Annotated in this window: 49 protein-coding genes and 3 pseudogenes (1 of these 52 running past the window's edge); 30 read left to right on the forward strand and 22 right to left on the reverse strand. The window is 68.8% G+C overall.

Going from position 1 to position 57,671, the window contains the following annotated elements; translation table 11 throughout:
- Positions 1-256 precede the first annotated feature (256 nt).
- Positions 257-1,024, reverse strand: coding sequence for an SDR family oxidoreductase (locus tag EHO50_RS28295; protein WP_128434061.1), 768 nt, complete (start codon positions 1,022-1,024; stop codon positions 257-259).
- A 169-nt stretch (positions 1,025-1,193) separates the two neighbouring features.
- Between EHO50_RS28295 and EHO50_RS28300 the strand changes: the two genes are divergently transcribed.
- From EHO50_RS28300 to EHO50_RS28310, 3 genes are all read left to right on the forward strand, one after another.
- Positions 1,194-2,021 (forward strand): AIM24 family protein, encoded by an 828-nt coding sequence (locus tag EHO50_RS28300; protein WP_128434062.1) that lies wholly within the window; start codon positions 1,194-1,196, stop codon positions 2,019-2,021.
- 90 nt (positions 2,022-2,111) lie between these two features.
- Positions 2,112-2,738, forward strand: a complete 627-nt coding sequence (locus EHO50_RS28305) for a dihydrofolate reductase family protein (protein WP_128434063.1) — start codon at positions 2,112-2,114, stop codon at positions 2,736-2,738.
- A 155-nt stretch (positions 2,739-2,893) separates the two neighbouring features.
- Entirely contained in the window at positions 2,894-3,280 is a 387-nt protein-coding gene (locus EHO50_RS28310; RefSeq protein WP_128434064.1) for a guanyl-specific ribonuclease, read from the forward strand.
- A 60-nt stretch (positions 3,281-3,340) separates the two neighbouring features.
- On the opposite strand, the gene EHO50_RS28315 is transcribed toward EHO50_RS28310, so the two are convergent.
- A complete protein-coding gene (locus EHO50_RS28315; protein WP_128434065.1) occupies positions 3,341-3,541 on the reverse strand; it encodes a hypothetical protein in 201 nt (66 codons plus the stop codon).
- Positions 3,542-3,720: 179 nt separating this feature from the next.
- Here EHO50_RS28315 and EHO50_RS28320 point away from each other — a divergent pair, with 179 nt between their 5' ends.
- From EHO50_RS28320 to EHO50_RS28330, 3 genes are all read left to right on the forward strand, one after another.
- Positions 3,721-4,965 (forward strand): sensor histidine kinase, encoded by a 1,245-nt coding sequence (locus EHO50_RS28320; protein ID WP_128434066.1) that lies wholly within the window; start codon positions 3,721-3,723, stop codon positions 4,963-4,965.
- A 149-nt stretch (positions 4,966-5,114) separates the two neighbouring features.
- The gene (locus EHO50_RS28325) at positions 5,115-5,795 is read left to right on the forward strand and encodes a response regulator transcription factor (RefSeq protein WP_128434067.1); all 681 of its coding nucleotides are present in this window, start codon (positions 5,115-5,117) and stop codon (positions 5,793-5,795) included.
- Between the two features lie 44 nt (positions 5,796-5,839).
- Positions 5,840-7,018: a cytochrome P450 family protein gene (locus EHO50_RS28330; protein WP_128434068.1), complete on the forward strand. Its 1,179-nt coding sequence runs from the start codon at positions 5,840-5,842 to the stop codon at positions 7,016-7,018.
- 34 nt (positions 7,019-7,052) lie between these two features.
- On the opposite strand, the gene EHO50_RS28335 is transcribed toward EHO50_RS28330, so the two are convergent.
- On the reverse strand, positions 7,053-8,075 hold the full coding sequence (locus tag EHO50_RS28335) for a Gfo/Idh/MocA family protein (RefSeq protein WP_128434069.1): 1,023 nt from the start codon (positions 8,073-8,075) through the stop codon (positions 7,053-7,055).
- Positions 8,076-8,204: 129 nt separating this feature from the next.
- On the opposite strand from EHO50_RS28335, the gene EHO50_RS28340 reads away from it, so the two are divergent.
- The 7 genes from EHO50_RS28340 (at position 8,205) to EHO50_RS28370 (ending at position 18,007) form a co-directional block, all read left to right on the forward strand.
- Complete coding sequence (locus tag EHO50_RS28340) at positions 8,205-8,942, forward strand: GntR family transcriptional regulator (protein WP_181449717.1); 738 nt, start codon at positions 8,205-8,207, stop codon at positions 8,940-8,942.
- 213 nt (positions 8,943-9,155) lie between these two features.
- Positions 9,156-10,325, forward strand: coding sequence for an ROK family glucokinase (locus EHO50_RS28345; RefSeq protein ID WP_128434070.1), 1,170 nt, complete (start codon positions 9,156-9,158; stop codon positions 10,323-10,325).
- A complete protein-coding gene (locus EHO50_RS28350; protein WP_128434071.1) occupies positions 10,322-10,903 on the forward strand; it encodes a sugar kinase in 582 nt (193 codons plus the stop codon). The genes EHO50_RS28345 and EHO50_RS28350 overlap by 4 nt, the downstream gene beginning before the upstream one ends.
- A gap of 145 nt (positions 10,904-11,048) precedes the next feature.
- Entirely contained in the window at positions 11,049-13,889 is a 2,841-nt protein-coding gene (locus EHO50_RS28355; RefSeq protein WP_128434072.1) for a DEAD/DEAH box helicase, read from the forward strand.
- A 269-nt stretch (positions 13,890-14,158) separates the two neighbouring features.
- Complete coding sequence (locus tag EHO50_RS28360) at positions 14,159-16,231, forward strand: SWIM zinc finger family protein (protein ID WP_128434401.1); 2,073 nt, start codon at positions 14,159-14,161, stop codon at positions 16,229-16,231.
- Positions 16,232-16,355: 124 nt separating this feature from the next.
- Positions 16,356-17,384: a hypothetical protein gene (locus tag EHO50_RS28365; RefSeq protein WP_128434073.1), complete on the forward strand. Its 1,029-nt coding sequence runs from the start codon at positions 16,356-16,358 to the stop codon at positions 17,382-17,384.
- Positions 17,385-17,533: 149 nt separating this feature from the next.
- Positions 17,534-18,007: a hypothetical protein gene (locus EHO50_RS28370; protein WP_128434074.1), complete on the forward strand. Its 474-nt coding sequence runs from the start codon at positions 17,534-17,536 to the stop codon at positions 18,005-18,007.
- Between the two features lie 67 nt (positions 18,008-18,074).
- Here the strand turns inward: EHO50_RS28370 and EHO50_RS28375 are convergent, their stop codons facing one another.
- Entirely contained in the window at positions 18,075-20,027 is a 1,953-nt protein-coding gene (locus tag EHO50_RS28375; protein ID WP_128434075.1) for an SMI1/KNR4 family protein, read from the reverse strand.
- A 490-nt stretch (positions 20,028-20,517) separates the two neighbouring features.
- Between EHO50_RS28375 and EHO50_RS28380 the strand changes: the two genes are divergently transcribed.
- The gene (locus EHO50_RS28380) at positions 20,518-20,751 is read left to right on the forward strand and encodes a hypothetical protein (RefSeq protein WP_128434076.1); all 234 of its coding nucleotides are present in this window, start codon (positions 20,518-20,520) and stop codon (positions 20,749-20,751) included.
- A 508-nt stretch (positions 20,752-21,259) separates the two neighbouring features.
- Here EHO50_RS28380 and EHO50_RS28385 read toward each other — a convergent pair.
- The 4 genes from EHO50_RS28385 to EHO50_RS28400 all read right to left on the reverse strand — a co-directional run bounded on the left by EHO50_RS28385 (position 21,260) and on the right by EHO50_RS28400 (position 23,430).
- Positions 21,260-21,469, reverse strand: a complete 210-nt coding sequence (locus tag EHO50_RS28385; RefSeq protein WP_128434077.1) for a transposase family protein — start codon at positions 21,467-21,469, stop codon at positions 21,260-21,262.
- 128 nt (positions 21,470-21,597) lie between these two features.
- A complete protein-coding gene (locus tag EHO50_RS28390; protein ID WP_128434078.1) occupies positions 21,598-21,981 on the reverse strand; it encodes a DoxX family protein in 384 nt (127 codons plus the stop codon).
- A 57-nt stretch (positions 21,982-22,038) separates the two neighbouring features.
- Positions 22,039-22,881, reverse strand: a complete 843-nt coding sequence (locus EHO50_RS28395) for an NAD(P)H-binding protein (protein ID WP_128434079.1) — start codon at positions 22,879-22,881, stop codon at positions 22,039-22,041.
- A 90-nt stretch (positions 22,882-22,971) separates the two neighbouring features.
- Positions 22,972-23,430, reverse strand: coding sequence for a nuclear transport factor 2 family protein (locus tag EHO50_RS28400; protein WP_128434080.1), 459 nt, complete (start codon positions 23,428-23,430; stop codon positions 22,972-22,974).
- Positions 23,431-23,565: 135 nt separating this feature from the next.
- Here EHO50_RS28400 and EHO50_RS28405 point away from each other — a divergent pair, with 135 nt between their 5' ends.
- On the forward strand, positions 23,566-24,456 hold the full coding sequence (locus EHO50_RS28405) for a LysR family transcriptional regulator (protein WP_128434081.1): 891 nt from the start codon (positions 23,566-23,568) through the stop codon (positions 24,454-24,456).
- A gap of 658 nt (positions 24,457-25,114) precedes the next feature.
- Here EHO50_RS28405 and EHO50_RS28410 read toward each other — a convergent pair.
- The 3 genes from EHO50_RS28410 to EHO50_RS28415 form a co-directional block, all read right to left on the reverse strand.
- A complete protein-coding gene (locus EHO50_RS28410; RefSeq protein WP_246101519.1) occupies positions 25,115-25,966 on the reverse strand; it encodes an MBL fold metallo-hydrolase in 852 nt (283 codons plus the stop codon).
- A gap of 180 nt (positions 25,967-26,146) precedes the next feature.
- Complete coding sequence (locus tag EHO50_RS44680; RefSeq protein ID WP_220096469.1) at positions 26,147-26,278, reverse strand: transposase; 132 nt, start codon at positions 26,276-26,278, stop codon at positions 26,147-26,149.
- A gap of 55 nt (positions 26,279-26,333) precedes the next feature.
- The gene (locus tag EHO50_RS28415) at positions 26,334-27,548 is read right to left on the reverse strand and encodes a DUF418 domain-containing protein (RefSeq protein ID WP_128434082.1); all 1,215 of its coding nucleotides are present in this window, start codon (positions 27,546-27,548) and stop codon (positions 26,334-26,336) included.
- A gap of 211 nt (positions 27,549-27,759) precedes the next feature.
- Here EHO50_RS28415 and EHO50_RS28420 point away from each other — a divergent pair, with 211 nt between their 5' ends.
- From EHO50_RS28420 to EHO50_RS45885, 4 genes are all read left to right on the forward strand, one after another.
- Positions 27,760-28,419, forward strand: a complete 660-nt coding sequence (locus EHO50_RS28420) for a response regulator (protein WP_128434403.1) — start codon at positions 27,760-27,762, stop codon at positions 28,417-28,419.
- Positions 28,416-29,525, forward strand: coding sequence for a sensor histidine kinase (locus EHO50_RS28425; protein WP_128434083.1), 1,110 nt, complete (start codon positions 28,416-28,418; stop codon positions 29,523-29,525). Before EHO50_RS28420 ends, EHO50_RS28425 begins: the two co-directional genes overlap by 4 nt.
- Positions 29,526-29,825: 300 nt before the next feature.
- Positions 29,826-30,074 (forward strand): hypothetical protein, encoded by a 249-nt coding sequence (locus EHO50_RS45880; protein WP_164904966.1) that lies wholly within the window; start codon positions 29,826-29,828, stop codon positions 30,072-30,074.
- Between the two features lie 56 nt (positions 30,075-30,130).
- Positions 30,131-30,316: a hypothetical protein gene (locus tag EHO50_RS45885; RefSeq protein ID WP_164904967.1), complete on the forward strand. Its 186-nt coding sequence runs from the start codon at positions 30,131-30,133 to the stop codon at positions 30,314-30,316.
- A 16-nt stretch (positions 30,317-30,332) separates the two neighbouring features.
- Here the strand turns inward: EHO50_RS45885 and EHO50_RS28435 are convergent, their stop codons facing one another.
- The 3 genes from EHO50_RS28435 to EHO50_RS28445 form a co-directional block, all read right to left on the reverse strand.
- Positions 30,333-30,695 carry a hypothetical protein gene (locus EHO50_RS28435; RefSeq protein WP_181449708.1) on the reverse strand — a complete coding sequence of 121 codons (363 nt, stop codon included), beginning with the start codon at positions 30,693-30,695 and terminating at the stop codon, positions 30,333-30,335.
- 67 nt (positions 30,696-30,762) lie between these two features.
- Positions 30,763-32,550: an ABC transporter ATP-binding protein gene (locus tag EHO50_RS28440; protein ID WP_128434084.1), complete on the reverse strand. Its 1,788-nt coding sequence runs from the start codon at positions 32,548-32,550 to the stop codon at positions 30,763-30,765.
- Positions 32,551-32,625: 75 nt separating this feature from the next.
- Complete coding sequence (locus EHO50_RS28445; protein ID WP_128434085.1) at positions 32,626-32,841, reverse strand: hypothetical protein; 216 nt, start codon at positions 32,839-32,841, stop codon at positions 32,626-32,628.
- A gap of 212 nt (positions 32,842-33,053) precedes the next feature.
- Between EHO50_RS28445 and EHO50_RS28450 the strand changes: the two genes are divergently transcribed.
- Positions 33,054-34,298 (forward strand): DUF418 domain-containing protein, encoded by a 1,245-nt coding sequence (locus EHO50_RS28450; RefSeq protein WP_181449709.1) that lies wholly within the window; start codon positions 33,054-33,056, stop codon positions 34,296-34,298.
- Between the two features lie 113 nt (positions 34,299-34,411).
- On the opposite strand, the gene EHO50_RS28455 is transcribed toward EHO50_RS28450, so the two are convergent.
- From EHO50_RS28455 to EHO50_RS28475, 4 genes are all read right to left on the reverse strand, one after another.
- The gene (locus EHO50_RS28455; RefSeq protein WP_128434086.1) at positions 34,412-36,097 is read right to left on the reverse strand and encodes a ribonuclease J; all 1,686 of its coding nucleotides are present in this window, start codon (positions 36,095-36,097) and stop codon (positions 34,412-34,414) included.
- A 309-nt stretch (positions 36,098-36,406) separates the two neighbouring features.
- Positions 36,407-37,120, reverse strand: coding sequence for a hypothetical protein (locus tag EHO50_RS28465; RefSeq protein ID WP_342786991.1), 714 nt, complete (start codon positions 37,118-37,120; stop codon positions 36,407-36,409).
- A 132-nt stretch (positions 37,121-37,252) separates the two neighbouring features.
- Entirely contained in the window at positions 37,253-38,197 is a 945-nt protein-coding gene (locus EHO50_RS28470; RefSeq protein ID WP_246101520.1) for a L,D-transpeptidase family protein, read from the reverse strand.
- 30 nt (positions 38,198-38,227) lie between these two features.
- Complete coding sequence (locus tag EHO50_RS28475; protein ID WP_246101521.1) at positions 38,228-38,692, reverse strand: hypothetical protein; 465 nt, start codon at positions 38,690-38,692, stop codon at positions 38,228-38,230.
- 1,273 nt (positions 38,693-39,965) lie between these two features.
- On the opposite strand from EHO50_RS28475, the gene EHO50_RS28480 reads away from it, so the two are divergent.
- The 7 genes and pseudogenes from EHO50_RS28480 to EHO50_RS44685 all read left to right on the forward strand — a co-directional run bounded on the left by EHO50_RS28480 (position 39,966) and on the right by EHO50_RS44685 (position 52,598).
- Complete coding sequence (locus EHO50_RS28480; RefSeq protein WP_246101566.1) at positions 39,966-47,675, forward strand: golvesin C-terminal-like domain-containing protein; 7,710 nt, start codon at positions 39,966-39,968, stop codon at positions 47,673-47,675.
- Between the two features lie 97 nt (positions 47,676-47,772).
- Positions 47,773-48,642, forward strand: a complete 870-nt coding sequence (locus tag EHO50_RS28485; protein ID WP_128434088.1) for a YwqG family protein — start codon at positions 47,773-47,775, stop codon at positions 48,640-48,642.
- Between the two features lie 219 nt (positions 48,643-48,861).
- Positions 48,862-49,670, forward strand: a protein-coding gene (locus EHO50_RS28490) for an IS5 family transposase (protein ID WP_220096470.1) whose coding sequence is annotated in 2 segments (ribosomal slippage) — positions 48,862-49,209 and positions 49,212-49,670 — 807 coding nt in all. Because the reading frame shifts where the segments join, the coding sequence is not laid out codon by codon here.
- A 124-nt stretch (positions 49,671-49,794) separates the two neighbouring features.
- A pseudogene (locus EHO50_RS28495) lies at positions 49,795-50,558 on the forward strand (IS5 family transposase).
- A 159-nt stretch (positions 50,559-50,717) separates the two neighbouring features.
- Entirely contained in the window at positions 50,718-51,632 is a 915-nt protein-coding gene (locus EHO50_RS28500; protein ID WP_128434090.1) for an SH3 domain-containing protein, read from the forward strand.
- A gap of 181 nt (positions 51,633-51,813) precedes the next feature.
- Positions 51,814-52,353 (forward strand): helix-turn-helix domain-containing protein, encoded by a 540-nt coding sequence (locus EHO50_RS28505; RefSeq protein WP_246101567.1) that lies wholly within the window; start codon positions 51,814-51,816, stop codon positions 52,351-52,353.
- The gene (locus EHO50_RS44685; protein ID WP_342787002.1) at positions 52,236-52,598 is read left to right on the forward strand and encodes a transposase family protein; all 363 of its coding nucleotides are present in this window, start codon (positions 52,236-52,238) and stop codon (positions 52,596-52,598) included. The genes EHO50_RS28505 and EHO50_RS44685 overlap by 118 nt, the downstream gene beginning before the upstream one ends.
- A 250-nt stretch (positions 52,599-52,848) precedes the next feature.
- Here EHO50_RS44685 and EHO50_RS28510 read toward each other — a convergent pair whose 3' ends face one another.
- Positions 52,849-53,739 carry an NAD(P)-dependent oxidoreductase gene (locus EHO50_RS28510; RefSeq protein ID WP_128434091.1) on the reverse strand — a complete coding sequence of 297 codons (891 nt, stop codon included), beginning with the start codon at positions 53,737-53,739 and terminating at the stop codon, positions 52,849-52,851.
- A 178-nt stretch (positions 53,740-53,917) separates the two neighbouring features.
- Here EHO50_RS28510 and EHO50_RS28515 point away from each other — a divergent pair, with 178 nt between their 5' ends.
- Together EHO50_RS28515 and EHO50_RS45280 are read left to right on the forward strand one after the other, a co-directional pair.
- Positions 53,918-54,247, forward strand: a complete 330-nt coding sequence (locus tag EHO50_RS28515) for a winged helix-turn-helix transcriptional regulator (RefSeq protein ID WP_128434092.1) — start codon at positions 53,918-53,920, stop codon at positions 54,245-54,247.
- A 116-nt stretch (positions 54,248-54,363) separates the two neighbouring features.
- Positions 54,364-54,552 (forward strand): annotated as a pseudogene (locus EHO50_RS45280) (IS5/IS1182 family transposase); the annotation flags it as partial.
- Here the strand turns inward: EHO50_RS45280 and EHO50_RS28525 are convergent.
- Both EHO50_RS28525 and EHO50_RS28530 read right to left on the reverse strand, forming a co-directional pair.
- Positions 54,548-55,384, reverse strand: coding sequence for an alpha/beta fold hydrolase (locus EHO50_RS28525; RefSeq protein ID WP_128434093.1), 837 nt, complete (start codon positions 55,382-55,384; stop codon positions 54,548-54,550). The pseudogene EHO50_RS45280 and the gene EHO50_RS28525 sit on opposite strands and share 5 nt — an antisense overlap.
- 46 nt (positions 55,385-55,430) lie before the next feature.
- On the reverse strand, positions 55,431-55,769 hold the full coding sequence (locus EHO50_RS28530) for a transposase (RefSeq protein WP_128434094.1): 339 nt from the start codon (positions 55,767-55,769) through the stop codon (positions 55,431-55,433).
- 345 nt (positions 55,770-56,114) lie between these two features.
- On the opposite strand from EHO50_RS28530, the pseudogene EHO50_RS28535 reads away from it, so the two are divergent.
- A pseudogene (locus tag EHO50_RS28535) lies at positions 56,115-57,352 on the forward strand (IS256 family transposase).
- A 141-nt stretch (positions 57,353-57,493) separates the two neighbouring features.
- On the opposite strand, the gene EHO50_RS28540 reads toward EHO50_RS28535, so the two are convergent.
- On the reverse strand, positions 57,494-57,671 hold the 3' portion of the coding sequence (locus EHO50_RS28540) for a hypothetical protein (protein ID WP_128434095.1). The gene runs 194 nt beyond the window's last position; the window shows 178 of its 372 coding nt (coding positions 195-372); its start codon lies off the right edge, out of view; it ends in the stop codon at positions 57,494-57,496.

Raw genomic sequence — 57,671 nt, forward strand, 5'->3', positions numbered from 1 at the left:
GCCGCCCCTTCGACCCCGCCGTCCTGGGGGCCTGCGGCCCCCAGACCCCCGCTTCGGCCCTGAAGGGGCCTCGTCCTCAAACGCCGGACGGGCTGGAATGCCTGGACCGGCGTCGAGGGGTGAGGCCACCTGAACTCAGCCCCTCCGGCGTTTGAGGAGCGGGGGTCCAGGGGGCGGAGCCCCTGGCGGGGTCGAAGGGGCGGAGCCCCTGGAGGACGGGAAGGGTAGGGGCGGCGGGGGCGAAACCCCCCCCGCGTCACGCCGAGTGGCCCCCGTCCACGGAGAACTCCGCCCCCGTGACGTAATCCGCCCCGGCCAGGTACACCACCGTCGCCGCCACCTCGTCGGCCGTGCCGAAACGGCCCAGCGCGGTCATCGCCGCCTGGCCGGCCGCATACGGACCGCCCGCCGGGTTCATGTCCGTGTCGACCGGCCCGGGGTGGACGACGTTCGCCGTGATGCCGCGCGGCCCCAGCTCGCGCGCCAGGGCCTTGGTCAGGCCGATCAGCGCCGACTTACTGGTCGCGTAGAGCGTTCCCCCGGGACCCGGCACCCGCTGGGCCATGCAGCTACCGATGGTGATGATCCTGCCCCCGGAGGTCATGCGGGCCGCAGCCGCCTGAGAGGCCAGGAAGACGCCCCGGACATTCACGGCCAGCACACGGTCCACGTCCGTGAGCGACAGCCCCTCCAGCGGGCCCAGGACGCCGACGCCGGCGTTGTTCACCAGCACGTCCAGTCCCCCGAACGCCTCCGCAGCACGCGCCACCGCGCCCGCCGCCTCATCCGCGTCCGCGGAGTCCGCCCGCAGGGCCACGGCCCGCCGCCCCAGCGCCTCGACGGCCCGTACGACCTCCTCGGCCGCCTCCTTGCCGTTCACATAGGTCACGGCGACGTCCGCGCCCTCCCGAGCGAGCCGCAGTGCCGTCGCGGCGCCGATGCCACGGCTGCCGCCGGTCACGAGGGCGACCTTGCCGTGCAGGGTTCCGTACGTGCTTGTCAGGGGTCCGTAAGTCGTTGTCATGGGTCCATCCCAGCGCCGCGCGGGCCGGAGCGCTGGCGGCGAACGGACACCGAGATGCGGACACCGAGATGCGGACACCGAGATGCGGACACCGAGATGGGGACACCGAGATACGGACACCGAGATACCGGAACCGGGCCAACTGCTCCGTACCCCTCGTTCTCCCCACGTGACTCTTCAGCAAGAAATCGTCGGCAACGCCATGCAGATGGCGGTCGTCAGCCTGCACCCCGGGCAGACCGTGTACTGCGAGGCGGGCAAGTTCCTCTTCAAGACCACGAACGTGACCATGGAGACCCGCCTGACCGGCCCGTCGAACGGACAGCAACCCCAGGGCGGCTCGACCCCCGGCGGCGGAAGTGGCGGCATGGGCGGCATGCTGCGCCAGGCCATGGGCACCGCCATGCAGGTCGGCCAGCGCGTCCTCGCGGGCGAGTCGATCGCGTTCCAGTACTTCACGTCCCAGGGCGGGGAGGGCACCGTCGGCTTCGCGGGCGTACTCCCGGGTGAGATGCGCGCCCTGGAGCTCGACGGCACGCGCGCGTGGTTCGCGGAGAAGGACGCCTTCGTCGCCGCCGAGTCCACCGTCGACTTCGGCATCGCCTTCCAGGGCGGCAGGACCGGCATGAAGGGCGGCGAGGGCTTCGTCCTGGAGAAGTTCACCGGGCACGGCACGGTGATCATCGCCGGCGCCGGCAACTTCATCGACCTCAACCCGGCCGACTTCGGCGGCCGTATCGAGGTCGACACGGGCTGTGTCGTCGCCTTCGAGGAGGGCATCGAGTATGGCGTCCAGCGCGTCGGCGGGCTCAACCGGCAAGGCCTGATGAACGCCGTCTTCGGCGGCGAGGGCCTCTCCCTGGCCACCCTGGAGGGCAACGGCCGCGTCATCCTGCAGTCCCTCACCATCGAGAGCCTGGCCAACGCCCTGAAGAAGGCCCAGGGCGGCGACAAGCAGGGCCCGACGGGCGGACTGTTCTCGACGAACGCGGGGTGAGACGGCACACGGCCCACCGATGAGTTGCGGGTGCCGACGGGGTCTGAGGTGATGACAGCAGACCCCACCCCCCGAAAAGAGGCACTCCTCATGGGCAAGCTCGTCTCCACCCTCTTCGTCACGCTCGACGGCGTCTACCAGGCACCCGGCGGCCGGGAGGAGGACACCCGCGGCGGCTTCGAGCACGGCGGCTGGGTCTTTCCGTACGCCGACGACGACTTCGGACAGTTCATCAACGAGGTCTTCGCGCGCCCGGCCGCCTTCCTCCTCGGGCGCCGTACGTACGACATCTTCGCGGCGTTCTGGCCGAAGGTGACCGACCCGACCGACCCGGTCGCGTCCAAGCTCAACGCACTGCCGAAGTACGTCGCCTCCTCTACGCTGACGGACCCCCAGTGGTCCGGCACCACCGTGGTCAGCGGCGACCTCGCCAAGGAGGTCACGGCCCTCAAGGAGCGCACCGACGGCGAGCTGCAGGTCCACGGCAGCGGCGCCCTGGTCAGGTCCCTGCTGGCCCTCGACCTCGTCGACACCCTCCACCTGCTGACCTTCCCGGTGGTACTCGGCACGGGCCACCGCCTGTTCGGGGAGGGCGCCGTGCCCACCGCGTTCACGCACACCGCCGGCCGCACCACGAGCAAGGGCGTCGTCATCCATTCGTACGACCGCGCGGGCCGCCCGGAATACGGCTCGTTCGAGCTCCCCGAGAACGCGTGAGCGCTCGTCCGCGGCGTTCTCGTCCGGCCACCTCATGGAGATCGGGTGAGAACGCCGGGGCGTACGTTAACTTCCCGAAAACTCATCGGACTTGCCGGGAAAATCTCCGACGTTGACATTGACATGCCACTGTCTACGCGCGTCATCATGAAGCCATGAGATTCCCCCCACGAATCACCCGCATCGGCGCCGCAGCCGCCGTCCTGTCCGCCCTCCTCGTCGGTGGCACCGTCACTGCCACTCCGGCGGCCGCCGCGGTCGGCAGCATCTGCTACGGCGACCTGCCCTCCCAGGCACACGACACGCTCGACCTGATCGCGCAGGGCGGCCCCTACCCGTACTCGCAGGACGGCACCGTGTTCTCGAACCGGGAAGGCATCCTGCCCAGCCAGTCGTCCGGGTACTACCACGAGTACACGGTCATCACGCCCGGTTCGTCTACGCGCGGAGCTCGCCGCATCGTCACTGGTGAGGAGAACCAGGAGGACTACTACACGGCTGACCACTACGCGTCGTTCGACCTGATCAACTACAGCTGCTGAGCCCGTAGTTCACGGTCGGTGCCGAGGAACGGTGCGACCAGCCGGGAGTCCGGTCCGCGCTCAACCGGACTTCCGGCTCTCGGCGGCGGCGAACAGCGCGAACGCCAGCACCAGCAGTGCGACGCTCGCGTAGATCTCGAAGCCGTCGAGGAAGTCGATCCGCTGTACGAGTCCCCAGTCCCAGTCGGTGAACTCGTGCACCAGGCCCGCGACGCCCTGCACCAGGGCGATGAATCCAAGGAACTCCAGCAACTGCTTCATGCCATGACTCTCGCCCCGCGGACCCCCCACGCCAATCGGCCGCGGGGCGAGCCATGTCCGACGGAAGTCCATGTTCCGCGGCGGCCCGCCGCGACCAAGGTCTGCGACGTTGCGACTTTGGTCGTCGATCACACCCGAGGAGCCGCACCGGCGCCCGGTACTGCGTAGATTTGTCGACCGTGAGTGGTGACAAGCCGGAGCAGGTACCGCAGGTCTTCGAAGGGCGGCGCTGGCTGCTGCCCTCGGCCCTGGTCAAGGAGTTCGAGCTCGACCCCGAGCGCTCCGGACGGCCCCGGCGCACCGCGCGCGACTGGGTGGTCGACTTCTCCTGCTTCCTCTTGGCCGTGATCATCGGTCTGCTGACCGCGGAGACGGTGGCCGACGAGCACCTCCCGGTCGGCCTCGCCGCCGTCGACCAGCTCCTCGGCGCGCTCGCCTGTGCCGCGGTGTGGCTGCGGCGCCGCTGGCCGGTCGGGCTTGCGATCGCGATGGTCCCGGTCTGCTTCGTGTCGAGCACCGCGGGCGGCGCGGGCGTGGTGGCCTTCTTCACGCTCGCCGTGCACCGGCCCTTCCGGTACGTGGCCTGGGTGGGCGGGGTCTCCGTGGCGCTGCTCCCGCTGTTCTTCTGGCTGCGCCCCGACCCCGACGTGCCCTACGGCTGGGCGATCTTCCTCGGCGTGCTGCTGACCGGTGGGGCGGCCGGCTGGGGCATGTTCGTACGGTCCAAACGGCAGCTCATGCTGAGCCTGCGCGACCGCGCCCGACGTGCCGAGACGGAGGCACGGCTGCGTGCCGAGCAGGCCCAGCGGCTCGCCCGCGAGGCCATCGCCCGGGAGATGCACGACGTCCTCGCGCACCGCCTGACGCTGCTCAGCGTGCACGCGGGCGCACTGGAGTTCCGGCCCGACGCGCCCCGTGAGGAGATCGCGCGGGCGGCGGGCGTCATCCGGGAGAGCGCCCACGAAGCCCTCCAGGACCTACGGGAGATCATCGGCGTACTGCGGGCCGGTGAGGCCGACGACGCAGGCCGCCCGCAGCCGACCCTCGCGGCACTGGAGGCTCTGGTCACCGAGTCCCGCGAGGCCGGCATGAAGGTCACCCTCGACCAGCGCGTCACCGACCCCGCAGCCGTGCCCGCCTCGGTCGGCCGCACCGCCTACCGCATCGCCCAGGAGGGCCTGACCAACGCCCGCAAGCACGCTCCCGGTACGGAGGTCACGGTCACGGTGACCGGCGCGCCGGGCGAGGGCCTGTCGGTGTCGGTTCGCAATCCCGCGCCCGACGGCGAGGTTCCGCATGTCCCCGGCTCCGGACAGGGCCTGATCGGGCTGACCGAACGAGCCACGCTGACGGGCGGGCGCCTGGAGCACGGGCCGGTGGCGGACGGGGGATTCGAGGTGCGGGCCTGGCTGCCCTGGGGGTGAGTGGGGGCGAGTGGGGGTGCGTGGGGGTGACGCCTGCCCCCACGCGCGCGTGCGGCGCGGCACACGTCACGGAGTGCGCCCGCGTGGTTGAGGGCCGGTCCTCGCCGTACCGCACCTCCACGCCGTACAACCGTGATTACGTAAGGCACATGACTGCGATCAGACTGCTCCTCGTCGACGACGACCCGTTGGTCAGAGCCGGCCTGTCCTTCATGATGGGCGGCGCCGACGATATCGAGATCGTCGGTGAGGCGGCCGACGGCGGCGAGGTCGAGACGCTGGTCGACCGGACCCGGCCGGACGTGGTCCTGATGGACATCCGGATGCCGTCGGTCGATGGCCTCACCGCCACGGAGCGGCTGCGCGGCCGCAAGGACGCCCCGCAGGTCGTGCTGCTGACCACCTTCCACGCCGACGAACTGGTGCTGCGCGCCCTGCGTGCCGGCGCCGCCGGGTTCGTGCTCAAGGACACGCCGCCCGCCGACATCGTCGACGCGGTGCGCCGGGTCGCGGCCGGTGACCCGGTCCTGTCGCCCACCGTGACACGGCAGTTGATGGACCACGCGGCGGGCGCCGCCGCCGACACACGCCGCGCACGCGCGCGTGAGCGGCTCACCGCCCTCAACGACCGCGAACGCGAGGTCGCCGTCGCGGTGGGCCGGGGCCTCGCCAACGCCGAGATCGCCGCGGAGCTCTTCATGAGCGTCGCCACCGTCAAGACGCATGTCTCCCGCGTCCTGGCCAAGCTCGACCTCAACAACCGTGTGCAGATCGCCCTGTTGGCGTACGACGCGGGACTTCTGGAGGAAGCGGAGGACGACGGGCACTAGCCGGGGCGCCCGTGCGTTGTCGGAGTGTCGGAGGGGGAAGCGTCATGGCAGAAGTGATCGACCTGGGGGAGTTCGGAGAGGGGTTCCGCGAGAACCCGCATCCGGTGTACGCGCGCTTACGGGAGCAGGGCCCCGTGCACCGCGTCCGGCTGCCCGACTGGCAGTCCGAGGTCTGGCTCGTCGTGGGGCACGAGGAGGCACGTGCGGCGCTCGCCGACCAGCGGCTGGTCAAAGACGGCACCAAGATCGGCGTGAAGTCGCTCGAAGAGGAGCTGATCGGGAAGAACCTGCTGGCCACCGATCCGCCCCAGCACACCCGGCTGCGCGGGCTCATCTCGCGTGCCTTCACCATGCGCCGCGTGGAGGAGCTGCGGCCGAGGATCCAGCGGATCACCGACGACCTGCTCGACGCCATGCTGCCGCAGGGCCGCGCCGACCTCGTGGAGTCCCTGGCCTACCCGCTGCCGCTCACCGTCATCTGCGAACTGCTCGGCGTGCCCGAGATGGACCGCGTGGAGTTCCGCAAGATGTCGACGGAGGCGATAGCGCCCACCAGCCCGGGCAAGGAGGTCGACGCCTTCGTGGCCCTGGGCGCCTACTTCACCGACCTGATCGAGGACAAGAGGCGCGCCGGGCCCAGCGGTGATCTGCTGAGCGAACTGATCCGCACCACGGCCGAGGACGGCGACCGGCTCTCCCCGGACGAACTGCGGGGAATGGCCTTCATCCTGCTGATCGCCGGGCACGAGACGACGGTCAACCTCATCACCAGCGGCGTGCACACCCTGCTCGCCCACCCCGGCCAACTCACCGCGCTGCGCGCCGACATGACCCTCCTCGACGGCGCCGTCGAGGAGATGCTGCGCCACGAAGGCCCGGTGGAGACGGCGACGTTCCGGTATGCCGCCGAGCCCGTGGAGATCGCCGGCGTCCACATCGAGCAGGGCGACCCGGTGATGGTCGGCCTCGCCGCGGCCAACCGGGACGCGAGCCGCTATCCCGCTCCCGACACCTTCGACATCCGACGCGACACCCGCGGCCACGTCGCCTTCGGCCACGGCATCCACTTCTGCCTGGGCGCACCCCTGGCCCGCCTGGAGGCCCGCACGGCGATACGGTCCCTGCTGGAGCGCGCTCCCGACCTGGCTCTTGACGGGGCGCCGGGGGAGTGGCTGCCGGGCGTACTGATACGGGGGGTGCGAAGTCTGCCGGTGCGCTGGTAGCGGATCGAGCACCGCGGGCCTTCGAGTCCGGGCTTCACAGGGCTGCCCCCTGAGCTCCGCCCGCGATCTCCGCGAGCGCGACTGGTCTTCGCTCGCGCCGCGACAGCTCGCAGGCCTCCGCGATCCGCAACGCCTGCAAGGCCTCCCGCCCGTCGCAGGGATTGGCCCGCTCCCCGCGCACCACCTCCACGAACGCGTTGAGCTCCGCCTCGTACGCCGGCCCGAACCGCTCCAGGAACCCCGACCACGGCTTGTCCGCCGCGGGCGGCCCGGTCGGCTCGGTGGACGCGATCGGCGTACGGTCGTCCAGACCGACCACGATCTGGTCCAACTCCCCGGCCAGCTCCATGCGTACGTCGTACCCGGCGCCGTTCAGCCGCGTCGCCGTGGCCGTGGCGAGGGTGCCGTCGTCCAGCGTCAGCACCACCGCGGCCGTGTCGACGTCGCCCGCCTCACGGAACATCGCGGGCCCGGCGTCCGACCCGGCTGCGTACACGTCGGCGACCTCGCGCCCGGTCACCCAGCGCAGCACGTCGAAGTCATGGATCAGCGTGTCCCGGTACAGTCCGCCGGACAGCGGCAGCCACTCGACCGGCGGCGGCTCCTGGTCGCTGGTGAGCGCCCGCACGGTGTGCAGCCGTCCGAGCCGCCCGGACCGCACCGCCTCGCGCGCGCCCACGTACCCCGGGTCGAAGCGGCGCTGGAAACCCATCTGGAGAATCGTCCCGGCGGTCTCCACCTCCCCGATCGCGTGCAGCGTGCCCGGCAGATCGAGCGCTATGGGCTTCTCGCAGAACACCGGGAGTCCTGCCCGTGCTGCCCGACCGATCAGTTCGGCGTGGGCCGACGTCGCCGTGGTGATCACCACCGCGTCCACGCCCCAACGGAAGATCTCGTCCACTCCGGGCGCCGCCGTCTCGCCCAGGCGCCGCGCCAGTTCCTGGGCCCGCGCGCCGTCCGCGTCCGTGAGGATCAGGGAGCCGACGTCGCGGTGACGGCTCAGCGTGTTGGCGTGAATCGTGCCGATGCGGCCCGTACCGATGACCCCGATGCGCATGGAAACAAAGTGCGGGTTCAGTGCGTAAGCTGTCAATGCATATGTCAGGACAATCGAACTACACTACTTCCCGTCAACAACGCGTAGAGCTACGCTCGGCCCGTGCCGAAACCAGAAGTGGACCCGACCGTGGAACTCGAGCTCAGTGTGGACCGGAGCAGTCCGGTGCCCTTGTACTTCCAGCTTTCCCAGCAGCTCGAAGCCGCGATCGAGCACGGAGCGCTCACACCCGGCAGCCTGCTGGGCAACGAGATCGAACTCGCCGCACGCCTCGGCCTGTCCCGGCCGACCGTTCGCCAGGCCATCCAGTCGCTGGTCGACAAGGGTCTGCTGGTGCGCCGTCGAGGCGTCGGGACGCAGGTCGTGCACAGTCAGGTCAAACGCCCGTTGGAGCTCAGCAGCCTCTACGACGACCTGGAGTCGGCCGGCCAGCGCCCGGCGACCAAGGTGCTCGTCAACACCGTCGTCCCGGCCTCCGCCGAGGTCGCGGCGGCGCTCGGGGTGGCCGAGGACAGCGACGTACACCGGATCGAGCGGCTGCGCCTCGCGCACGGCGAGCCGATGGCGTACCTGTGCAACTTCCTGCCGCCCGCCCTGATCGACCTGGACACCGCGCAGCTGGAGGCCACCGGCCTGTACCGCCTGATGCGCGCCGCCGGCATCACCCTGCACAGCGCCCGCCAGACCATCGGCGCCCGCGCGGCCAGTGCCGTCGAGGCCGAGCGGCTCGCCGAGGAGGAGGGCGCCCCGCTGCTGACCATGCAGCGCGTGACCTTCGACGACACGGGGCGAGCGGTGGAGTACGGCACGCACACGTACCGCCCGACGCGGTACTCCTTCGAGTTCCAGCTGCTCGTGCGGTCATGAGCGCCCGCCAGTACGCTCCTGGCCAGGCGAAATAGACCGCCCGGTACGTTGCAATGTCCGGACATTGCAACGTACCGGGAGGGTGGCGTCCCTCAAGGGGCGCGGAGAAATACGCGAGCAACCACAAACCGCCCGCAGGCGGCGTACGTCATGAACCACCCCAATGTTCCGCCGTACGGCACCCGTCCCGACGGTGAGGCAGAATCGGCCGTGATGAGCACCTACCGCGACCTTGCATTCCCCGCCGGGACGGGCAGCGCCCCCATCGGCTCCCGCCGCGCGCCGGCCCTCCGCACGGTCGGCCCCCGGGAGCGCCGCTCACACCTGTCGGCGCCCCGAGTCCCCACCGTGGGCATCGACATCGGCGGCACCAAGGTGATGGCGGGCGTCGTCGACGCCGACGGCAACATCCTGGAGAAGCTGCGCACGGAGACCCCGGACAAGTCCAAGAGCCCGAAGGTCGTCGAGGACACGATCGTCGAGCTGGTCCTGGACCTGTCCGACCGCCACGACGTGCACGCCGTCGGCATCGGCGCGGCCGGCTGGGTCGACGCCGACCGCAACCGCGTCCTGTTCGCACCCCACCTGTCCTGGCGCAACGAGCCCCTCAGGGACCGCCTCGCCGGCCGGCTCGCCGTACCTGTCCTGGTCGACAACGACGCCAACTCCGCCGCCTGGGCCGAGTGGCGCTTCGGCGCCGGCCGCGGCGAGGACCACCTCGTCATGATCACGCTGGGCACCGGCATCGGCGGCGCGATCCTGGAGGACGGACAGGTCAAGCGCGGCAAGTACGGCGTCGCCGGTGAGTTCGGCCATATGCAGGTCGTGCCCGGCGGCCACCGCTGCCCGTGCGGCAACCGCGGCTGCTGGGAGCAGTACAGCTCCGGCAACGCGCTGGTCAGGGAGGCGCGCGAGCTGGCCGCCGCCGATTCACCGGTGGCGTACGGGATCATCGAGCACGTCAAGGGCAACATCGGCGACATCACCGGCCCGATGATCACCGAGCTGGCCCGCGAGGGCGACGCCATGTGCATCGAACTGCTGCAGGACATCGGGCAGTGGCTCGGCGTCGGCATCGCCAACCTCGCGGCCGCCCTGGACCCGTCGTGCTTCGTGATCGGCGGTGGCGTGTCGGCCGCCGACGACCTGCTGATCGCCCCCGCGCGGGACGCCTTCAAGCGCCACCTCACCGGCCGCGGCTACCGCCCCGAGGCCAGGATCACGCGGGCCCAGCTCGGCCCCGAGGCCGGCATGGTCGGCGCCGCGGACCTGGCCCGCCTGGTGGCCCGTCGCTTCCGCCGCGCCAACCGGCGCCGGGTGGAGCGCTACGAGCGCTATGCGCGGTTCGCCGAGGCCCGCCGGGCGTCGCAGGGTTCGGCGTGACCGTGACCGTACCCCGCCAGGCCGACTCTCCTGACGAGCCGCAGCAGCCGACCGAGGACCGCCGCCACATGATCCGCCGCAGGGCGATCACCCTGCTCATCATCGGGCTGCTCATCGGCGTACCGGCCGGCTATCTGGTGATCTCCGCCAACCAGAGCCGCGACAGCGGCAAGGACAAAGAGGCGAAGTACTCCGCGACCGGCCTCACCCCGCACTGGCCGTCGAGGGTCCAGCGCCGCATCTACCAGGTGACGATCCCGGTTCCGTCGTACAACGTCGGGTACTACGAGACGAACAACTGGAGGACCAGCCGTCTCTACGTCCAGTTCCAGACCACCGACGCGAACCTGGACGCCTACTTGGAGACCATGGGGGTCAACCACGACGACCTGAAGCCGGACGACATCGCCATCAGCGCCCGCGACCAGAAGATCACCGGCTGGGACTTCAAGGGCCCCGGTCCGTGGTACGGGCTCGTCCACGAGCAGAAGAACCCGGCTCCCACGCACGACATCGTCGTGAACATGTCCGATCCGAAGAATCCGTTCGTGTACGTCGTCTCACGCACGGTCCCTTGATGACCTGAGCCGGCCGGCCGTGTGGTGACCGTCCGACGACCGCGTGAGTCACCGGCCCACGCCGGTCGCCGGGGCCGGTTGTCAGACCCCGCCCGTAGAGTCGAAGACGGTTGATCCGACTCATGGGCGGGAGGTGGCAGGACGTATGAGCGACAGGGCCGCGCAGAGCGGCGGCACCGCGGTGGCCGAGCGTGCGGGGGAGACCGTCCCCGTGCGGCTCGCGGCCGTCTTCCTGCCCGCGCCCCTCCCACGCGAGGGGCGGATGGCCTTCTGGGATCCGGAGGGCGCCCCGCTGCCCGCCGAGGACACGGAACTCACTGTCGTACGGCGTCATGGAGCCGGCGTCCGCCGCAGGACCACCCCCGCGCTGTCCGTGCCGCTCGCCGACGCGCTGCCGCTGCTCGTGCGCGCCCGGCGCGACCCGGCCGCCCACCCCGCCACCGCCTGCTGGGGCGCGGCCGCGCTGCACGCGCTCCGGCTCACCGCCCGCGGTCGGCTGCTGCCCGGCCTGACCCCCACCGGCCACGACGCCTGGCGGGCCGGCCCCCTCGACCCGGACGACATCGCACACCTGCGAGCGGTCGCCGCGGCCCTGCCGTACGAAGGCCACGCGGTCCCCCTCACCGGCCCGGGCCCGCTGCGGCTGCCCGAGCCGGAGGCGCTGATGCGCTCCTTCCTGGACGCGGTCGCGGACACCCTGCCCCGCACCCCCGCCGCACCGCACGTCTCGGGCAGGCCCTTCGCCGCGCGCGAGGCCCAGCGGCTGCCCGACGCCCACGACTGGGCGGCCGAGGTCGCCGCCGGCATGGACGCGGGCGTGCGGATCTCGCTGCGCCTGGACCTGTCGGCGTACGACCTCTTCGACGACGGCGGTGACGGCGCACGCAGCGCGGGCGCGGCGATCGTCCAGGTGCACAGCCTCGCCGACCCGACCCTGGTGGCGGACGCGGCCGCCCTGTGGTCGGGCGAGGCGGACGCGGCGTTCGGGCCACGCGCACGGGTGGACGCAGCGCTCGCGGTGCGGCGCGCGGCCCGGGTGTGGGCTCCCCTCGACCGGCTGTCCGAGCAGGACACACCCGATGTGCTGGCCCTGTCCGACGAGGAGTTGGGCGACCTGCTGGGGGTGGCCGCGACCCGGCTCGCGGCAGCCGGAGTGGCGGTGCACTGGCCCCGGGACCTGGCGCAGGACCTGAGCGCCGCCGCGGTCGTACGGCCCGCGCCGGGCTCGGCGACCGACGGCACCGGTTTCTTCGAGAGCGAGGAACTGCTCCAGTTCCGCTGGCAGTTGGCGATCGGCGGCGACCCGCTCACCGAGGGCGAGATGGACGCGCTCGCCGAGGCGCACCGCCCGGTCGTCCGGCTGCGGGACCGCTGGGTGCTGGTCGACCCGGCCCTCGTCCGCAAGGCCCGCAAACGCGAACTGGGCCTGCTCGACCCGGTCGACGCCCTGTCCGTCGCCCTCACCGGCAGCGCGGAGGTCGACGGCGAGACGGTCGAGGCGGTACCGGCCGGCGCCCTGGCCGCCCTGCGCGACCGCCTGACGGCGGGCGTGCACCCCGCCGAACCGCCGCCGGGGCTGCGGGCGACGTTGCGGGACTACCAACTCCGGGGCCTGGCATGGCTGGACCTCATGACGTCCTTGGGGCTCGGCGGTTGCCTGGCCGACGACATGGGACTCGGCAAGACGATCACCGTCATCGCCCTGCACCTCAAGCGCGCGCGGACGGCCCCGACCCTGGTGGTCTGTCCGGCCTCGCTGCTCGGCAACTGGCAGCGGGAGATCACCCGTTTCGCGCCCGGCGTCCCCGTCCGCCGCTTCCACGGCCCGGACCGCACCCTGAAGGACATGGACGGCGGCTTCGTCCTCACGACGTACGGCACGATGCGCTCGACGGCACCGACGCTGGCCCAGCACACCTGGGGCATGGTCGTCGCCGACGAGGCACAGCACGTCAAGAACCCGTACTCGGCGACGGCGAAGGCCCTGCGCACGATCCCGACGCCCGCGCGCGTGGCGCTGACCGGCACACCGGTCGAGAACAACCTCTCCGAGCTGTGGGCCCTGCTCGACTGGACGACACCGGGCCTGCTCGGCCCCCTGAAGTCCTTCCGCGCCCGGCACGCCCGCGCGGTGGAGAACGGCGAGGACGAGGAGGCGGTGTCCCGGCTTGCCCGCCTGGTCCGGCCCTTCCTGCTGCGCCGCAAGAAGTCCGACCCCGGCATCGTCCCGGAGCTGCCACCCAAGACGGAGACGGACCACCCGGTCCCGCTCACCCGGGAGCAGGCCGCGCTGTACGAGGCGGTGGTGCGCGAGTCGATGTACGCCATCGAGACGGCGGAGGGCATGGCGCGCAGGGGCATGGTGCTGAAGCTCCTGACGTCCCTGAAGCAGATCTGCGACCACCCGGCGCTGTACCTGAAGGAAGCCGAAGCGGCGACGACGGAGCGGTTGGCCACCCGATCCGGCAAGCTGACCCTGCTCGACGAACTGCTGGACACCTTGCTGGCCGAGGACGGCTCGGCGTTGGTCTTCACGCAGTACGTGGGGATGGCCCGGCTGATCGCCTCGCACCTCGCCGCCCGGGCGGTCCCGGTGGACCTGCTCCACGGCGGCACGCCGGTCCCGGAACGCGAACGCATGGTGGACCGCTTCCAGAGCGGCGCGACCCCCATCCTGGTCCTGTCCCTGAAGGCGGCCGGCACCGGCCTCAACCTGACCCGCGCGGGCCATGTCGTCCACTTCGACCGCTGGTGGAACCCGGCCGTCGAGGAGCAGGCCACCGACCGCGCCTACCGCATCGGCCAGACCCAGCCCGTCCAGGTCCACCGTCTCATCACCGAGGGCACGGTCGAGGACCGCATCGCGGAGATGCTCGAGTCCAAGCGGGCCCTGGCCGACGCGATCCTCGGCTCCGGCGAATCGGCCCTCACGGAACTGACGGACCGTGAACTGTCCGACCTCGTGTCGCTGCGGAGGACGTCATGACGGGGCCGGTGGAGCGGGGGAGTGCGGGCGGTGGGGCCAGCCGTGGCGCTGCTCCGGGTGCCGACGGTCGTCCGGAGCCGGTGCGTTCGCCCGAGGCGGATGTGGCTGCCGCCGAGTTGGACGCTGAGCGTGACTCGGGCCGGACAGCGGTGCATCCGGACGTGGACTGGACAGCGGTTCAGCCGGACGCGGGCCGGACAGCGGTTGAGCGGGAAGTGGGCCGGACAGCGGTTGAGCGGGACGTAGACCTGTCAGCGGCTCAGGAGCGGCTGAGCCGATCGTCCGAGGCCCGCCCGGCCGACGCGGCACGGCGGGCGCTGCGGGCTGCGCGGGAGCGGCGGGAGGGGGCGCCGGGGGGTTCCTCCGAGGGCCGGGATCTGTCGCAGGTGGAGTCTGACGGCGAGGAGTCGGTTCCGGACAGGGGTGAGCGGGATGAGCGTCCAAGGGCTCGGCCGGGTGACGCGGCCCGGGCGGCACTGCGCCGTGCCGGATCCGGCGCCGGGACCGGGGTGTCGGGTGCGGAAGCGGACCTCGCCGGCACCGAAGCAGGGCCCGTCCCGCAGGTGCCCGACCCCGCATCCGACCGGCGAGGCGCGCGTCCCGCCGATGCCGCCCGAGAGGCCTTGCGGGCAGCGCTCGGGGAGAGGCGGCAGGCCCAGGCGGTCGAAGAAGAGAGAGAAGAGAGCCGGGACAGAAGGGGTTCCGTCGGCGGGGCTGCCGCTCATCGTGCGCGTGAGGTGAGGGAGTTCCTCGCCGACGCATTCCGGATGCCTCCCATGGACGAGCCGCACACGGGCGACTCGACGGCGCCCGAGTCGGACTCTGGGCGCCGAAGCGACCCGGTACCCCCCACCCCTGCCTCGCCCTCTACTCCATCCCCGGAGCTGCCCTCCGCCTCCCCGACATCCACCGCATCATCCGCATCACCGGCCCATTTCGCGTCCCCGGCACCCACCGCCGACTCCCGCTCAGCACAGGGCCGGCCAGCCGCAGCGCCCCCGGCGTCGGCGGCGCCCCTCGGCGGCGACGCTTCGCCCCTGCCGTCCGTCCCCGCCACACCCCAGGTCCCCCGTTCCATGGCCGCCCCGGGGCGGGACGGTGAACTGCGCCGTACCTTCCCGGCGTTCGCGTCCCGCACGTCGGACGACGCCCGCTTCGCCGAGACCTGGTGGGGCAATGCCTGGGTGGCCGCCCTGGAAGAGGGCGCCCTCGATCCCAAACGGCTCGCCCGTGGACGCGGCTACGCGCAGGAGGGGCACGTCGATGCCATCACCGTGACGCCGGGGCTGGTCCTGGCGTATGTGCGGGGAAGCCGTCCGCGGCCGTACCGCGTGCAGGTGCGGTTGCGGACGCTCGGCGACGGCGACTGGGCGCGGTTCCTGGACGCCGCGGCCGACCGGCCGGGACACATCGCGGCGTTGCTCGACAAGGAGATGCCGCACTCCCTCGCCGAGTGCGGAGTGCCCCTGCTGCCGGGCCCCGGTGACCTCGACCCCCATTGCAGCTGCCCCGACCGCGGCCACCCCTGCAAGCACGCCGCCGCCCTCTGCTACCAGACAGCACGTCTGTTGGACGCCGACCCCTTCGTGCTACTCCTGCTGCGTGGCCGCGGTGAGCGCGAGTTGCTCGACGCCCTCTCACGCCTGAGCGCCGCCCGCGCGGCCCGTGCCGCACAGGAACGGGAACCGGCGCCTCTCCCGGGCGTACGCGCCACCGACGCCCTGGCCCCGGACCGCCAACTGCCTCCCCTCCCGGCCCCGTTGCCCGCGCCCCCGCACCCCGAACAGCCGCCCGTCTACCCGGCGGCACCGGGCGGCCCGGACCCCTTCGCACTGGACCAGTTGGCGACCGACGCGGCCACCCGCGCGCACGCCCTGCTCAGTACCGGCCGCGATCCGGTCGCCGAACTGACCCTGTGGCAGGACGCGGTACGACTCGCCGCAGCCCGCCCGGGCTCCGGCCTCACGGCCACCACTCGTGCCCTGTACGCCTCCCTCGCCTCGGCGGCCGACCGCACCCCGGCAGAGCTGGCGCGTGCGGTCGCCGCCTGGCGCCAGGGCGGCCTCGAAGGCCTCGCCGTCCTCGAAGAGCCCTGGGACCCGCCGGCCGGCCGCTTCGACCGTGCCCGCCCTCTGCTCCTCGCCGCCGACCTTCCCGCCTTCCGCCCCTGGCGCAACCACCTCACGCACCCCCGCGGCCATGTCCAACTCCGCCTCGGCCGCGACGGCCTGTGGTACCCCTACGAATCGGAACCGGGACACGAGGACTGGTGGCCGCGGGGTACGCCCGACCTCGACCCGGTCGGTGCCCTCACCGGCCTCGGCGCATCGCCGGAGGGATGACCGGCTCAACTGCCGTGGCCGACCACGATGGTGGCCGCCGCCGTCGTCCCACGGGCAACTACACTTCCGCGAAGTCGCCACGCGACAACAAGCAACTGGCCGAAAAGGAACGGTGGGAGAGGCCATGGCAACGGGGGGATGGGTTCCTGGACCCGGCTCGGGGCAACCCGGCGGACATGGTCCGGGTGGCCAGGGCTGGGGCGCACCGTATGGGACAACGCCCAACGGCCCTCAGGCACCCACGCCCGGCGGCGGCCCCTACGGTCCGCCCGAGCCGAACCCGTACCCACAGAACCCGTATCCGCATAACTCGTATCCGCAGAACCCGTACCCGCAGAACCCGTATCCCTACGGCCCGCCGCCCGCGGCGCCTGTTCGCGCCCCGCGCCGTCGCAGCCGTCTGTGGTTCTTCTCCGTCTTCTTCCTCGCCGGCGCCGTCATCCGGTCCGCGCACCGCGTAGCCACCCGGCTCTTCGTCCAGGAAGGCGACGGCCGGATCGAGGACCGCACCGTGGACCGGGTCCAGGTCGCTCGCACGGTCCTCGGCGTCGCCGCCACCCTCGCACTGGTCCTCGTCTACGGCGTGGAGGCGGACCGATGGGAGGACGCGGGGACGGGCAGCGTCGCCAACCTGATCATCACCCCGGTCCTGCTGATCTTCACCGGACCCTTGGTCATCCTCGGGTTCATCCTCTACGCGCCCCCGCACCTGCGGCCGCAGCTGCGCTCCCGGCTCCATGCCCCGCTCAAAGCGGTCGGCTGGTACGTGCTGACGGTGGTGGTCATCGCAGGGGTCCTCTACGTGGCGGCCCAGAGCGCACTCGACAACCGCAGGGACTGGTTCGGCTATCTGATCGCCTTCGCGGCGTTGGCCGTGATCGTGTGGGGGTTTCCCTTCTTCTTCATGGCGTCGCTGTACTCAGCCCGCAGCGCCTTCAACACCGCCCACGTCCATCCGATGCTGCCGCCCGTGATCACTGGAGTGCTGGTGTGGGTGCTCGCGATCTTCAACCTGATCGACAGCGGCATGCCGCAGGGCCCACCCGTATTCCAGTTCTGCTCCCTGCTGGGCGGGCCACTGTCGGTGACCGCCGTCTCGCTGTGGGAGCTGCGACGGATGGGGACCCGGTTCGGGGTCACGGTCCGCGGCTGAGCCGTGAGCTGCAGCGGGCCCGCGTCGACACAGGGGGAAGTGATGAGTCAGGGGGAAGTGATGAGTGCAGAGCCCAATTCCGTGGCACCCATATCCGTGCCGAACACCGGCCCGGATCCCCGGACGAGCTGCCGCCTGGACCGGAACGGGTGAGTACGCGGACGGGCCCCACGAGGCCGCGCCGGCGCAGGTGGCTGGTGTGGTTCCTGGCCTTGTGCGTGCTGTGGACGCTCGGCGCGATCGCTTGGGCGGCCGTCGCGCTGCTCACGCCGGCCGGTGACGGTCCGCAGGAGGCAGCGGAGCGCAAGGCGGGGATGAACCACGATCAGCATCAACCCGCGGGGCGCTATTACATACCGACGTACGCCAAGGTGGAGAAGGACGGCACCGCGGTGCTCCGGTACGAGGTGGGCGACAGCCAGGACTCGAGCGTCAAGGACTTCCTTCGTACGTACGACATCACCGCCAAGCCGAAGCGCATCGGCCCGTCCAAGGTGACGTACTCCGACCGCTTCGGCGACGTACGGCGAACGTTCACGATCACCTACAACCCCTCGCCTGAACCTGCTGGGTACGACTACGCGCGGATCACCGTCAGAGCCAGGGGCACCGACACAAGCTGAAGCATGGTCTACGGCACGGGCGGCAGGACTCTCACCGCATCGAGAATGTGCGCGGCCCAGCCGTTCTCTAGCTGCTTTCCGGCCCCGCGTCCTCCGTCCGCTCGCCGTCCGCCGGGCGCGTGTCTCCCCATTCGATCCGGATCACCGCGTACGTCTCGCCGTCCCTCGGTGGCCGCGTCCAGGAACGGGTGGCGAACGTGTGCAGCCGGCCGTTCACGATTGCGTGACGCGGCAGACAGGCGCCGAACTCCCCGGTCACCGCTTCCAGCAGCGACCGTTCCACATCGGCCCAGTCTTCCGCCGCGCCGAAGAACAGGCTCGGGTCCAGCGACTGCGGTATCTCCCCGCTCTGCCGGATCTCTCCGTCCGCGTACGTGAATGCGTACTGCTCGGCACCGTCTCGCGCCACCGACAGGTGGAAGAACGGCTCCCCGTGCCGTGTCCTCAGGCCGCTCCACACCACCACCGTGCGGGTGCCCGCGCTGGCGGCCGCGGCCGGGGAGACGAACCGCCGCTGGTCGAACGGGGCGGGATCGCCGTCGAAGGCGAAGCTCCAGCCGGTGCCGGCCCGGCCGACCGCCATGCGAGCCCTGTCGTCGTAGGACGAGAACTCCCTCTGGTCGTGCAGCGATTTGCGGCGCGCCTCCCAGAAGGTCATGGGTTCGTTCAGCACGGTGTCGTCCCTGTCCGCGAGACGTCCGGGCAACTCCTCCGGCTCCACCCCCTCCACCAGGACGAAGCGGTAGGACGTGCGGTTGTTGCCCGGGTCCGGCTCCGCGAGCCACGTCAGGTCGCCCGCGTCGAGCCCCGCCGCCGGCCTCGGTGCCTCACCAGCCTGCCCGCCCCTTGGCGTGGACAGCAGCTCGCAGCCCCGCTCGGGGGTCAGCAGCGGCCCGAGCAGGGGGTCGGCCACCCATCCCAGCGGCGCCAGGTGGTCCGGTCCCAGCGGTTCCCACAGGGGCAGAGCATGCATCAGCGTCCGCCACGCCCCGTCGGTGTCTCCCCACCGCGCCAGCTCCCGCGCCCGCTCGACGGCCTCCCCGAACGGTCCGGCCGCCGTGTACCGGTACGTGCCGTTCCTCACCTGATCCAGCGTCGCGTAAGCCAGTGACACCAAGTCGTCGTCGGCGCCCCGCAGATGGAACGTCAGCGTGGAGTCGTCCCGGTACGAGTGGGCCGCGTGCTCGGCGACCAGCGGTGGCAGCAGCTCGGGCGCGTACTGCGGGTCCGTCACCAGGCCGTCGAAGTACACCATGTAGGTCTGTCCGAGCAGGCGGCGTATCTGGTCGCCCAGCCCGGCGGCCCGCGGTCTGCCGTACTCCTTGGCCTCGTCCAGCTCCTTCACAGCCCGTTCCCAGCCGCCGCGCAGCGCCTCCAGCCGGGCCTCGTCCACCTGGGCGTCCAGCTCTCGTGTCGTGTCGTTGGCGAACGCCGGCTCCCCTTCGCTCCGGTGCGCCCGCAGGCTGTGGAACTCCCGGTACATCTCCCGCATGAACTCAAGGAAGTTCGCGTGCCGCTCGGGCGGTGCGGCCCGCCAGCTCGCCCACGTGTACACGGCCCACTCACCGTCCTCGTCCACGTCCTCGGGGTCCAAGAGGACGTGGGTGATGTCGGACTCGACGTCGAGCTGCAGCCCGCGCCGCCAGATGTCCGCCTCCTGCCGCTCTTCGGGCCCGGCGTCCTCGTCCAGGTACTCCTCGAACATGTCCGCGAGGCCCGACTCGTTGTTGTGCCAGCGCGCGTCTTCGGTCCCCGCCAGCAGCCACACGAACCCGCCCGCGTGCCGCCACCCGTCGCTGACCCTGAGGAACTCCCGGTACGACGGGGGCATCTGTCTGCCGAGCCGCTCCTGCATGGCTGCGATCCGCTCCTCGGACGCCGGCGGGAACCCCAGCCACCGCGTCTGCCGCGCGGCCTCGTCGTCCTCGCCCTGCGTCTCGCCGTCCGGCAGGGAATCTGCCCACTCCCCGCTCCACCTGAGCAGGAAGGACCGCCAGTCGAATGCCGTGGTGTCCGTCATGAGTCCGATGCTGCCACCCGCCACTGACATCGCTGCGCTGCTCGCTGCGGCCCACGGGACCCTCCCTACGCGAGCGGCACGGCAGCCTGCTTGCCCACTCGACCCCGGTCTGACGTGCCGTGGCGGAAGAACCGGCGAACCTGCACACCGTTCACCGAGTGGTCATACGAGACCTGAGCGGCCGTCACGTTCGCACGATGCTGAGCGGCTTGGCGTGGGCGTTGTCGCTCAGGGGGGCGGGGCGCAACCCTGGTGCGCGGAGCGGGAGGGCGGACTGTGTGAGGGCATTGACGCATTTCTTGGTCAGATCATCACACCGGTGAAGTTGGTCCTCGTGATGCGGCCCGACCCTGGCTCCTCTCAGTGGCTGGGTCACGTGCGGCATGTTTGGATCACGTGCGTGGTGGGGGCGCCTGCAACGGTTCCTCGTCCCAGGAATCGGGCGTACACCACCGTTGAACATGAGCTAACTCGAAGGGAACCGCTCCCCATGAACCTCAGCCCCCAGGTGAACACCGCCGAGCTGTCCGACGCTGTCCTGGACAACGTCTCCGGCGGTCTCGCGGCCGGCGCCTCCGGCGCCCTCGCGGGCAGCCTCTCCGGCGCTCTCGCCGGTCACCTCCACGCCGAGACCCCGCTCGGTTCCGTCTGCGCCGACCTGGCTGGTGCCGTCTCGGCCGAGGGTGCCGCGGCGGGCCTGCACGTCGCTGCCGTCAGCCTCTGACGACACACCCTGCCCCGGGCCCGCGATCCCTTGCACGTGTCGGTTGATTCAGCGTTCTGATCGCTGCGCCCCGCCGAGTTGCTGACGCCGTTGGCGAATTCGGGGGTGTGACTCCGCCCTGCCGGTCCCATCCGGTGGGGCGGAGCGGGGGACGAAAGCCTGCAGAAGCGGTTTGGCGAGTCGCCCCCGTTTCGGCCCGCGTGCTGCTCGTCCATGCTGCTCGTCCATGCTGCTCGTCCTGTCCGCGCGGCGGATCATCCGCGTTCGACGGCAAACGGCCCGTGCACAAGCACGTTGATCGCGTCCGGGAGACTCTCCTCACCGGCCTGAGCAAGCGGGGCAAGGCGCTGCGTGCTGATGCGACCGGGCCTCATCGACCAAGCCCCAACGCGGTGTCCCGTGCCGCCGGGTGACCCTGCTCGGCGATGTCCCGGAGCAGAGGGGCCACGACCGCAGCCGCCGGAAACGCGCCCAGGAGTGGCGGCTGGTGTGGCTGCCGGACAGCCGTTTACCGCCCCAGCGTCACGTGGACGCGACGTGGCACGACACTCTGTTGACCGATCGGGAGATCTTTCAGCTTGCGCCGGTACGAGTCATGCACCCGGTCCGAAAGCCGACCGCAGTCCGGACACGCCGCGCCCACCGCCCGGCGTCTCGCCACGATGTCGACCGTGCGAAGGCTGACCGTCAGGTCCGCACAGACCTGATGGAGCGTCATTACCTCCTGCCCGGCGGCGAGGCGTACGCAGGGACGTCACCTCGGATGGAGCCGTACGAGAAGACGGTCGACGCCGGCCCCGAGCACCGCAGGCCGACGACACCGATGCGAGGGACCGGCGGCCTCTGTCAGCTGCTGAAGGACCAAGAGCCGAAGCGGCCCCACGCGATGAAGATGGCAAGCGCGAGATAGACCGTGTTCAGGAGCACCAGTTTGGACTGACCGAGGCGGCCGTGGGTGATCACGGCGCCGACCATGAGGGCGGTCCAGCAGGCAGCCGTCACCGGCACCATGACCGGTGCGATGTCGAGCACAGCGGGCAGGATCAGGCCGATCGCGGCCAGGAGTTCGAGGACCCCGAGAGTCTTGATGAAGCCGGTGCTCGCGTCCTGCGTCCATTCCCCGCCGTGCTGCGCGGCCAGTCTCGCCTTGGGGATGAAGGTCTTGCTGATGCCGCCGGCCAGGGCGACCGCGGTCAGCAGTCCGGCGGCGATCCAAGCAGTGAGGTTCATGGGTGGACTCCCCGTCTTGTGTGAGGTGAGTGCGGTGTCGTGGGAATCGGCGGCGAATCAGCCGCCGAAGGCGGGTGCGTTGTCGCGTGCCCAGTCGGCGAAGGTGCGCGCGGGTCGGCCCAGCAGGTCTTCCACGGTGCTGGTGGTGGGCCCTGGGCGGTGGGCGTAGTCGGCCAGGGAGCCGAGCAGGCGGTCGGGGACCTCCTCGGGCAGCCCTTGCGCGAGCATGCCGTGGCGTATGTGCTCCGGCGGGAGCTCCTGGAAGGACAGCGCCCGGCCGAGGGCGGCGCCGATGAGGTGCACCTTCTCAACCTGGTCCAGTGACTGTGGCCCGGTCAGCGTATGGATCGCCCCCGGGGGAACGCCGCCGCAGAGGGCGCGTGCGGCGACCGCCGCGATGTCGGTTTCGTGAATGGGTGAGGTCGCGGCTCGGCCGTACGCGCCGCGCACCACGTCACCGGACCTGGTCTGCGGTGCCCAGGCCAGTGCATTGGCCGCGAAGTCGGCCAGGCGCAGGACCGTCCAGTCCAGGCCGGAACTGCTGACGAGGTCCTCGGCATGCTGGAACTGCGCGGCGAAGCGGGCTTCCCCCGCGGGATACTCCACGGTGGTGGCCGACAGCAGCACCACACGCTGCACGCCCTGCCTGACGGCGAGCCGCAGGAGTTCGCCAAGTCCCGGGCCGGTGGCGCGCGGGCTGATCTGCAGGGCCTCCACTCCTTCCAGCGCCGCCTCGATCCACTGTGGGCGAAACAGGTCGCCGCTGACGGCTTGGACGCCGTCCGGGAGCGCGGCCGAGCCGGGACCGCGCGTGACCGCAGTGATGGCCGTGCTCTCCTGCAACAGCAGGTTCATCACCTGACGCCCGACGACGCCATTGGCTCCAGTTATCAGGATCATGACAGTTACTCCTCTACTCGATGCTGAGTTCGGTTGATGCGGAGGGTGGAGGCATGCGCATGCACCTCCCGGTCGGCCCGTCGGTGGTCGTCAGACGCGCCTGTGCCCCACGTGCCGGGGCGGTGAGCCCGTAAGCGGGGTGGAGTCGAGGTACCTGACCTCGTAGATGCGTTCGCTGAACTTCCAGCCCTCGGACGTGCGCTGGTAACGGTCGTGATAGAGCGCGTAGTTCAGGTGCGAGCTGCCGTCGTGCATACGCCCGAATTCCTGGATGTACACGCGCCCGGCCGCGGTGTCGCCGTCGAGCCGGATGACGCCGGGGTGGACGTTCTGCACGAAGAACTCCCACAGCCCTTGCCCCCACTCGATCCCCGCACGGATCTCCTCGCGGCCGACGAACTCCTTGTCGATGTGCGGCCATCGCATGGCGCCGTCGGGAGTGAACAGCGAGGCGACGCGGTCGAAGTCGCGCATCATCACAGCGTCGGTGACCTCGGCGCGCAGCCCCTCGATCTCGAAGCGATCGACGACGGCCTGCATAACGCTCATCGGATTTCCCTGCCTTATCGATGCGTCAGTCAGGCGTCTGCCGCCTGCCCGGTGGGTGACGTATCCAGAATCGATGCAGGTCAGCGGCGGAACAATGTAGAGTCCGTGGAGCTATCCATAACGTGGGAGTTATGTATGGAGCTGCGCGACATCGAGATCTTCCTGACACTGGCCGAAGAGCTGCACTTCGGCCGCACCGCCGAACGGCTTCACGTGTCCCAGGCCCGCGTCAGCCAGGCCATCCGCAGACAAGAACGCCGCCTCGGCGTGGCCCTGTTCGATCGCACCAGCCGACGCGTGGCCCTGACCCCTGTCGGCCGACGCCTGCGTGAAGACCTTCAGCAGGCCCTCGACCTCCTCCACGCAGGACTCGCCCGCGCCCAAGCAGCCGGCCCGGGCGCGGGCCGGACCCTGCGGCTGGGCGTCTTCGGCCACGCCGGACACGAACTACGGCCCCTCGTCGACGCGTTCCGCACCCGCTACCCCGGCAGCGACATCGAGTTCCGCGAAATCAACGGCAACGACGCGTTCACCGCCCTGCGCACCGGAGAGCACGACGCGCACGTGCTGTGGCTGCCCGTCGCCGAACCGGACCTCACCGTCGGCCCCACCGTGCTCACCGGAGGCCGCGTGCTGGCCGTGGCCGCAGACCATCCGCTCGCCCGACGCGGCACCGCGTCCCTGGAAGACCTCGCCGACAACCACGTCGTCGACCTCGGCCCCGAAGCCCCCGAGTACTGGGTCGCCTCCATGGTCCCCACCCGCACCCCGCTCGGCCGCCGTATCCCCCGCGGGCCCGCCGCGCGGACCTTCCACGAGATCCTCTCCCTGGTCGCTGCCGGACGCTGCGTCCACCCGCTGGGCGAAATCGCCGCGCGCTACAACAAGCCCCCCGGCATCGTCTTCCTGCCCCTCCACGACGCCCCCACCCTCGAATGGGCGCTCACCTGGCGCACCACCGCTGACAGCCCCACCATCCGAGCACTGGCCCAAACCGCCGCCGACCTCGGCCCCATCACACTGTGACAGCGACCGGGGAACGCCAACCTGGTATGGAACCACCCCTGTTGGATCAGCTTCAACACGCTGATTCGACTGGGGAGCTCGGGCCGTGGTGCGGTGTCCGCTGCGGGCCTGCTCAGAGGCGGTGTCCACCGCGCCCTGGATGAAAGGCCGTTGGTCTCCAGACGGGTCATAGTCTGGTTGCGGGTGCGCCGGTACTTCTGTGATCGGAAGGGCTGTTCCCGCAGGACGTTCGTCGAGCAGGTGCAGGGCCTGTCCGAGCGGCACCGCCGCTCCAGCACTGGGCTGACAGGCTGGCTGCGGTCGATCGCGATCGAGCTCGGAGGCCGTCCGGCCGCGCGGTTGTGCCGCCGCCTGCGGCTGGGCGCGGGCCGGACCGGCTGCTCAGGCTATTGACGGCGCCGAAGGTGCCGGACCGTGCGCCGCGGGTGCTGGGGGTGGACGAGTTCGCCTTCCGTAAGGGCTGCACCTACGGCACCGTGCTGGTCGACGTCGAGGCCGGCCGGGACCGGGCCAGCGCCTACACCAAGGCGGTCAAGGAAGCCGCCCCTCATGACACGAACCGGGAGCGGAACTCGTCGACGACCTTTGCCCGCGTCCAGCTCCCGGGCGCGGGCATGCAGCTCCGGTGCAGTCAAAGGGGTTGCGTAGCCACAGTTGATCACGTCCCCGACGGTCGCGGTTGTTCCGGTGGTACCGAGCTCTCGGCGGCCGCCATCCACTGGTCCAGGTCGGCCTGGGTGAACTCTGCCCACGGGGGGATCTCGGGGAGCTGGCGGAGGAGGTCGTAGGCCTGGGAGATGTTGGGGCCATGGAGGACCGGGGTATGGCAGCCGGCGATGACCTCGGCGTTCAGGCGTTGGAAGTAGTCCACGACCGTCCGGAACTTCTGGGTGTCCAGCAACGCGACCCAGGGAGAGACCAGCCGTCCGCCGAAGAATTGGCCGTCGCGGAATTCGTCCGCGGACAACGCCACTACGTCCGGCATCGGGGTGGGCACGTTTGTGGCGAAGGTGTCGACGGCCCACAGGACGCTGGTCTTCGGGTCGAAGAGGGCGCGGGTTGTTGGGTTGTCGTACAGGGGCGGTCGTTTGGCGACCAGGGTGCGGTCGCCCGCGTCGATCGTGTCGCCGTCGGTCATGAAGCGGCACCGGTTGATGGGGGTCTCCCATTCCTCGGCCATGCGGCCGATGGAGAACCATGTCGTCAGCAGGGTCGCGTTCGGGCATTCGGCGAGGACCGCCAGGAGGTTGCCGGCGTGGTCGCGGTCGTCGTGGGTGAGGAAGATCCACCGTACGTCCAGGGGATCCACGACGGACCAGGCTGCCTCCAGCCACTGGGAGCGCACTGCGGGCGCCCCGGTGTCCACGAGGACGGGTTCGGCTCCCCGGATCACCATCGAGTTCATCGGAAAGTGGCCGACCGGCGGGGCCTCGAGGGCCCACGGGATGACGAACGTCTCCTCGGCGATCTTGTACGGCTGCAGAAGGTTGAACGTTTCCATGGTTGGCATCGCTGCTCTCCCTAGGACGGAGTCGCCGCAGCATCCATGAATCCAGTGCAGCCCCGTGGCGGGCCGTCGTCAAACGCAGAACCTTCATGAGTCCTCGTTGGTGTGCTGACGGGGTGGTGGGCGCCGGGTTCCACTTTCCGGTGTGGTGGTGCGGATCGTTGGGGCGGTCGGTGGGGCTGGTCAGCAGGGGCTCGGCAAGGTGTTGAGCCGGTCGATTGCCCGGGTGATCTCGTCGGTCCAGGGCCATCGGGTCGTGAAGCGGAGCCGGTGGCGGCGGCCGGTGGTGACGAACTGGGCGGCGGCGGAGGTCATGGCTGGATGAGAACTCCGGCACGACCGTTGCATGGCACGCGGCACGGGATGCGTCTCATTGAATGCGCCGGGCGATGCCGGTCGCCCTGCCCATCAGCCATTCGAGCGGCCCCCGCTGGAAGAAGCGGGACCAGAGGGTGGCGAGGACGGTGACGGACGCGATGAAGCCAAGCAGGGTGTACAGGGGCGGGACGGTCAGTTCCTCAGTGCCCAGGAGCCAGATGGCGACGATGTTGAAGACGTACGCCGACAGCGACATCGAGCCGACCGCGATGACGGGCTTGGCCAGGCGGCGCAGCCGGGGGAAGGCGTCCATGGCGGCCAGGCATGCGGTGATCACCAGGATCGCCACACCGGTGTTGCCCACGATGGACAGGGTCGCCTCGCTGTGTGGGGAGGCGACCAGCATTCCCGCAGGGGTGTCGCCGAAGATGCCGGCGCTGCCGGGCGACGAGGAGGGCATGGCCGACATGGACGCCATGCCCGATCCTCCTTCGGCTTCCCGGACGGCTTCGGCGGCACCCGGCACGAGACGCAGCGCCAGCCAGGAGCCGCCGTAGCCGGTGACGGCGAGGGCGACACCGGTGAGTGCGAGGCGTATCCGGACAGCCGTGGCGTCCAGGTCGAGGCGGGCGACAGCCATACCGGCGATGACGAACGGGATCCAGGTCAGGGCCGGATAGCCGCCGGTGAACAACAGCGAGACGATGCCGTCCGCCTGGCCGACGGTGGGGAACGAGCGGTCGCCGACCACCGGCTTCAGCACGTACAGCAGCTGCGGGCCCACCAGGGCCCAGCCCGCCGCGATCATCGCCAGCGGCTTGGCGCCCAGTCGGCACAGCGGCAGCACGAGCAGGAAGAACAGTCCGTAGAAGGCGAGGATCGGCACTACCGGGCTGCCGGTCATGGTCAGGGCGGTGCCGAGGGCCAGGAGGATCACGGCTCGGATGACGACCTTGGCGACGGCCTGGCGGCCGGCCAGGCCGGTCTTCGGTGTGCGGCGCCCGGTGATGAGGGCGACCGCGAAGCCGGCCAGGACGGCGAACAGGGCGGAGGAGCGGCCTTGCGCCAGCTCCATCAGGAAGCCGATGACACCGTCCTGGCCCGGGGCGGGGCCCACATGGACCGCGTACATGCCGAAGACGGCCAGGCCGCGGGCCAGGTCCAGTCCGACCAGCCGGCCCACGCCGGGCGCGCCCGGCGAGGGCTCACCGCGCTCGTGTTCAGGGGACGCTGCGGCGGCCGGCGGGGAGTCTGCGTGATGTGTCATGCCGCTCAGGCTGGAGACCGGGCCGATCACGGAGTATCCGGCAGAAGGCTGCGAGCTCCCCGCCGACTGGTGGGTGGCACCCCGCCGGGTGGCTGGAGCCGCAGCTCGTCGGGCCGCGGGGGCTCTGTTGGGCTTTAAGGTCGAGTCGGCATGGGTTGGCCTGCATGGATGAAGGTGAGGCGGAGCGCGCGTGAACCGGGTGGCGCGGGTAGTGGTGGTGGACGACGAGGCACTGGTCCGCTCGGGCTTCGAACTCATTCTGGGCGCGTCCGAGGACATCGAGGTCGTCGCGACGGCGAGCGGGGGCGATGCCGTGGAGACCGTCCGCCGGGAGCGGCCGGACGTGGTGCTGCTGGACATCCGGATGCCGGACGTGGACGGGCTGACCGTGCTGCGCGAGCTGCGGATGATGCCGGATCCGCCGGTGGTGGCGATGCTGACGACGTTCGACGCCGACGAGTACATCCTGACCGCGTTGCACTGCGGCGCCGCCGGTTTCCTGCTCAAGGACACCGAGCCGGAGCAGCTCGCCCATCTGGTGCGCAGCCTGGCCGCGGGCGGGGTGGTGCTGTCCCCCAAGGCGTCGCGGACACTGCTCCACAGCCACCCCGGCATCGAGGCGGCCGTCGACGAGGAGGCAGCCCGGGTGCGGCTGCTCACCGCCCGCGAGCGTGACGTCCTCGTCCAGGTGGCGGAAGGCCTGTCGAACGCCGACATCGGGGCGCGCATCCACCTGGGTGCCGGCACGGTCAAGGACCACGTCAGCGCGATCCTCACCAAGCTGCGGGTGACCAGCCGGGTGCAGGCCGCGTTGCTGGCGCAGCGGGCCGGGCTGCTCGACGAGCGCCCGCAGTCGGAGGCCGGCCGATGAGCCGTGCCCGCGCAGTGTGGCAGCGGGTTCCCGCACCGGTCGTCGACATCGTCCTGGTGACGGTGGCGGCCGTGGACGTATGGCTGAACATGTGGGAGCACACGCGCCTCGGTGTCGCGCTGGCCGCGCTCGGCTGCGCCGCGTTGGCCTTCCGGCGCAGGTTCCCGCTCGGCGTCTTCCTGCTCACCCTGCCCGTCGCGCTGATGCAGGACATCGCCGTCGCTGTGCTCGTGGCGCTGTTCACTCTGGCCGAACGCTCCCGCAACCGCCGTCTCCTCGCGGGGTGCGTCGCCCTGTCGGCAATCGCGGGCAGCACTCCGTGGCCCCTGGCCGAGGTCGACCGGACCATGACGCTGGTCATCTTCGTCTACAGCTTCGCGACCGCCGCAGCCCCGGTCCTCTTCGGCCAGCTTCTCCAGGCGCAACGGGACTTGGCGCGGCGGCTGGAAGAGATCGAGGAGGCCAGGGAGCACGAGCGGGCCCTGCACGCCCAGGCCGTCCTCGCCCGCGAACGCGCCCAGCTGGCCCGCGAGATGCACGACGTGGTCTCCCACCAGGTCAGCCTGATCGCCGTACAGGCCGGAGCTCTGCAGGTCGCTACCAAGGACGCGGACGCCAAGGAGGCCGCCCGCACGATCCGTTCGCTGAGCGTCACCACACTCGACGAACTGCGCGCCATGGTCACGCTGCTGCGTGCCTCCGGCGGCCACGCCACGGAGCTGACTCCTCAACCCACCCTGGCCGACCTGCGCAAACTGGTGGAATCAAGCGGCACTCAGGCGCAGCTGTCGGGTGAGCTTCCGCCCGCCGTGGGCTCGCCCGCCCAACGCGCCCTCTACCGCACGGTCCAGGAAGCGCTGACCAATGTCCGCAAGCACGCCCCCGGCGCCACGGCCTGCGTCGAACTGTGGCAGGACGGCGACGACGTCGGAGTGACCGTCGCCAACACCCCGCCCACGCGTCCCTCGTTGTCCCTCCCGGGATCACAGCAGGGTTTGGTCGGCCTGCGGGAACGGGCCGACATCCTGCACGGCACCCTGGAGGCGGGCCCGACCACGGAGGGCGGTTACCGGGTGCGGCTGCGGATTCCCCTCAGCGCGGACTGACCGACCAGGGCAACAGGTCATGGACCCGGTCCGCGGCACCGCGGGCACGCTCAAGTTGTGGGACACGGAGACCCAGCAGCCCCTCAGGGATCCGCTGACCACACCCGGTGACGCGGTCGTCTCACTGTCCTTCAGCCCGGACGGCACCACCGGGTACGCGACCGGCGCACATGCCCCGGTGCGGCGGTACGTCATCGATCCGGGGCGGGCGGTCGCAGGGGTCTGCACCCGCGCGGGAGGCGCTGAACTTGGCGGTGTCCTGGAGTTCCACGAAGTCGGTCAACAGGCGGCGCAGGGTCAGTGGCCGGTCGATGGGCAAGGTGCTGCGGCTGCGATGCGGGCTCGCGGACGGACGGTCAGGTCCAGGTCGAGGCCGAACCGTTCGGCGACTCGTCGGACCAGTTCCTCCGGCTTGCTCGGAAGGACAGCGAGGGGGTCGCCCGTGCCGTAGGTGACTGGGCGGCGCTGCTCGACCGTTACGGCGACTCCGCAGCCGAGGTGACGACAGCGCAGGCCGAGCCGGACGGTGGTCAGGCCTCTACGAACTGAAAGAGGCGACCCAGTCGGTCATCGGGGAACTCGCCGCACGCCACGGCGTGCAGCCGATGGAGGTGCTGGAGGCCCGCGAACCGGTCGACATGGACCACCCCGTCGGCAGGTCCAAGCGCTTCCTGCGCCTGCGTCACCCTGACGGCGCGCTGGTACGTGGCGGCCCAGTTCCGATCGCGGACGCCGAGTACGGCGTACTGGACGCCGTCGAGCGAGCCCGGCTCACGCCCTTCGAGCCATGAGACGAACTCCGCTGCGTCATCGGTGGGACGGCCGTTGTAGGAGGGCGTCCACCAGGCCCCAGCACAGCAGAAGGCCGGTGTTGATTCCGAAGGCGACGTATTCGATGCCCTCGGAACGCCACCAGCCAAGGCCTGCCCCGCACAGCAGCAGCGTGGTGGGCAGCGCCGCCAACACCAGCGGCCATTCGGCGAGCACGGTGCGCATCACACCCCGTACGCCGGGATGGCCCTGAGTATCGCGGTGGGCGATCTGGTGGGCATAACCATGGGCCAGGGCTGAGGCGAGGGCGGTGAACAGGACCCACAGGGCGTCGTCCATGCGCGCCGCCCGAGTCGTCTCGCCGAACCGGGTGAGCGCGGCGACGGCCGAACTCGACACCAGGAGCCCGTACACGCCGCCGAACAGCGCAGTCTTGGTTTCCGTGGGTGTCGGTGCGTGTGGTGGGTCATCGCACGGGGGCCAGGAGCTGGGTGGCGGCCAGCTGCGCGTACAACTGGTCCTGGCCCACCAGTTCCTCATGGGTGCCCACTGACCGGACCCGGCCGGCGTCCATGACGACGATCCGGTCGGCGCCCGTCACCGTGGACAGGCGGTGGGCCACCACCAGCACGGTGGTCTCGCGAGCCACGTCCGCGACGAGGTCCCGCAGCGCCAACTCGTTGACGGCGTCGAGCTGGGAGGTCGCCTCGTCCAACAGCAGCAGCCGGGGCCGCCGCAGCAGGGCGCGGGCGATCGCGATGCGCTGTCGCTCGCCGCCCGACAGCTTCGAGCCGCGGTGTCCGACCGGGGTGTCCAGGCCGTGGGGCAGGCGCTCGACGAGGTGGTCGAGCTTCGTCCGTGCCAGGACGTCGTGGATGTCGTCGTCCGTCGCGCCGGGCGCAGCGAACACCAGGTTCTCCCTGAGCGTGCCGGCCAGCACCGGAGCGTCCTGCTCCACGTAGCCGATGGCGGACCGCAGTTGGGGCAGCGGCCAGTCCCGTACGTCCTTGCCGTCGACCAGGACCCGGCCGCCGGTGGCCTCGTGGAACCGCTCGATGAGTGCGAAGACCGTCGACTTGCCCGCACCGGAGGGACCGACGAAGGCCGTCATCCCGGCGCCCGGCACCTCGAAACTCACCTGCTGATGGATGTATGGCAGGCCTGGACGGTAGCGGAAGGACATGTCCTCGAAGCGGACCGACGCCGGACCCGACACCGCTGCCCGCTGCCCGGGCACGGTGCCCGTCTGCCGGGCGGTCGGCTCCGTCGACAGGCGTTCCACCTGCGCGATCCGGGAGATCGCGGCCGCCCCCTCCTGATAGTGGGACACGGCGTCGACCAGCTTGGACACCGGCTCGATCAGGTAGAAGAGGTACAGCAGGAAGGCAATGAGGGTGGACACGGGGATCTCCCCGGACGCCACCCGCGCCCCGCCGACCGCGAGCACCGCGAGAAACGCCAGCTGTACGGCGAGTTCGTCCGCCGAGCCGGCCACGCACTCCCACTTCGCGCTCTTCACGCCGTGCCGCCACGCCCGCCGTGCCGCCGCCTCCACCCGGGCGGTCTCCCGCTCCTCGGCACCGGACGCCTTCACCGTGCGAAACGCCCCGAAGACCCGCTCCAGCGCGATGGAGATCTCCCCGACCGCCTCCTGCGAGCGCTCGGTGGCGCGAGCGATTCTCGGCATCACCAGCGCGGTGGCCCCGCCGACCAGCACGACCACGCCGAGCGTCACACCCAGCAGCACGATGTCCAGGAACGCCATCACCACGATCGCCGCCACGAAGGCCACCGCGCCGGTGGCCGCGGAGACGACCGCCTGGGTGCTGACCGCCCGCAGCAGCGTGGTGTCCGAGGTGACCCGGGACATCAGGTCACCCGGCGGGATCCGCTCCCACTCCGCGATCCGCAGCCGCAGCAACCGCCCCACAAGGGTGCGCCGCGCGGCCAGGACCACCGACTCCGCCGTCCGCTCCAGCGCATACGCGCCGAACGCCTCGACCGCCGTGCCCACCACCACCAGCGCGGTGAGCGCGATCAGGATCCCGGCGATGGTTTCACCTGTCGCCAGCCGGTCCACAAGTGTCTTGGTGGCCAGCGGCTGCAGCAGTCCCCCGGCGGTTCCGACCAGAGCGCACAACAGGCCGAGGGCAACGGCCCACCGGTGCGGCCGGACATAAGCGCACAGCGCCTTGACCGTCTCTCGGGCGGACAGGGAGGTTTCATCCGTCGTCGGGGCGGATGCGGTGTTCACGAAATGCCTTTCCTCTACAGTCTGCCGGGCACCGCATCAGCGGTCCGGCGCACCAGGGCGTGAGCAGGTGTCGGCTCAGTGGACGAGTCCGGCTGTCCTCGCGGCGAGGGCGTGCACCAACGCTTCGGACACCTCAGGACGCACGACGAACAGGACGAAGGCGCCCGCCGCCAGGGTCAGGCCGAGGAGTTCCAGAAACTCGGCTCTGCCAGGGACGGCGTCACGGCCCGGTACGTCGGCCGACGATCCGAGGAAGTCCTCGGGCTCCTTGTGTCGTGCACGGTAAGTCATGCCTTGAGCCTGGAAGCCCGGCCGCCTCGCGCCCATCCGGCAACTGTCGGGTCCACCCCCGCCGAGTGGCTGGAGAAGACCGCCGTCCGGTCGCGCCGGACCGGTCGGGCGTGAACTCCGCCGGTCGGCAGGGTGGTACCCGCCGATCGGCGGGGCCTATACCGAAGCCTGCCGGATGGTCCGCCCTCGGACGTCCACGCGAGATTCTCCAAATGACAAAGTCGCAGCCGCTGCAGGAGACGTCAGCTCCGCAGGAGAACTCGCCTCCGCAGCCCCGAACCTCACCCGAGTCCGCCGTACCGGCCCCGCCCGGTCCTTCGATAGGACGGCTCGTCGGGGTGGACCTGGCCCGCGCGTTGGCGGTGTTCGGCATGTACGTCGTACACATCGGTCCCCCGTTGTCGGCCACGGACGGCGTCGCCAGCTGGGTCCGGTACATGGCGGACGGTCACTCGTCGGTCCTGTTCGCCACCCTCGCCGGGTTCTCTCTGATGCTGCTCGCCGACCGCCGGGAGCCGAAGACCGGTCTGGCGGGCCGGCAGGCGAAGGCCAGGATCGCGATCCGCGCCGTGGTCCTGCTGGCGCTGGGCACCGCGATGGCGATGGAGTACGGGGGAGTGGTCATCCTCGGCTTCTACGGGGTCTACTTCCTGCTGGCCCTGCCCCTGCTGCGCCTGCGTGCCAAGACACTCGCGATCATCGCGGCCGGCCTCGCCCTCGTCACACCACAGCTGTCGTTCGTCCTGAACTCGCTGCTGAGCGAGTCGGTCCGGCAGAGCATCAACGCCTACGACCCGCTCCACCGGCTCAGTGACGTGGGAGTGCTCGATCTGCTGTTCACCGGCTTCTACCCGACGATCACGTGGATTCCGTTCGTGATCGCCGGTATGGCGCTGGCCCGCCTCGACCTGTCCGCGACCACCGCCCAGTGGCGCCTGGCCGCGCTCGGCGCCGCCCTCACCGTGGCCGCGTACGGCATGTCCTTGCTGCTGGCCGGCAAGGACGCGTTGCGGAGCTTGGCGGAAGACGGGCCGTCGTCCGGCGGCTCCGGGGCGATGCCCCTCGACAGCGGGTCGTTCGAGCCCCAGGCATCAATGCTCTTGACGGCCGGTCCGCACAGCGGCACCACGTTCGACATCATCGGCAGCGTGGGAGTCGCGATCCTCATGATCGTGGGCGCGACGGTGGCCATGGACCGCCTGCCGCGACTGCGCCGCCTGGCCAAACCGGTCATCGCCGTGGGGACCATGTCCCTGACGGCCTACGTCGGCCACTTCGTCGCCCAGTCCGCGCTGTCCATGCCGAGCGGGACCAGCACCCAGCAGTCCTGGATGCCGCTGCTCATGTTCATCCTCGGGGCGATCGTGTTCGCCGGGATCTGGTCCCACTTCTTCCGCCGCGGGCCCCTGGAGTACCTGCTCAACGCCGCCACCCAGCCGGCGAAGCACATCCGATGAGGCCAGGCCGGGGTGGCTCGCCTCCCCGGCCTGGACAGTCGGAACCCGCGACCTCAACTCTGATGTTTCCGATGACGTGACCGGAACCGGGGACCGTGCTGCCGGGCTGTGGCTCAGGCATCGATGATGACGGGGATGATGAGGGGCTTGCGGCGGTGCGTGCGGAACGCCCAGTTCGCCACGGCGCGGGCGACGAGTTGTTCGAGTTGGTGCGCGTCTCCGACGCCTTCTTCGGCCGCGGTGGCCAGGGTCTTCTCGATGACGGGGATGACCGGCTCGAAGGTGGTGTCGTCGTGGACGAAGCCGCGGGCCAGGAAGTCCGGGGCCTCCGCGAGGGCGCCGGTGTCCGCGTCGACGATCGCCACCACCGTGACCACGCCTTCGGCTGCGAGGGTGAGGCGGTCCTTGAGGGACGCTTCGGTGGCGCCGCCGACTTCCATGCCGTCCACATAGACGTTGCCGGCGGGGACCTTGCCGGTGATGGACACGCGCCCGTCGACGAGGTCGACGACGACGCCGTCCTCGGCGATGACGACCCGCTCGGGGTCGACGCCGGTACGGATGGCGAGGTCGCCGTTGGCCCGCAGGTGGCGCCATTCGCCGTGCACGGGCATGACGTTGCGGGGTTTGACGATGTTGTAGCAGTAGACGAGTTCGCCGGCGCTGGCGTGCCCGGAGACGTGCACCTTGGCGTTGCCCTTGTGGACCACGTGGGCGCCCCACCGGGTGAGTCCGTTGATCACCCGGTAGATGGCGTTCTCGTTGCCTGGGATGAGGGAGCTGGCGAGCAGGACGGTGTCGCCCTTGCCGATGCGGATCACGTGGTCGCGGTTGGCCATCCGGGACAGCGCGGCCATCGGTTCGCCCTGGGAGCCGGTGCACACCAGAGTGATCTTGTGGTCCGGGAGCTTCTCCAGCTCCTTCGGGCTCACGACCAGACCGGAGGGGACCTTCAGATAGCCCAGGTCGCGGGCGATACCCATGTTGCGGACCATGGAGCGGCCTACGAAGGCGACCTTGCGGCCGTGTTGGTGGGCGGCGTCCAGGACCTGCTGGATGCGGTGCACGTGGCTGGCGAAGCTGGAGACGATGACCCGGCGCGGGGCGGTGCGCATCACCTGCTCGATCGCCGGGTTCAGCTCACGCTCGGAGGTGGTGAAGCCGGGGACCTCGGCGTTGGTGGAGTCGGTGAGGAACAGGTCCACGCCCTCCTCACCGAGGCGGGCGAAGGCGCGCAGATCGGTGATGCGGTCGTCGAGAGGGAACTGGTCCATCTTGAAGTCGCCGGTGTGCAGCACCATCCCGGCGCCGGTGCGGATCGCGACCGCGAGGCCGTCCGGGATGGAGTGGTTGACCGCCACGAACTCGCAGTCGAAGGGCCCGAAGCCGCGCCGGTCGCCCTCCCGCACCCGCACCGTGCGCGGCCGGATGCCGTGTTCCTTGAGCTTGGCCTCCAGGAACGCCAGCGTCAGCTTGGAGCCGACGACGGGAATGTCGGACCGCTCGCGCAGCAGGTACGGCACGCCGCCGATATGGTCCTCGTGGCCGTGGGTGAGCACCACGGCCACGATGTCGTCGAGCCGGTCCCGGATCGAGGTGAAGTCCGGCAGGATCACGTCCACGCCGGGCTGGGTCTCCTCGGGGAACAGCACGCCGCAGTCGACGATGAGCAGCTTGCCGGCGTACTCGAAGACGGTCATGTTGCGGCCGATCTCACCCAGGCCGCCCAGAGCGACGACCCGCAACCCTCCTGGGGGCAGGGGCGGAGCGGCTTTGAGGTCGGGGTGCGGATGACTCATGTCTTGACGTTACCCGGAGAACGGGACGGAGTGATCCACTGCCTGCGTGATCTCTTCTTCCTGACGGAGCGGGACATGCGCAGCGGGTGCCCCGGGACGATCGGATCACGCCGGCGGACGGCCCGGGCATCGACCGCCGGCCAGGGATGGTGCGTTGCTGGTACCGGGCCGTCCGGGTGTGTTTCCTGCGCCGCCCTGCATCGGATCGTGCAGAGTCGCCTGCGCTTCGACCCGCGCGTCCAGGTCTATTACGAACGCCGCATCAAGGAGGGAAGGAGGGCAAGGCCCGAGGTGAAATCGCTCGATGCCTCAAACGTTACGTCGCCCGAGAGAGCTTTCACCTGATCCAGCCCGTTTCCTCACAGCCCCCGGCATAGGGGCTGTGAGGCAGGCGTAGATGCCCCGCACGACCGACGCCGAGTCGGTGGGTGCCGCCGTGGCCGTGGGGTCGGTCGGCGTGGGGGACGTGGCGCTCTGGGCGTCCGTCGGCGTTGCGGTCGTACCGTCGGCGGGTGTCGTGGAACGGGTGGGCGTGGCTGCCGGGCTGCTCTCCTCGGCGACGAACGCTGCCGGCTCGGTCGCCTTCGTCTCGGCGTCGGTCACCACGCCCGGGTCGACCAGGTCGGCCTCGAGCCCGTTGGGCAGTGCGCCCGTGGTGCCGTCCTCGTGGACGACCTGGACCTGAACGCCGTCGGAGGGACCGACCCACAGCGGCTCGGACGCGCCGCGCATCCCGGCCTCGGGATCCTCCGGCGGGTCGATGTTCACTTCGAGGTTCTGCCAGGCGCCCCACTCGCCGCTCGCCAGACCGCGGGTACGCACCTGCGCCGTGCCGTCGAGCCGCTTGACGGCCCCCGTCCAGGAGACACCGACCAGCGAGAACTGCTCGGTGTCCGTGCGCGGCAGCTCCCGCTTGCCGCCCGCGGTCTCCTTCAGCGTGAGGTGGTAGACCTCTACAGGCCGCTTGGCTCGGTCCTGCGCACCCGGGTCGCCCGACGGGCCGGCGACCGCATAGGTCACCACGCCCCCGGGCCCCCAGGACAACCGACACAGCAGGTGATCCGCCCTACCAGCGCGCTGTGACTGGGAGACATCACACAGTTCGAGATCTCGGTGACGTAGATCACCCCGTTGCCGACGTCGGACCGGCGATGCTCAGCCGATGGCGATGCGGGGGTGGGCCGAGGGGGTGATCCAGCTCATGATGCGGTCCATGGTGGCCCGGGGCACGGAGACGCAGCCGGCGGTGGCGCCGTTGCCGTTGACGTGGAGGAAGATGCCGGCGCCGCGGCCGGGGGTGGCGGGCCAGCGGTTGAAGTTGATGACGAGGGCCCTGGCGTACTGGGTGGGGTAGTTGATGAGGTGCTCGCTGCCGCGGTCGCCGGACTCGGTGAGCGGGAAGTCCGCTCCCGCTTCGCCGTGCATGGAGTTGTAGAACTTCGACTCGGGGTCCTGCACCCACCAGTCGTCGTCGGTGACCACGTGATACGGCATCGCGGTGCCGCCCGCCACGTGGCCGAACCCCTCCGTGATGGTGTAGGTGCCGGTGGGGGTGGTGTAGGTGCTCTGCCGGCGGGTCGCCCCGTCCGTCACGCCGTTGGAGCCGACCCGGCCCGCGCTCGTGCTGAACTGAGCCTTCCAGCCTGAGGACCCCTTGGCCCAGGCGGTGACGGTGGCGTAGGAGCCGCTGGCCTTGACGGTGATCAGCTGGGTGGCGTCGCCCACCTCGACCGGCACCGGGAAGTCGGGCGCGGCGGGGGCCTGGGCTGCGGATCCCGTATCGCCGGAGCCCGACCCCGATCCCGTGGCGCTCGCGGACTGTCCGGTCCCCTTCGCATCGCCGGCCGATGTGGAGGCGGATGCCGAGGGCGAGGTGGATGCGTCGCCGGAGGCGGAGGGGCTGGCGGAGGGGGAGCCGGAGGCGCTGGGTGACGCGCTGCCGGTGACGGCGTCGGCAGTGGGGTCCTGCGGTGACTGCGGCACCTCGACCGAGTCGGAGGCCGCGGTCTGTCGGGCGTCCTGCCCGCCGCACGCGGAGATCACCGTGAGGGTGCTGAGCATTGCGGCGGTGATCAGAGCCTTCCGGGGAAGGGCGTGCACAGGGAACTCCTTGGGAGGGGAAGGGCGAGCTCAGCTCGCGGTCGCGGGTGTGGTGGGCAGGGCGCCGGTGCAGGTGGCGCGGCCGAACGTGCCGCTGGCGGTGGCGCTTTGGACGTAGCGGCCGCGGATCGCGAGGGTGCAGCGGGCCTGACCGCCGTTCTCACCGAGGGTGATGCTGACGGTCGGGTCCTGACCGAGGGGGACGTTGACGGTCTTGCGCCAGGGCAGGGCGGCGGCTTTGACGACGGTGGCCTTTCCGGCCTCGCTGCGGGCCTGGAAGGTGATGTCCGCGGTGCCTTGGCCGGACACCTCGTAGGTGACCGAGGCGGTGGGGGTACTGCGCTCCGGCTTACCGTCGCTCCCGCCGGTGCCCGCGACGCCGTACACCACGAGTCCTGCGCAGGCGGCCAGCGCCGCGCCCGCCACGATCAGACCCGACCGGTCCGCGTGCCGGAAAAGTGACGGCGTCGCGGATTCCCGTGTGTTGTCGGCCATGAATTATCCCCCCTCGAAATGGGACTGCTCAAAGATGAACCCGGCGGGTTATACCCGATGCCGTTCGCCGACAGCAAGCGAAGGGGAAAATCGGACATTCGGCGACCTGTTTAATGTCGATCGTCCTCAATGTCCGAACGCTTGACATTGCGTCACCGGAATGATTAGAAATCCGGCGCCCCTGCCTATGAGCTCGTTTCTCATGGGCGCGGGTTAATTTCGGCGGCATGTTTATGCCATGACGCACGAGGAAAGGTTTGGCGTGAAACCCAGACTGGGCAGGCTGATAGCGTGTCTGGTGGTAGCCGCGGTGACGAGCACCGCGTTGCCCCAGGTCGCGTACGCGGCGCCCGCTGATGACGGTGATGACAAGGGGATTGTCGACACCGTCAAGAGCTGGTTCGCGGATGACGATGACGATAGCGGGGAATTGGCCGAGCCGCCGTCGCATGACGAGTTGGAAATGGCCGACCGGCAGAAGCTGCCGAAGGGCAAGGCCGCTCCGAAGGCGAAGCGGGTCAAGGAGCTGAAGGGCCGGCGCACGGCGAGTGCGCGGTTCTGGCAGCTGTCGGACGGCCGGGTGGAGGCGGAGCTGTCGGCGGTGCCGACGTCGTACCGCTCGGGGTCGGGCAAGAAGGCTTCCTGGAAATCCATCGACACCGCCGTGCGTGGTACGAAGGCGAAGGGTTTTGAGTTCGCCAACACCACGAACAACGGGCGGTCCTGGTTCGGTGATGACGCCGACCGGCTGGTGCGTTTCGCGTCGCCGAGCGGCCGTTCGGTCACCCTCGGTCTCGACGGTGTGAGGGACGAGGACCTCAAGCCGACGGCCAAGGGCTCCACGGTCACATACGAGGATGTGGTGCACGGCGCGGACATCGAGTACGCCGTCGGCCCCGGCCGGGTGAAGGAGAACATCACCCTGGCCGAACGCCCCGACGCGCCTGTGAAGTTCACGTTCACGCTGGATGCGGACGGTCTGACCCCGAAGGCGCGCAAGGACGGCTCGATCGCGCTGTTCGGCGAGTTGCCGCACACGCCGGAGCTGGTGATCCCGGCTCCGTACATGACGGACGCGAAGAAGGCGGAGAAGTCCGTCTTCGGTAGGACCTACAGCACCAAGGTCACCCAGAAGCTCACCAAGGACGGCGACTCCTGGAAGCTCACCGTCACGCCGGACGCGAAGTGGCTGGCGTCGAAGGAGCGGCAGTACCCGGTGGTGATCGATCCGACGATCACGATCGCGCCGTCGCCGACCGACTCGCAGGACACTATGGTCCTGTCGGATCAGCCGTCGGCGAACTTCAACACGACCTGGAAGCTGTCGGCGGGCAAGACCGACACGGGTACCTCCCGGTCGTTGATCAAGTTCCCGCTGAGCGAGATCCCGTCGGGCACGCAGATCGACACCGCGCGCCTGGAGATGTACTTCGACCAGGCGCATACGACCAATGCCAACGACGTGACCATCGGCGCCTACCGGGCCACCGGCACCTGGGACGAGCTGTCGGCGACCTGGGACAAGACCAGTGCGCTGGTGGGCGAGTTGTCCGGCACGAGTGTGCAGGTGGACGACGGGGACGCCGGGACGACGGCGGCGGTCGGCTCGTGGAAGCCGGGGTCGCAGACGTACGGGATCGACGGCGACTACCTGTACAACAAGGACTCGATCACCACTGACACCTACACCTGGCAGCCGGAGATCCCGGAGACGGCCTCCTACCGGGTGGACGCGCACTATGTGACGGCCTCGGACCGCTCCACGGCGGCCCCTTACACGGTGACCGGTCAGGACGGAACGGCCACCTACACCGTGGACCAGACGGCCGGTTCGGGTGGGGTGTGGGCCTCCCTCAACGGCGGCTCGCAGATCGACTTCGCCAAGGGCACGGCCGGCAAGGTCGTCCTGGGGGACACCGACAGCTCGACGGCGGTGATCGCGGACGCGGTGCGCTGGGTGAACCCGGCGTCGATCGTGAAGAACACCGGCGAGTACAACCAGTGGCACAAGTTCCCGGTCACGGACACGGTGCAGCAGTGGCTGGACGGTACGGCCACCAACCACGGCTTCGTACTGAAGGCGACCAACGAGTCCACCACCCCGACCGGCGGCCCGCGCTATGAGGCCGGCGACGGCGACTACGGCGGCGAGACCTCCACGATCCCGCGGCTGACGGTCACCTACGGCAAGGTCGGCACGGCCCTGAACTCGCCGACGGTGATCCACGGCACGGGCCCGGAACTGTCGTGGAAGACGTACTCCAACACCACCGGTGACAGTGGTCTGGACATCGCGGAGTACCAGCTGCACCGCTCCACGCAGCAGGCGTTCACGCCCTCGGCCGCGACGCTCGTCGCGCCGATCGACAAGGCGGCCACCAGCTACACGGACACCACCGCGACACCGACCCCGGACTCCTCGGCGAACGAGATCGGCCGCTCGTACTACTACCAGCTGGCGGTGAAGACCAAGAGCGGCGAGCTGCTCGGCTCACCGACCCGCATCGTCGGCGTGCCGAAGGCGGGCCGCACGATGCGCCTGATCCAGGGCACGTCGGGGGTGACGGACACGACCCTGTCGTCCGCGCAGCCGACCACCAACCAGGACGCCATCCAGTCCTTCGGCGTGGGCCAGAAGTGGCTGAGCGTGGGCAACAACTCCGCCACGTACGGCAAGACCCGCGCGGCGATGAAGTTCGCCACCTCCGACATTCCGACCACGGCCACGGTGCTGGAGTCGCGGCTGTTCATGTGGGGCGCGGAGACCACCACCGGCACGAACGGTGCGATCTACGAACTGCACGGTCTGACCAGGGACTTCGCCGAAACCACCGCCACCTGGAACAACGCCAACTCCACCACCGCGTGGACGACACCGGGCGGTGACTACTCGGCGACCGTGTCGGACACCGTCGCGCAGGTCTCGGAGGTGGGCCGCCACTGGTGGGACGCCACCTCTCTCGCCCAGGGCTGGATCAAGACACCGACCAGCAACAAGGGCGCGATGGTCAGGCTGAAGGACGAATCCGCCACCGGCCCGCAGGAACGCACCCTGTTCCTGGCCTCGGAGGCATCCGACTACCAGCTCGGCCCGCTGCTGCGAGTGATCTACGTCGACTCCACCACCGAGGACACCTACTACGCGCCGCAGACGCCGGCCAGGATGACGCCGAACTCCACCTACACGGTGGACTTCACGGTCACCAACACCACGTCCAGTGCATGGGCGAGCGGTGAGCGGCAGCTGTCGTACACCTGGAAGCTGCCGGACGGTACGGACGTGACGACCGGCGGCAACCAGCTGTCGACGGCGATACCGGCCCTGTCGCCCGGCCAGTCGGCGACGATCCAGGCGCAGGTCAAGACGCCGATCAACTCCGACTCGGGCAGCAAGCGCACCGAGTACGTGCTCGGCTGGGACATCAAGAAGGTCTCCGACGGCAGCTGGCTGTCGGCCGGGACCGGCGGCATCGCGACGCTGAAGCAGAACGTGGCGGTGGAGGACCCCACCTCCAACACGCTCGGCCTGGAGAAGTTCTACTCCTACACCGGCAAGAACACCGGGGCCGGTTCGACGGTGATGAACAACCTGGCGTCGGGCAACAGCGTGTGGTCGTACAACGCGTTCACCAACCCCGGCCGCGGCCTGACCACGTTCGCCCGGTTCGCGTACAACTCGCTGGACACCTCCGACACCGTGTCGGGTGCGGGCTGGTCGGCGCAGCTGGCCGGGCCCATCCGGCTGGGTGCCCCACTGGAATTCCACCCGAAGCCGAACGCCAACGCCACGCAGATCCGTCTGCCGGACGGTGACGGCACGACGCACGTCTTCACCAAGCAGGCCGACGGCACGTGGAAGGCCCCGGCGGGTGTCCACTACCGCATCACGATGAAGACGGGTCTGGACTGCACCCCGAACAAGGACCCGGTGCCGGACGCGTGGACACTCCTGCGCCCGGACGGCACGCGCTTCTTCTTCGGCTGCGACGGCTATCTGACGTCCGTCGTCGACAAGAACGGCAACACGCAGACGTACACGTACGAGGAACGCAAGTCCAACAACAAGCCGACCAAGTTCCTCACGTACATCACCGACCCGGCCGGCAGGCAGTCCCTGCGGGTCGAGTACTACAAGAAGGGCGACGCTTCGTACGACTACATCGACGACACGGGCGCCAAGGTCACGGGTTCGAACCTGACGAACTCGAAGATCTACGACCACGTCAAGTCGATCACGGACATCTCCGGGTCCGTCTCGAGCCTGCCGGTCCGCAAGATCTCCTTCTTCTACACGACGAAGGGTCTGCTCGGCCGGTTCACCGACGGTGACGGCTCCAGCCAGCCGAAGGTGTTCAAGTTCACCTACGACGCCACTCAGGGCAACAAGAACGTCAAGCTGGTCAAGGCCACCGACCCGCGCGGCAACGCCACCGACCTGGCGTACTACGCGCCGCAGGCCGGCGACGACCCGAAGTACCACTGGTGGACCAAGACCATCAACGACCGCCTCGACGGTGACACGGGCTTCGCATACGCGGCGAACACCACGAACACCAAGTTCACCGACACCACCGTCACCGACGCCGAGACGCACGCCACGAAGTACGTGACCGACGACTTCGCCCGTCCGGTCCAGACGACCAACGCCAAGTCCCAGAGCACCAAGATGAGCTGGGACGCCGACAACAACGTCACGTACCTGGAGGAGGACAACGGGGCGAAGACCGCGTACTGCTACGACCAGAAGACCGGCTACCCGCTCTGGCAGCGCGACGCGGAGAACAACAAGTCGGGTGTCCCGGACCAGACGACCGCCTGTGTGTCGGACACCTCCAAGTGGCCGGCCAACGCCGCGAAGTACGAGTACCAGACCCGCGCCGACGGCTTCTCGGCGGACCTGTTCCGCAAGACGTCTCCCGAGGGCCGCGCCTGGCAGTTCGGCTATGACACCTTCGGCAACCTGAAGACGGTCACCGACCCCAAGGGTGTCGCGACGACTTCGGTTCCGGACGACTACACGACGAAGTACGAGTACGACTCCTACGGGCAGCTGACCAAGGCGACGGACGCCAACGGTAACGCGACGACCAACAGTGGCTTCGGGCCGAGCGGTTACCCGACGACGATCACGGACGCTCTCCAGAGGTCGACATCGTTCGAGTACGACGAGCGCGGCCAGGTGACCAAGGTCATCGACGCCAACCAGAAGGCGAGCACGCAGACGTACGACACGTTTGGCCGTCCGCTGGTCAACGTGGTGCCGAAGGACCAGGATGCCGGCGTCCTGATCACGACCCCGGCGCCGGTGTACGACGAGAACGACAACGTCACCAAGTCGACAGCGCCGAACGGTGCAGTGTCCACGGCGGTGTATGACAACGCGGACCAAATCACGTCGGCGACGGCGCCGGCGAACAACCAGACCACCCCGCGTACCACGACGTACACCTACGACAAGGTCGGCAACCCCAAGACAACAACGGAGCCCAAGGGCACGGCGACCACGGCGGACACGACCGACTACATCACGACGAACCACTACGACGAGATCTACCAGCTCGCTTCCGCGGTGAACGCGAAGGGCGACAAGGTCTCGTACGAGTACGACAACGTCGGCAACGTCACCAAGGTCATCGACCCGAAGAAGAACGCGACGACCGACACGACCGACTACACGACCAGGACGGACTACGACCTCAATCACCGGGCCACGGTCGTCACCGATGCGGCCGGCAAGACCACCAAGCGGGGCTACGACAAGGACTCGCTGGTCACGTCGGCCACGGACGCGGAGAACAACACCACGCTCATCACCTACGACGAGCGCGGCAAGCAGACCGAGGTCAAGGTCCCGCACGACGGCACGACGTCGATCACGTACCGTACGACGAAGTACGAGTACGACCAGGTCGGCAACACCACCAAGGTGATCAGCCCGCGTGCGGTCGCAGCCGGTACGACCACCGCGTTCACCGCCCGTACCGAGTACGACGCGCTGAACCGTCCGGTCAAGCAGTACCAGCCGTACGATCCGGCGGACAGCCGCTACAACAACCCCAACGTCTACACGGAGACCACCTACGACAAGGTGGGCCGGGTCGCGAAGACCTCGCTGCCGCCGTCGCAGGGCGAGACAGTCCGCAACGACACGACCTACGGCTACTTCGACAACGGCTGGGCGAGGTCATCCACGGATCCGTGGGACATCGCCACCACGTACGACTACAACGAGTTGGGCAAGCAGACCACTCGGACCCTGACCTCAGCGGGCGGCTCCTCGGACCGCACGATGTCCTGGTCGTACTACCCCGACGGCTCGCTGAAGTCCCGCTCGGACGACGGGGTCCCGGTGGGCAAGTCGGTCGTCCTGGTGGACAACTCCGACACTCAGAACACCGCGAAGAGCGGCACCTGGACGAAGGGAGACATCGCTGGTCAGCAGGGCTACAGCCACGAGACCCACGCGGCCGGAACCGGCACTGACGCCTTCACGTGGACGCTCAACATCCCCAAGGACGGCACGTACGCCGCGTACGTGAAGTTCCCGAAGGTGACGGGCGCCGCGACAACGGCCAAGTACACGCTCACCCATGAGGCCGGGACGGCCGACAAGACGATCGACCAGAACGCGACTGCCAACCAGGGCACCTGGGTCTCGCTGGGCTCCTACTCCTTCAAGCAGGGCAACGGAGCCAAGCTGCAGCTGTTCCAGAACAGCGGCGGTGCCGTGGTCGCGGACGCCGTGAAGCTGATCAGGGACAACTCTGCCGAAACCGACAACGAGAAGCGGACGTTCGCGTACGAGTATGACCTCAACGGCAATCTGACCAAGATCGACGACACCTCGTCGGGTGCGAAGATCGACGCGTACTCGGTCCTGTACACCGGCCTCAACCAGGTCGACAAGGTCACCGAGCTCGTGGCCGGCCAGGAGAAGAAGTCCACGTCGTACGCCTACGACGCGAACGGCCTGGTGGATACGGTCACTCACCCCGTCCAGTACTCCAAGTACACGTACGACCTGCGTGACCTGGTCAAGACGGCGTCCATCGGCAAGTCCCCGACCGATACCTCGCCGAAGGTCACGTCGTACACCTACACCGACCGCGGCCAGCCGCTGAAGGAGACCAAGGCCAACGGCAACACCGTCGACCACACGTACTACCGCGACGGCGCGCTGAAGACCTCGGTGGAGAAGAAGGGCAACGGCACCCTCGTCGCCTCGCACACCTACGCCTACGACCCGAACGGCAACAAGGCGCAGGACGTGGCGAAGAAGATGAACGCCGACAACCACGCGGCGTACCTCGAATCCACCACGGACTACACCTACGACCCGGCCGACCGGCTTGCCAAGGCGGTCAAGACGGGCAACGGCGCAGGGACCGAGAACTATGTGCACGACGACAACGCCAACGTCGTCAGCCAGACGGTCAAGAACATCACCACCAACTACGGCTACGACCGCAACCGCCTGCTGAGTGCAACCGCTGTCGGCGGCACCACGTCCACCTACAATTACGACCCGTTCGGCCGCCTGGAGTCGGTGACCTCGGGCAGCAAGGTGACCAGCCGGAACGTGTACGACGGCTTCGACCACGTCGTCGAGTCCCAGAGTGCGGACTCGACGGGAGCGATGAAGTCGACCAGGTACACGTACGACCCATTGGACCGCACCGCTTCGAAGACGGCGGACGGCAAGACCACCGACTTCGGCTATCTGGGCCTCTCGTCCGAGGTCCTGGACGAGAACGTCGCCGGCCAGCTGACCAAGTCGTACCAGTACAGCCCGTGGGGCGAGCGCCTGTCGCAGATCAAGCACAACAGCGACGGCACGACCGAGGACGGCTACTACGGCTACAACGGCCACACCGACGTCGAAACGCTCACGGACGGAGCCGGCGACACCAAGGCCACGTACGGCTACACGGCCTACGGCTCCGACGACACGTCCGAGTTCACCGGCATCGACAAGCCTGACCCCGGCAATCCCGGGAAGGAGGACTACAACCCCTACCGGTTCAACGCCAAGCGCTGGGACGCCCAGTCCGGCACGTACGACATGGGCTTCCGCGACTACAGCCCGGGCCTGAACCGCTTCACAAGCCGGGACATGTACACCGGTGCCCTCGCCGACATGAACCTCGGCACGGATCCCTTCACCGGAAACCGGTACGCCTTCGGCGGCGGCAACCCTGCCAACTTCATCGAGTACGACGGCCATTTCGGGCTCGTGCTCGTCGCTGCCGTAGCCGTCGTGGTGGTGGCCGCGGCACTGATCACGGACGAAGTCGCCGCTGAGCAGTCGGGGCGCGAGAGCATGCTCGACCGTATGGCGGACGGCCTGACATCCACGGCCGAGGGCATTCGGGACTCCATCGAGGAAGCCACGCAGGACGACCCGGAGCCGAAGCCCGACAACAAGCCGCGGAAGGACAACGAACCCCAGTCGAAGCCCAGGCCGCTGCCGACGCCGAGTCCGGCTCCGTCCCCGATGAACAAGAACCGTCAGGACTGCACGTCGGGCAGCTGGTCCGGCCCCGCCATCCGGTACGACCCCCTGAGGGACGGTAAAGCGCAAGGCGGGGAGGCTTGTCTGACGGCTCCGCTGGGGACGGGCTCGAAGGCAGCGTCCCTGCCCATCTCCGGATATCAGGATGCGCGCGACCAGGGATTCAGCGTGTCCCGGTGCCACATCATCGGAGCCAAGCTCGGCGGCGACGGCACGCGTGAGGACAACCTCTTCACCTGTGCACAGAACCCGACGAATTCCGCGAACATGTACCACCAGTTCGAAAAGCGCGTGGCGGCTCTCGTCAAACCTGGCGTGTCGGTCTATTACAACGTCAGTCTGCTCTATCGAGAGGGGGCCAGCCGTCCCTACGGGGTGAGCATGTCCTACTACACGAGTACCGGTGAATCGGACCACCGGACGTTCCCGAACTGGGCGTACCGGAACGGTACTTGGACAACATTGGGCTGAGTTCGCTCACCCCGTTTGCCGTGGCCCCGAGCGGTATGCTCGGGGCCACGGCCCGCGGCTTGGCATTCGGCCCCTTTTCAGAAAGGATCAGAAGCTCGTGTACACCACCCCCGCCCCCGAGGTGGACATCACAGCGATCATCCCCGAGCTGTCAGAATGGCGCAGAACCACCGTGCGCCTGCATCCCCGGCCGGGGAACCCCCGCGAGGTCGACAGTCACATCGGCGGCCCCATGCTCGACGTCGAGGGAAGCGCGCGCCCCGCCTGTGAAGAGCATCCGATGGATTACGACGGTCGGGACATGCCGCGCCCGATGGAATCCGTGGCACAGTTCTTCCGGCGCGATTTTCCCGAGATTCCATATCCGGCCGGATGTGATCTCTTGCAAGTGTACTGGTGCCCCAATGATCACTACATGGAATATGCTGACTCGGATTACGAGGGCCCCGCAGTCTCACTTGAGTGGCTTGATTCCGTGAATGCAGCAGAAGGGGCCAGGGAAAATCCCTTCCATCGGGTTCAGCCCTGCAATGAATCGTATGACCTGCGCCCGTGTCGAATCACGCCGGAGCGAGTCATTGAATTTCCATGGATGGAAGAGCTTCCCGACGACATCGCGAGACGTCTCGTCACGGTGGATCAGGAACGAGGGTTGCGTTATCAGTACGCCCTGTCGGTCGCGTACGGCTGGAAAATCGGGGGGTGGCCGAGTTGGCACGCGACGGACAAGAGGAACCTTTCCTGCCCTGACTGTGAAGGAGGCGTCGAGCTGCTCCTCAAGGCGGACAGCAGCGAGTGGGACGGCGCGAGCGACCGGTGGTGGCCGCTGGAGGACAGGGAATTGGACCAGCAAGCGCTGAAGGTCGCCTATTCACCGACCGGCGCAGAGGTCGGCCGGTTCGGCGAGCTCCGCGTCTTCGTCTGTCGCAATGACGTCCGACACCAACCCGTCCTCGACATGCAGTGAAGACTGGGCAATGCCAAGCGTCGGGCGCCCAATCCAGTTACATTTCGTTATTCCGGCTGGTCAGGGGCAGTCCACTTTCCGCGGAATGCGAACTCGCCGTCCGGCCAGGCTACGGAGACCTGCACGGACATGGAGAACACCAACACGGTCATCACCTACGACGAGCGCGGCCAGTAAGACGCCATTTCAGTTGGCGTGATCTTGCGGCAGTCTGAGGTGATGACTGATGCGCTTGTCGAGCGGATGGCGCCCGAAGAGTTATGGAAGTTGTTCCAGCGGGTGGTGCCGCCCGCACCGGTTCGCCCGCAGGGTGGAGGGCACCGCCGGCGAGGGGACCGCGAGGTGCTGGCCGCGATCATCTTCGTGGCCACCTCGGGCTGCACCTGGAACCAACTCCCGCCGGGCTTCGGGCTGTCGGGGGTCACTGCCTTCCGTCGGTTCACCGAGTGGACCGAGGCCAGGGTGTGGGCCAAGCTCCACCGCCTGGTCGTGGACGAACTCGGTGCCCGGGGCGACCTGGACTGGTCACGGTGCGCGATCGACTCTGTCAGCGTCCGGGCCCTCAAAGGGGGCAACTGACAGGACCGAATCCGACCGACCGCGGCAAGAAGGGATCGAAAATCCACCTCATCGTCGACCGCCAGGGCCTGCCCCTGTCTGTCGGCATCTCCGCCGCCAACCTCCACGACAGCCAGGCCCTCATCCCGCTGGTCCGCGGCATTCCGCCCATCCGTTCCCGTCGCGGCCCGCGACGTCGGCGGCCCGGCAAGCTGCATGGCGACAAGGGCTACGACTACCGCCACCTGCGGCGATGGCTCGCTTCCCGAGGCATCCGGCACCGCCTCGCCCGAAAAGGCATCGAGTCGTCCCGACGCCTGGGCCGACATCGCTGGGTCGTGGAGCGGACCGTGTCGTGGCTGTCCGGGGGCCGACGCCTTCACCGCCGCTACGAGCGCAAGTCGGAACACTTCCTCGCCTTCACCGCCATCGCCGCGACCCTCATATGTCACCGCAGACTGACCAAGTGAAATGGCCTCTAACAATGAGCGGTTCCAACCTGGTGTGTGGGCTTGGTAGTTGGCCTGACAGATAGGTGAATCCCCTGGTAGATGGGTTTTCGACCAAGAGAACCTTCTCCGCCGGAGGCTTCGCGTGCTTGTCTACCCGTCGGGCGTCGACGTGTCCAGTTCCGCCCTTCGCTTCCTGTCCGCCTGCCTCCGGGAACACCGCCGCGCTCTCCGCACCCGATGGCGCCGCCTGACCGCTGGCCGCCAGGCCTTGCTCGCCCTCGCCCACCTGCGCAACGGCCACACCTACGCCCAGCTCGCAGCCGGATTCAGCGTCGGGACCACTACCGTCTACCGCTACGTCACCGAGGCCGTCGACCTCCTCGCCGACCTCGCCCCCACACTCTCCCAGGCCGCGCGGACGGCCTCGATGAAGGCGTTCGTGATCCTGGACGGGACGCTGCTGCCCATCGACCGGATCGCCGCCGACCGGCCCTTCTACTCCGGGAAACACACGAGACACGGCAGAACGTGCAGGTCATCACCGACCCGATGGGTCGTCTCCTCTGAGCCTCCCCGGCTCTTCCCGGAGCCGTGCATGACATCCGGGCGGCCCGCGAGCACGGCATCGTCGACGCCCTCGCCGAGGCCGGCATCGAATGCTGGGCGGACAAGGGATACCAGGGTGCCGGCGGCACGTTCCGTCTCCCCTACCGCGGCCGTTGGAACAGCCTTTCCGCAGGACAGCATGCCTTCAATCGGTCGCACGCGAAGATCCGCGCACGCGTCGAGCAGGCCATCGCAACCCTCAAATCCTGGCGGCTCCTCCGCAAGCTCCGTTGCTCCACGCCCCGGATCACCAACCTCGTCAAAGCCGTCCTCGCCCTCCATCTGGCCAGCTCAGACTGAGGATGGAAAACGTTCACTGACTACGGCGAAGCCAGGACGTAGACGGTTGCGCCCTGGCTCAGTCCGCTGCCTAGCAGGGCGGGTGACACGGTTGGGAACCAGCCTGCTGTGTATGGCGTCAATCGCTACGACCACAGCCCGGTCATCTAGGAGTCCGAGATGACGAGTATCCGCAGGTCTGTCTCCCTCACCGTTGCGTTAGGGTTGCCCTTCCTTGTCCTGGTAGGAGGTGCGATCGCCTATATGTGGGCTGGATCCACCGCCGGTCAGGTCGATGGAGTAAAGGTCGCCTATGTCTCCGGATCTGCGAACGTGCGAGAGTGCCCAAAGCTTTCATGCGAATCGAGCACGACGTACAAGGAAGGGCAACAGGTTGTCGTCGCTAAAAAGGTAACTGGGCAATCTGTTGATGACAATAAGAAATGGGTGCAGATCAAATATGGCGACGAGAGGCGCTATATTCATGAATCGTTCATTATGTCGCAGAGTGTCTCGACGGTCAACAATTTCTGGTTCCTGTTCTCTGTTGTCGGGATGATCCCGGTAGCCGGGCTCGCTGCTCTAAGTCAAAGTCCTGGTGATGTGGGGCGCTGGGCGGTCCTGAGTCCGCGTAATTTCGACACATTTCTCTTCGGTGGCGTTCTTGCAACTGGGCTGATTTGTGGCATCGTCGGCTTCATCTATAGTCGGCTGGCCCAAGAGAATAGCCTTTCGTTCATTGCTTCAGCATTCGCTAACGTCGGAGCCGGGTTGGTTGGAGCGGCGGTTACGTTCGTCCTGTTCCAGAGTCTGTTGTCTGCACGTGGAGCTGAGGCAGGCCAGGTCGACGCCGTCAAGGAGGACGTGCTTAGCCTCAGGGCAGAATTGTCGAATGTTCGCAACGAAATATCCACAGCTGTCACAGCTGGCGCGGACGGTACGTCAGCTCTTCTGGCAGATACTCAAACGAGTCTGCTGGGTGAAATTGAACAACTGCGGTCCACGCTTAATCAGGCTATCGATCGACAGGCGGCAATCCTGGCTGCACGGCTCCCCGAGCCACCCTCAATCAACGGAAACGGCCCCAGCGCGTGATCCATAGTCTGCCGCTCCGCGTGACATGATCCTAGGTCTCGTCGCGGGACGAGACCTAACGACCTCGTGCACGGTTGGCCGTGGCTCGGTGCTCAGGTGGCTCGTTGAACCGTGCATGGTGGGGGCTGGGGCGCGTGAGTTGATCGTGGCGGAGTATCGGGTCATTGGGCTGTCGCCGGATATGATTGCTGAACTCATCGCCGAGATAGGGCCGTTGTGGCACGAACAGCATCAGGCACGCCTGACGGCTCGGCCGCGACGGCGGGCGGTGGGAGCCGGAGCGAAGCACAAGCTCGTCTTCGTCGACCGACTGCTGGCCACACTGGTGAGTCTGCGCCATGGCACCACGCATGACGTGCTGGCCTGCTGGTTCGGCGTGGACCGCTCCACCATCACCCGCGCCATCGGCGAGGTGCGGCCCCTGCTCGCGCAACGGGGCTGCACGGTCGCGCCGGGCAGACGGCTGTGCACGCTCGCCGAGGTCATCGAGCACCTGGGCGCCGACGGTCGGACCGGGATCATCGACGGCACAGAGATCCGTGTGCGACGCCCGGCCGCAGGCCGCAAGGCTGCAGCCCGGTCCGGTCGGGCAGCTGCGCCGACATCACCCAGGCCCGGCAGCTCGGCCTGGTCGAGCTCCTGGTGGACAGTCCGTTCATGGAGATCCTTGCGGATGCCGGCTATCAGGGGATGGGCGCGCAGACCGGCGGGCGGGTGGTGACACCGCCACATCGCAAGTTCAAGAAGAACGCTCCCGCCTGGTACGAGGAGCGGCACGAGCAGCAGCGCAAGGCGCACTCCTCACGGCGCATCCGCGTCGAGCACGGCATCGCACACCTGAAGAACTGGCGGGCTCTTGCCCGCCACCTCGACCGTCGCGAGCACATGAGTGACATCGTCCAAGCCGTCGCTGGGCTGCTCTCACACCAGCAGACCGCCACTCTGTCCCGCCGACTACGAGCGTGAAGACCGCCAGCACCAGACCCCTCGACGAGTCACGGCCAACCGTGCACGAGGTCGTAAGGGTTGTCCCGTAAGTGAGATGACGGTTGCCGGGATGCGTGTGGCCCCAACGGGATGTCCGGACTCTAGCGTTACTCCTTGCGCAGGCGGGTGTCGCAGCTGTTTGGTATGGCTGTAGTTGAGCGTTCACGGCCTGCGATCCGGGTGGCTGGGTGATTGATCCCCTTCCCCCACAGTTGTGTGCGCTCCCGGGTCATGCGGTCGGCGCCGGGTTCTTGAGTACCTCTGTCAGGGCGGAGATGCTGTGGTCGCCGTAGCCGGCCTCGACGGCTCGCTTCAGCAAGGCATGGAAGGGCTTGTGCCACTCCATGTCGAGGTTCGCTTCCTTGCCGAGTTCCTCGTCATGCCCGGCTCCAGCGAGGAACAGACTCACCGAGGACGCGGGCTTGCAGTAGTCGCCGCGGTCAATTTCCTCTGCGAAGACCGGCAGCACCGAGTTGATCATCTCGAACCACTTGATGCTGAACCGCACCATTGAGGCCACCTCAAGGCCACGCGCCTGCACCGCTGCCGCGCCCTGGAAGAAGCCGACGAGCGCGGGCAGCAGGGTGCCGCCCACCGCCATCTCGTACAGGGCAGCGAGATCGGCGTCGGTACCGAGGTAGACGGTGTCACCGCCTAACACCCGCAGCGTCCCCGCGAACTCGTCGAAGACGGTTTTGTCGCCGCCGTAATACAGGAGGGTGTCCTCGGCTCCGACGGCGGACGGCACGTTCTTGATCGCCCCGTCGAGGTAACGCGCGCCGTGCCCGAGCGCCCATTCGGCCATCTGACGGGCACCGGCCGGCGAACCGCTGTTCAGGCTTACAAGGGCCCGCCCCTTGAGCGTGGCAGTGGCCGGTCCCAGGGCCTCGATGGTGTTCTCGTATGTGGTCAGGCAGGCGATGATCAGCGGACTCGCCGCGACTGCCTCGTCCACAGTCTGCGTGTGAACGGCGCCCTTGGACACGAGCGGCACGGCCTTCGATGCTGTCCTGTTCCAGACGGTGGTCGGGTGTCCGGCGTCGATGAATGCCTCTGCCAATGCGCTGCCCATCGAGCCCAGCCCGACGACGGTCACGGGAGTGCGGTGGTGTCCGGTCATGCGTTTACTCCTGCCTGATACCGATGCTTCTGAAGCGTGAAATGGGTCGAATAGCCGACATCGCACGGAGTTGCTGCCCCTCTTGGTGCGACGCCTGATCCATGCTGCGGTGGCACCAACATTTCTACAAGTACCTACAATTCTGTCTGGTACCCACAGTTTTGTTAGGGGGAGTGCTGTGCGGAAGCGGAGCTATACCTGCGGCCTGGACGCCGCCATCGATGTCATGGGAGGGAAATGGAAGGGATTGATCCTGTTCTGGCTCGGCGAGGGGCCGCTGCGCTTCGGCGAGTTGCGTCGGACGGTGGTGGGCATCAGTGAGCGGATGCTTATCCTTCAACTTCGGGAGCTGGAGGCCAGTGGCCTCGTGCACCGCGAGGTCCATGACCAGGTGCCACCGAAGGTGGAGTACTCACTGACTGAGTTTGGTCACTCGCTCCTTTCGGCTCTCACCCCACTCGGCCAGTGGGGTGAGGACCACATAGAGCGTCTCGAAGCCCTCCCGTGAGCCGGGCACACGGGAAGGCAGTCGAGATCACCGCAGCGACGCCTCTGACCCTTGACCTACTGCCCGGCCCTCAGAAGGCACCCCATGTCTGATCTTGATGCGCGACGATCCCGATCGTGGCAGGTGTGATCACAGCATCGGGGACGTCCTGGATAGCCCCGTTCACAGGACTTAGCTCACGGCTCTTCACTCGTCTGGTGGCCGCAGTGCGCCGCGAGAACGCGGCTGCGCCCGTGCGGGGGCGGCCGTGGAAACTTCCTCTGGAAGACCGAGTGCTACTCGTGACCACCTATTGGCGCACTAGTGCAAGGCCGCGTTGATCCTTCGGGGGTCTGCGATGAGCTCTGCCAGGACCTTGCCGAATGAATCAGGTGCTTCGAGCATCACCATGTGACCGGCGTCGGGGACCTCGGTGTAACTGGCGGCTGCGGTGAGTGCCCACTCAGGCACATTCCATCCGGCACGGGAGCGCGCTCCGGCGACGAGGTGGACTGGGGTGCGCTCGAAGACTTCGTGCAGCACTTGCTCATAACTCGGCACCCCGGTGTACTCGACCACAGCACGGGCCGTCGCCTGGATGGTGCTGGCGGGCTGGTACGCGAGGGCTTCCGCAGCGGATCGGATGCGATCACCGGTCGACTCGATGCCGCTCTCGCGCAGCCAGCGAGCCGGGTCAGCGCGATCTGCTTCGAGCATTTCATTCACCTGGTCAGGCGTTTTGGTGGAGACCTGCGCGGACCAGAAGGCGTCGGCGAGTGTGAAGTTCCCCTCGACGTTGACGAAGGATTCGACGCGGCCCGGGTACCGATGGGCGAACGACGCAGCGATCACACCGCCGACGGAGTGGCCGACGAGGTGGACACGAGTGTTCGGCGCCCCATTGTCGAGAATCGTGCGCACGTACTCCACTTGGGCATCGATCGTGATGCCGTCTGGATCGACGTCGACTTCCGGTCCGTAACCCAGGAGATCAGGACTCAGGACAACAGACGGACGTAGATGGGTAACAGCGCGCTCATCAGCGAATGGGCCGATGAGTCCATGAAGGAGAACCACTGGTTGCATGGAAGGCCAGACTACTGCGCATGCCCGGGCAGGTTGGTGCCTTGCCCCGCCGCTCAAGTCCTGGAAGATCATTGGATCAGCCTGCTGATCCTTCAGCGCCTAAGAGCTCGTAACACGATCATGGGTGGACCTTCTTGAGGCGTCTCCAGCAGATGAGGCCGCAGGCAAGTGAGACGAAGGCGTCGTGCAGGTCGAGGCGTCTTTTCCAGCGGACGGCCAGACGCTTGAAGTGGTGCAGGAGCGAGAAAGTCTGCTCGACGACGTAGCGGAGCTTGCCGAGGTCCTTGATGTTCGGGGCACCTTTGCGGGAGATCACCGGCAGGATGCGACGCCTGCGCAGCTCGCGCCGGTTGGGGTTGCTGTCGTAGCCCTTGTCGCCCAGGAGTGCGTCGGGGCGCCTGCGCGGACGGCCCGGCTTCCCGGCGACGGGCGGGATGCCGTCGGCCTGCACCGCCATCGCCAACGGCGATCTGGCGTATCGCCGCTGGCACCGTATGATCGCGCTCTACGTGCCACAAGGGCAGCGAATCGTCGAGGACTTCACCCTCGCTCTGCCGCTTCGCGGCTGGGAGCGGGGCAGCGCCTGGGGATACGACACGGGGACGCGTTCGTTCTTCGCGAGGCTGTACGGCAACGAGGCCGGATCGTGTCCCTTGTCGTGGTGTAGGCGATCTACGAGTGGGAGTGCGCGGGCGTGTGCCCTGGGCGCACACCTGATGTGGGTTGCTGCTCCCTGACGACAAGACGGGCCACCGTGTAACTCTCCGTGCTAAAACGCCAGTTCAAGCGGTGGGAGTACACGATGGCCCTGTCTCAGTCTGACCTGATACGCCTGCTTGAGTCACTACGTTCGACCGACGGAATCGAGCTCATCCGCGCCATCGCCGAGCGGATGGTGCAGGAACTGATCGAGGCCGAGGCCACCGCGCACATCGGTGCGGAGTGGAACGAGCACACCCCGCGCGGACCGCCTTACGCAACGGGCACCGGGACAAGGTGCTGACCACGCTGGCCGGCGACCTGGACCTGGAGATCCCCAAGGTCCGCACCGGCAGCTTCTTCCCCTCACTGCTGGAGCATCGGCGCCGCATCGACCAGGCCCTCTACGCCGTCATCATGGAGGCATACGTGCACGGCGTCTCCACCCGCAGCGTCGATGACCTGGTCAAAGCGTTGGGCGGGGACAGCGGGATCTCCAAGTCGGAGGTCTCGCGGATCTGCGAAGCACTGGACGAACCGCTGACCGCGTTCCGCACCCGCCCCCTCGATCATGTCCGCTTCCCCTACGTCTACCTGGACGCGACCTACTGCAAGGCGCGGGTGAATCACCAGATCGTCTCCCAGGCCGTCGTGGTCGCCACCGGCATCACCGAAGACGGCAACCGCGAAGTTCTCGGACTGATGGTCGGCGACAGCGAGAGCGAGACGTTCTGGAAGGAATTCCTGCGCTCGCTGCGTGAGCGCGGCCTGTCCGGGGTCCGTCTGGTCATCACCGACCAGCACTCCGGCCTGGTCGCCGCGGTCCGCAAGGTCATGCTCGGCGCCGCCTGGCAGCGGTGCAGGGTTCATTTCCTGCGGAACGTTTTCAACGTGATCGACCGGGACTCCGGCGAGATGGTCGCCGCGACGATCCGCACCATCTTCACCCAGCCCACCGCGGAGCTCGTGCGCACCCAACTGGACACTGTCGCCGACATGCTCGGCACCCAGTTTCCCAAGGTCAAAGCGATGCTGCTGGAGGCGAAGGAGGACCTGACCGCGTTCGCGGACTTCCCGCCGAGGCACTGGAAGAAGATCCAGTCCACCAACCCTCTGGAGCGGATCAACCGGGAGATCAAACGCCGCACCGACGTCGTCCAGGTCTTCCCCAACCCACCCGCCCTGGAACGACTGGTGACCGCCGTGCTCTTCGAGATGCACGACGAATGGATCGCCTTCCCCCGCCGCTACCTGCCCGAGGGCAGCATGGACGAGCTCTACCCCGAACTCCCCGAAAGCGCCGCCGCACTACCCAGGGCCTCGGACAATCCCGCTGGTTGATCGCCTACACCACGAGACGGGGGCGCCATCCGGCGCGAAGCATTCGCACACCGACAGTCGCGAGGGCCTCCCGGTGCTCTAGGGGTGTCGCAACCCCAAGCCACCAGGAGGCCCTACTCTTGTGCAGTCACCCAGAGGTCGTCACTTGGCGAGGTATCCCTTGTAGACGCCGTCGATGTCCTTGAACTGGATCTTCATGTTCGTTCCGTCCTTGACGTTCGTGGCCAGAACCTTCCAGGTGTTCTTCGGCGCCCACTTCCACGTGTCGGCGCAGTCCCACTGGGCATAGCCGGTTTGCCAACACCACTTCACGTACGCG

It is taken from the genome of Streptomyces cyaneus (assembly GCF_004028635.1).
Lineage (GTDB): Bacteria > Actinomycetota > Actinomycetes > Streptomycetales > Streptomycetaceae > Streptomyces > Streptomyces cyaneus.

Excerpts from the sequence above, each read along its gene's own strand:
- EHO50_RS28295 (WP_128434061.1), bottom strand. The coding sequence starts at position 1,024 with ATGACAACGACTTACGGACCCCTGACAAGCACGTACGGAACCCTGCAC.
- EHO50_RS28305 (WP_128434063.1), top strand. The coding sequence starts at position 2,112 with ATGGGCAAGCTCGTCTCCACCCTCTTCGTCACGCTCGACGGCGTCTAC.
- EHO50_RS28310 (WP_128434064.1), top strand. The coding sequence starts at position 2,894 with ATGAGATTCCCCCCACGAATCACCCGCATCGGCGCCGCAGCCGCCGTC.
- EHO50_RS28315 (WP_128434065.1), bottom strand. The coding sequence starts at position 3,541 with ATGAAGCAGTTGCTGGAGTTCCTTGGATTCATCGCCCTGGTGCAGGGC.
- EHO50_RS28325 (WP_128434067.1), top strand. The coding sequence starts at position 5,115 with ATGACTGCGATCAGACTGCTCCTCGTCGACGACGACCCGTTGGTCAGA.
- EHO50_RS28330 (WP_128434068.1), top strand. The coding sequence starts at position 5,840 with ATGGCAGAAGTGATCGACCTGGGGGAGTTCGGAGAGGGGTTCCGCGAG.
- EHO50_RS28335 (WP_128434069.1), bottom strand. The coding sequence starts at position 8,075 with ATGCGCATCGGGGTCATCGGTACGGGCCGCATCGGCACGATTCACGCC.
- EHO50_RS28345 (WP_128434070.1), top strand. The coding sequence starts at position 9,156 with ATGAGCACCTACCGCGACCTTGCATTCCCCGCCGGGACGGGCAGCGCC.
- EHO50_RS28355 (WP_128434072.1), top strand. The coding sequence starts at position 11,049 with ATGAGCGACAGGGCCGCGCAGAGCGGCGGCACCGCGGTGGCCGAGCGT.
- EHO50_RS28365 (WP_128434073.1), top strand. The coding sequence starts at position 16,356 with ATGGCAACGGGGGGATGGGTTCCTGGACCCGGCTCGGGGCAACCCGGC.
- EHO50_RS28375 (WP_128434075.1), bottom strand. The coding sequence starts at position 20,027 with ATGACGGACACCACGGCATTCGACTGGCGGTCCTTCCTGCTCAGGTGG.
- EHO50_RS28380 (WP_128434076.1), top strand. The coding sequence starts at position 20,518 with ATGAACCTCAGCCCCCAGGTGAACACCGCCGAGCTGTCCGACGCTGTC.
- EHO50_RS28385 (WP_128434077.1), bottom strand. The coding sequence starts at position 21,469 with ATGACGCTCCATCAGGTCTGTGCGGACCTGACGGTCAGCCTTCGCACG.
- EHO50_RS28390 (WP_128434078.1), bottom strand. The coding sequence starts at position 21,981 with ATGAACCTCACTGCTTGGATCGCCGCCGGACTGCTGACCGCGGTCGCC.
- EHO50_RS28395 (WP_128434079.1), bottom strand. The coding sequence starts at position 22,881 with ATGATCCTGATAACTGGAGCCAATGGCGTCGTCGGGCGTCAGGTGATG.
- EHO50_RS28400 (WP_128434080.1), bottom strand. The coding sequence starts at position 23,430 with ATGAGCGTTATGCAGGCCGTCGTCGATCGCTTCGAGATCGAGGGGCTG.
- EHO50_RS28405 (WP_128434081.1), top strand. The coding sequence starts at position 23,566 with ATGGAGCTGCGCGACATCGAGATCTTCCTGACACTGGCCGAAGAGCTG.
- EHO50_RS28410 (WP_246101519.1), bottom strand. The coding sequence starts at position 25,966 with ATGCCAACCATGGAAACGTTCAACCTTCTGCAGCCGTACAAGATCGCC.
- EHO50_RS44680 (WP_220096469.1), bottom strand. The coding sequence starts at position 26,278 with ATGACCTCCGCCGCCGCCCAGTTCGTCACCACCGGCCGCCGCCACCGG.
- EHO50_RS28415 (WP_128434082.1), bottom strand. The coding sequence starts at position 27,548 with ATGACACATCACGCAGACTCCCCGCCGGCCGCCGCAGCGTCCCCTGAA.
- EHO50_RS28425 (WP_128434083.1), top strand. The coding sequence starts at position 28,416 with ATGAGCCGTGCCCGCGCAGTGTGGCAGCGGGTTCCCGCACCGGTCGTC.
- EHO50_RS45885 (WP_164904967.1), top strand. The coding sequence starts at position 30,131 with ATGGAGGTGCTGGAGGCCCGCGAACCGGTCGACATGGACCACCCCGTC.
- EHO50_RS28445 (WP_128434085.1), bottom strand. The coding sequence starts at position 32,841 with ATGACTTACCGTGCACGACACAAGGAGCCCGAGGACTTCCTCGGATCG.
- EHO50_RS28450 (WP_181449709.1), top strand. The coding sequence starts at position 33,054 with ATGACAAAGTCGCAGCCGCTGCAGGAGACGTCAGCTCCGCAGGAGAAC.
- EHO50_RS28455 (WP_128434086.1), bottom strand. The coding sequence starts at position 36,097 with ATGAGTCATCCGCACCCCGACCTCAAAGCCGCTCCGCCCCTGCCCCCA.
- EHO50_RS28475 (WP_246101521.1), bottom strand. The coding sequence starts at position 38,692 with ATGGCCGACAACACACGGGAATCCGCGACGCCGTCACTTTTCCGGCAC.
- EHO50_RS28480 (WP_246101566.1), top strand. The coding sequence starts at position 39,966 with ATGGTCCTGTCGGATCAGCCGTCGGCGAACTTCAACACGACCTGGAAG.
- EHO50_RS28500 (WP_128434090.1), top strand. The coding sequence starts at position 50,718 with ATGACGAGTATCCGCAGGTCTGTCTCCCTCACCGTTGCGTTAGGGTTG.
- EHO50_RS28505 (WP_246101567.1), top strand. The coding sequence starts at position 51,814 with ATGATTGCTGAACTCATCGCCGAGATAGGGCCGTTGTGGCACGAACAG.
- EHO50_RS28510 (WP_128434091.1), bottom strand. The coding sequence starts at position 53,739 with ATGACCGGACACCACCGCACTCCCGTGACCGTCGTCGGGCTGGGCTCG.
- EHO50_RS28525 (WP_128434093.1), bottom strand. The coding sequence starts at position 55,384 with ATGATCTTCCAGGACTTGAGCGGCGGGGCAAGGCACCAACCTGCCCGG.
- EHO50_RS28530 (WP_128434094.1), bottom strand. The coding sequence starts at position 55,769 with ATGGCGGTGCAGGCCGACGGCATCCCGCCCGTCGCCGGGAAGCCGGGC.